Origin of the sequence: Photorhabdus sp. RM323S (genome assembly GCF_042879375.1) — a bacterium.
Lineage (GTDB): Bacteria > Pseudomonadota > Gammaproteobacteria > Enterobacterales > Enterobacteriaceae > Photorhabdus > Photorhabdus tasmaniensis.
Genome location: NZ_JBHFKZ010000018.1, coordinates 1 through 57,671, shown reverse-complemented (window position 1 = coordinate 57,671; position 57,671 = coordinate 1). Strand labels below are relative to the sequence as shown.

Sequence of the window (57,671 nt, the reverse complement as noted above, 5' to 3'; positions counted from 1 at the left end):
CCAATTCGAATGGCTCCACCAGAGAAATATTGTTCAGTAACGATATGCGATTGCGTACTGGTTCGGGGCTGTTCTCTACCACTACGTTGGGAATTAATGCAACGCCACAACCCAATGCAACCATAGAAACAATGGCTTCGTGACCGGATACTGTAGCGTAAATCAATGGGTTGTTAATTTTATGGTGGCGAAACCAGAACTCAATGCGCTTACGTGAAGGACCGTGTTCCGGCAAAATAAAGGGAATGTTATTCCAGTCGGGGCTATCTTGTGTGGCGAGTGCCCGTACAGTACAGGGAAGGGAAGGCGCGATCAGTATCAACGGTACTTCACCGATTTTGGTGAAACTGACATTATCTGGCAATTTTTCCGGCTTACCGGCGATGCCTAAATCGGCATCATTAGACTGTATCTTATTGACCGCATCTGCGGCATCACCGGTAGTGAGTTTGATTTCAACCAGAGGATGTTCTGCACGGAAACGATCAAGGATCTGTGGTAAGTGACTGTAAGCCGCAGTCACTGAACAAAACAGGCGTAATTCGCCACTTAGAGAAGGATTTTGTTGATTTAATGAGTGCTGTAGTTGCTGATATTGTAACAGCGTTTGTTGGGAGAACTGTTTAAATTGCTCGCCGGCAAACGTCAGCTTTACGGTGCGATTATCCCGTAAGAGTAATGAATACCCCAATATATCTTCAATACGCTGGACTTGGCGGGATAGGGTGGATGGACTGACGTGCATTGCTTTTGCTGTGCGGCCAAAATGACAGCTTTCAGCCAGATGCAGAAACAGTTTGAGATCACGTATATCCATAGTCTATTCACCTTATTCCTGCCTAATAATCAGTGTTGCATAAAATGCAATGTAGTATTGTTAATATATCAATTTAAGCAATGCCTTTCATGTCATATATTGAAAATATGCAACCACCTAATAAGGTGGGGAAATCTAAAAAATAGTCGCAGCACTTGATTGCTGAACACAACATGATAACGGAGTCACTAATGGCTAATTATTTTAATACGCTGAACTTGCGTCAGCAGTTGGCACAGTTAGGTAAATGTCGTTTTATGGCGCGGGAAGAGTTTGTTTATGAGGCAGGATATTTAAAAGGTAAAAAAATAGTCATCGTCGGTTGCGGTGCGCAGGGGTTGAATCAGGGCCTGAACATGCGTGACTCCGGTTTGGATATCGCTTATGCCTTGCGTAAAGAGGCGATTGAAGAAAAACGAGCTTCATGGCGTAAAGCAACTGAAAATGGTTTTCAGGTTGGTACTTATGAAGAGCTGATCCCGCAGGCTGATTTGGTTATTAACTTGACGCCAGATAAACAACACTCTTCTGTTGTTCGCGCAGTTCAGCCGTTGATGAAAGAAGGTGCTGCACTGGGTTACTCTCACGGTTTCAATATTGTTGAAGTGGGTGAGCAAATCCGTAAAGACATCACGGTTGTAATGGCAGCGCCCAAGTGTCCTGGTACGGAAGTTCGTGAAGAATACAAACGTGGTTTTGGCGTTCCTACCTTGATCGCGGTTCACCCGGAAAACGATCCGAAAGGTGAGGGTATGGCGATCGCTAAGGCATGGGCAGCGGCAACAGGTGGTCATCGTGCTGGCGTTTTGGAGTCTTCTTTCGTTGCGGAAGTGAAATCTGACTTGATGGGTGAACAAACTATTTTGTGCGGTATGCTACAGGCGGGTTCACTGTTGTGTTATGACAAGCTGATAGCAGACGGCACTGAATCAGGTTATGCAGGAAAGCTGATCCAGTTTGGTTGGGAAACCATCACGGAAGCACTAAAGCAAGGTGGTATTACCCTGATGATGGATCGTTTGTCTAATCCGGCAAAATTGCGGGCATATGCGTTGTCTGAGCAGTTGAAAGAGATCATGACGCCACTGTTCCAGAAACATATGGATGACATCATTTCGGGTGAATTCTCTTCCGGTATGATGGCTGACTGGGCTAATGATGATAAGAACCTGTTAGGTTGGCGTGAGGAAACCGGGAACACTCAGTTTGAAAATTCACCGCAATATGATGGCAAAATCAGTGAACAGGAGTACTTTGATCACGGTGTTTTAATGGTTGCTATGGTGAAAGCCGGGGTTGAACTGGCATTCGAAATTATGGTTGATACCGGTGTTATTGCGGAATCTGCTTATTATGAATCTCTGCATGAATTACCGTTGATTGCGAATACAATCTCTCGTAAGCGTCTGTATGAAATGAACGTAGTTATTTCTGATACTGCCGAATATGGTAACTATCTGTTCTCCCATGTTGCGGTTCCATTACTGAAAGAGAAATTTATGGATTCACTACAGGCAGGTGATTTAGGTAAGCCTGTTGCTGATAACGGTATTTATAACGCCCAGTTACGTGATGTTAACGAAGCTATTCGTAACCATCCCATTGAAGTCGTTGGTCGTGTATTACGTGGTTACATGACAGATATGAAACGTATTTCTGTTGGTGGTTAATATCAGATTGAGTTAAAGATAAAGGGGGAAGAAATTTTCCCCTTTAAATTTAATGACAAATAGTTGCTGAGATGAAAGATGTACCAAGTGCTGAGTAGTAAGTGATTATTATCAACCTGTAGGGTTTCTGCTCCTTAATTAAAGAAAACGGCGTTTCTTCTCCCTCTTTCTGCTACAATTCCAGCCCCGAAGCACTGTCCTGATATAACTCATTGAACATCATGCGATTAAATCCCAGCCAACAACAAGCAGTTGAATTTGTTACCGGCCCTTGTCTGGTTCTGGCGGGGGCAGGTTCCGGCAAAACCAGAGTGATCACGAATAAGATTGCCCATCTTATTCGTATTTGTGGTTATCAGCCTCGTCATATCGCTGCTGTTACTTTTACTAATAAAGCAGCCCGGGAAATGAAAGAGCGTGTAGCACAAACTTTGGGACGCAAAGAGGCTAAGGGGTTAATGATTTCTACTTTCCATACGTTGGGATTGGAGATCATTAAGCGCGAGTACAAAGCGTTGGGAATGAAAAGCAATTTCTCATTGTTTGATGATCAGGACCAAATGGCTCTGCTGAAAGATTTGACAGCCGATTTACTGGAAGAAGATAAAGATTTACTACAAAAATTAATCTCTTCCATTTCAAATTGGAAAAATGATCTGCTTTCCCCACAACAAGCCACGGCATTGGCTTGTTCTGCTCAAGAGCATCAGTTTGCTGAATGTTATCGCCGTTATGATTTGCACCTGGCGAGCTGTAATGTATTGGATTTTGACGATCTGATTACCAAACCGACATTGCTGATGCAGCGTGATGAAGAGGTAAGAGAACGTTGGCAAAATCGTATCCGTTATTTGCTGGTAGATGAATATCAGGATACCAATACCAGTCAATATCAACTGGTTAAATTGCTGGTGGGACAAAGGGCCCGTTTTATGGTGGTGGGTGATGATGACCAGTCGATCTATTCATGGCGCGGCGCAAAACCACAAAATCTGGTGTTACTGAAAGAGGATTTCCCGAAGCTTAATGTGATCAAACTAGAGCAAAACTACCGTTCTTCCGGTTGTATTCTGAAAGCGGCTAATATTTTGATTGCTAATAATCCTCATGTGTTTGAAAAGCGGCTTTTTTCTGAACTGGGTTATGGTGATCCGCTGAAAGTCATTATGGCTAATAATGAAGAGCATGAAGCGGAAAAAGTTGTCGGGGAGCTGATTGCACATCACTTTATCAATAAAACTCAATATCAAGACTACGCTATTCTCTATCGGGGAAATCATCAATCCCGAGTGTTTGAAAAAATGCTGATGCAAAACCGCATTCCTTACCGGATTTCTGGCGGTACTTCTTTCTTTGCCCGCCCTGAAATTAAGGATCTACTGGCTTATTTGCGGGTGTTGACTAATCCTGAGGATGACAGTGCATTTCTGCGGATTGTTAATACGCCAAGGCGTGAAATTGGTGCCGCGACTATTCAAAAACTGGGTGAATGGGCTAATCAGCGCAATAAAAGCCTCTATCAGGCCAGTTTTGACCTTGGTTTGGAACAAAGTCTGACTGGTCGTGGGTTGGCAGCACTACAGCGTTTTACCCACTGGATGGATGAGATAGCCCGTCAGGTTGAGCAGGAACCTTTGCTGGCAGTACGTGATTTGCTGCATGGTATGGATTATGAAAGTTGGCTGTACGAAACATCACCAAGCCAGAAAGCTGCTGAAATGCGGATGAAAAATATTAATCAGCTATTTACTTGGATGAGTGAAATGCTGGAGGGTGATGAACTGAACGAACCAATGACGTTATCTCAGGTAGTCACGCGTTTCACATTGAGGGATATGCTGGAGTGGGGTGAAGAGGGTGAAGAGTTTGATCAGGTGCAATTGATGACTCTGCATGCCTCTAAAGGATTAGAGTTTCCCTATGTATTTTTGGTCGGTATGGAAGAAGGCCTGTTGCCTCATCAGAGCAGTATTGATGAAGAGAATATTGATGAAGAACGACGATTGGCTTATGTGGGAATCACTCGTGCTCAACGGGAGTTATTTTTTACTTTATGTAAAGAGCGTCGCCAATATGGTGAATTAATCCGTCCTGAACCAAGCCGTTTTTTACATGAGTTGCCCCAAGACGACTTACATTGGCCGCAAGATAAAAAAATCGTTACTGCTGAGGAGAGAATGCAAAAAGGGCAGTCGCGTATTGCGGATATCAAGTCGCGTTTAGGTCTTGGGCAAAAAAATAAGCAGTAAGTATATTAAAGACTCCCTGTATCACAGAGATACAGGGAAAATGATTGAGTTTAGGTTTTAGTTAATCTGTTCTTCCAAAACAAGTGGCCATTGAACATGACTTTGCCACTGAATTTCCTGCTGTAAAGATTCCGCCCGCAGAGGGTGTTGCATTAGCCAGCCATGAGGCAGTATTACCATCAGCGCTTCTCCGCTCACTTTTAAAACCAGAGCAGGGAGTGTGTCATCTCGGCGACGGCTGGTGAATATGATAGCTAACCGCAACAGGCGGCATAAACGTTGAATTTGTCTCAGAGGCAAAGCGTTTTGTTGACTGAAAGAAATCAAATCAATCGTGCCACTTTGGTTTTTCAGCAATGTGGCTAATAGTTTTTTCTGTGCCGGAGTATAGCCGGGGAGATCGAGGTAATTGATAAGGTAGGCTGCGTGTGATGGAGCTTGATGGAAATCAACACTCAGCCCAATTTCATGTATCAAACAGGCACTCTGTAATAATTCATGACATCGGCTATCCAGCTCCCAAGGTTTAGCAATTTGTTGTAAGAAGTGTTCAGCTAATTGTTTGACTCGTTGAGACTGTTCAGCATCCAACTGAAAACGACGTTGGATATTACGTAGGGTTCTGGTGCGAATATCTTGTTCTATCGGTAAATCCAGCATGCCGTAGACAAGACCTTCGCGTAGAGCGCCGCCCGCAAGGATCATACTTTCAATATTTAATGCCTGAAAAATAGCTATCAAGATAGCAAGACCACTTGGGAAAACCAGAGCGCGCTCCAGCGTCAATCCCTCTATTTCCAGCTCTTCCAGCTTACCGCATTTAATTGCTTTATGTTTGAGTTCCTGGAGTTTTGGCAAAGTGATCAGCTCATCCATACCCTGAGCAATCATGATTTCTTGCAGAGCCTGAACGGTACCGGAAGCTCCGACACAAATTTGCCAGCTTTGTTCGATAAGCTTTGAAGCAATAGGTTTCAGCGTTTCATGTGCGGCCGCTTCGGCTTTGGCAAAATTTTCTTCCGTTAAGCTACGGTCATGAAAATAGCATTCAAGCCAGGTAACACAACCCATACTCAGGCTGGATAACTGGGTGGCTTTTGCCCCATTCCCAGTGACCAGTTCGGTACTTGCCCCGCCAATATCTACAACTAAACGTTTTTCAGGGCCACCGGTCGTGTGAGCAACACCTTGATAAATAAGCCGAGCTTCATCTTCGCCGCTGATTACGGTAACCGGGCAACCCAGGATTTCTGATGCTTTTTTCACAAATTCACCTGAATTTTCGGCGATACGCAAAGTTGCTGTAGCAACAACGCGGATTTGTGATGGCGGTATATCCTGTAAACGTTCAGAAAAAATCCTGAGACATTGCCAACCTCTCTCCATTGCCTGTTGAGATAGGTGGTTATTTTTATCCAGTCCTGTGGCCAGTCTTACTTTACGTTTGATTCGTGCCAGTATCTGGATACTGCCAGATATTTCGCGCACAACCAGCATATGGAAACTGTTTGAACCCAAGTCGATAGCCGCATAGAGCGAAGAAGAACTCAGCATCATTTAATTCAGCCTGAACGTTTACGGTTATTACGTGGTGTATTATTGCGATGCGATAAATTATTACGGCGCTGATGGTTCCCTGAACGCGAGCGGTGGCGGCGTTTAGGAACCGGTAAATCTTTCAGCAATGCATGACTGTTATATTTGCTGACAGGAATGTTGTGCTGAATATAATCTTCAATCGCAGGCAGGTTCAGAGCATATTCTTCACAGGCTAGGCTGATTGAGTGACCACTTTCACCTGCACGACCAGTACGGCCAATGCGGTGAACATAATCTTCGCAGTCATCGGGTAAGTCATAGTTAAAAACATGGGTTACGGAAGGAATATGCAATCCGCGGGCTGCTACATCAGTTGCAACTAAAATATCAATATTGCCGTTGCTGAATTCTTCCAGAATGCGTAATCGTTTTTTCTGTGCCACATCACCGGTTAGCAGACCAACTCGATGCCCGTCAGCAGCCAGATGAGCCCAGATATCTTCACAACGATGTTTGGTATTGGCGAAAATAATGCAGCGATCAGGCCACTCTTCTTCCAATAACGTTTGAAGCAGACGCATCTTCTCTTCATTAGAGGGATAAAACAACTCTTCGCGGATGCGGTGTCCTGTTTTCTGTAACGGTTCCACCTCTACATATTCTGCATGATTCATTTGCTCAAATGCCAGTTCCCGGACCCGGTAAGAGAGGGTGGCAGAAAACAGCAGGTTCATGCGCTCATTTGCAGGAGGCATCCGGCGGAATAGCCAGCGAATATCTTTGATAAAACCCAGATCGTACATACGATCAGCTTCATCAAGAACGACAACCTGAATTGCATTCAGGTTGATATACTCTTGTTTGGCATAGTCAATCAAACGTCCGGTTGTGCCGATAAGAATATCAACACCGGATTCCAGCACTTTCAGCTGCTTGTCGTAACCATCACCGCCATAGGCAAGGCCCATCCTTAATCCGGTTGCCTGTGCCAGATCTTCTGCATCAGAATAAATCTGTACAGCCAGTTCGCGGGTAGGAGCCATAATCAGCGCTCTTGGCTGATTGGTCTGACGCTCCTTCGTTGCGGGATGAGTCAGTAAATAATGAAAAGCAGACGCTAAAAATGCTAACGTCTTCCCAGTACCGGTTTGCGCTTGCCCCGCGACATCACGACCTTCGACAGTGAAAGGTAATGTCAGTGCCTGTATCGGCGTACAATTAGAAAAACCCTTGTTATCAAGAGCTTCTATGACCTTGGGGTGCAAGGCGAAGTCGGAAAACTTCTTTTCTGTCAAGTGTGTTTTACTCATAGTGTGGTAGAATATCAGTTAACCATTGTTTTACGAAAGTGTATCCACTGAAATAAAGGCAAGCTTATGTCAGTAATGTTACACTAGCATGGTAAAAAATTATTCTTTGGAGTAAAAAATGAGCGATAAAATTATTCATTTGAGTGATGCTAGCTTTGATATTGATGTGCTTAAAGCCGCTGGCCCGGTTCTTGTCGATTTTTGGGCTGCATGGTGTGGACCATGTAAAATGATTGCACCTATCTTAGATGAAATTGCCCCAGAATATTCAGGTAAACTGACGATTGCTAAACTGAACATTGATGATAATCCGGCAACGGCTCCTAAGTTTGGTATCCGTGGTATTCCTACACTGTTACTGTTTAAAGACGGTCAGGTTGCCGCTACCAAAGTGGGAGCACTGTCAAAAACTCAATTGAAAGAATTTTTGGATGCTAATCTCTGATTGAAGTAAGATCACATTAATACCGGACGTTTAGCGTATACTATTATTTATTTCATTGACCGCTAGACGTCCGTAAAGAAGCGTGATAAGTTAGCGCCACTGCTTGTATCACATACATCTGTTAGACGTATGTTGCATACTGAACAATCTGTAGTGTCTGATAAGTCTGTTATCTCTGGATAGTCTAAAGTATCCAATGGGTTATACGGGAAAAATCTGGCGTATAGCTCGTTACGTTGAGATAGTTTTTATAGAAATCAGTAATGTTTCAGCATTATCTCAACAGCGTTTTTGACAGCCTGTCAGTCTTATTTGAGCTCAATCTTAGTACTTCAAATTACTACCTTTTTATATGAATAATGTATTAAAGGTCTTATTTGTTTTTTGTACAAAATAAACAGGCATCGATGACGCTGCCATACTATTCACGTTCATAGTTCGAGATATACCCCGAGTTTAAGAACCCACCATTATGAATCTTACCGAATTAAAGAATACGCCGGTATCTGAACTGATTACACTCGGCGAAAAGATGGGGCTGGAAAGCCTGGCCCGTATGCGTAAACAAGATATTATCTTCTCTATCCTTAAGCAGCATGCGAAAAGTGGAGAAGATATCTTCGGTGACGGTGTGCTGGAGATCTTGCAGGATGGATTTGGATTTCTCCGTTCAGCAGACAGCTCCTACCTTGCCGGTCCCGATGATATCTACGTTTCTCCTAGCCAAATCCGCCGTTTTAACCTCCGTACCGGTGACACAATTTCAGGTAAAATCCGCCCACCTAAAGAAGGTGAACGCTATTTTGCACTGTTGAAAGTTAACGAAGTTAACTTTGATAAACCAGAAAATGCCCGTAGTAAAATCCTTTTTGAAAACTTAACTCCTCTGCATGCTAATAATCGCCTGCGTATGGAGCGTGGTAATGGTTCCACTGAGGATCTGACTGCCCGTGTTCTGGATCTGGCTGCACCGATTGGCCGTGGACAACGTGGTCTTATCGTCGCTCCACCAAAAGCGGGTAAGACTATGTTGCTGCAAAATATTGCTGCTAACATTGCTCACAATCATCCAGATTGTGTATTGATGGTACTTCTGATTGATGAACGTCCAGAAGAAGTCACTGAAATGCAACGTCTGGTGAAAGGTGAAGTTATTGCTTCTACTTTTGATGAGCCTGCTTCCCGTCACGTTCAGGTGGCAGAAATGGTCATTGAGAAAGCAAAACGTCTGGTTGAACATAAAAAAGACGTTATTATCCTGCTTGATTCTATTACCCGCTTGGCTCGTGCTTATAACACGGTTGTCCCTGCATCCGGCAAGGTACTGACCGGTGGTGTAGATGCTAATGCATTACATCGTCCAAAACGTTTCTTCGGTGCTGCACGTAATGTGGAAGAGGGTGGAAGTCTGACTATTATTGCGACTGCGTTGGTGGATACGGGCTCCAAGATGGATGAAGTGATTTACGAAGAGTTCAAAGGCACTGGTAACATGGAGCTGCTCCTCTCCCGTAAAATTGCTGAAAAACGTGTCTTCCCGGCTATCGATTACAACCGTTCTGGCACACGTAAAGAAAATCTACTCACCACAACTGAAGAGTTACAGAAAATGTGGATTCTGCGCAAAATTATTCACCCGATGGGAGAAATTGATGCGATGGAATTCCTTATCAATAAGTTGGCTATGAGCAAAACAAACGACGATTTCTTTGACATGATGAAACGTTCGTAGTTTTTAACTCAGTTTACGATGATTTTAGTAAGCGCCACGATTTCGTGGCGTTTTTTGCATCCACGATTATGGTGTTATGTAAATATGGTATGTATTTTGCAAACATTTCATATACTGCCGTCTATTTAAAATTAAATGTCACAAAAATGATATAAAGGCCATTAATTTTTCCATAATGAAGCAGTGTCTTCGCAAGCTGGGGTGCCTGTGGAATTGGGTTTTGGACAATAAATAATCAGGGTGTCTTTATTCTTACAGAGAGTTGTTATCGTGAATATTTTCAGCATGGATATCGAAGTTTTTTGCGTTTTTTTGTTTTCATTTGCGTTTTTGTTTATAGCGCGCAAAGTAGCAAAGAAAATCGGTCTCGTTGATAAACCCAATTATCGTAAGTGTCATCAGGGATTGGTGCCTCTGGTTGGAGGAATATCAGTATTTACCGGGGTTTGTTTTGCTTTTGTTATCACTAAAGAATTTATTCCTCACAAGTGGTTATATTTGGTTTGTGCCGGTGTGCTGGTATTTATCGGTGCATTGGATGACCGTTTTGACATCAGCGTTAAGATTCGGGCAACTATCCAGGCTCTGGTTGGTATTGCGATGATGTATTTTGCTGGCCTGAAATTAAATAGTCTTGGTTATGCTTTTGGCCCTTGGGACATGACACTTGGGCCGTTCAGTTATGTTGTGACTTTATTTGCTGTCTGGGCTGCCATCAATGCATTCAATATGGTTGATGGAATAGATGGATTATTGGGTGGGTTATCCTGCGTCTCTTTCGGAGCCTTAGGGATTTTACTATATCAAAGTGGTAACACTGCACTGGCATTATGGTGTTTTGCATTTATTGCTGCCATTCTCCCTTATATTATTTTTAATCTTGGTTTATTAAGCCAGCGTTTCAAAGTGTTTATGGGGGACGCAGGCAGTACATTGATTGGTTTTACCATTATCTGGTTGCTTATTGAATCTACTCAGGGGAATGAGCGCCCTGTTAATCCAGTGACTGCATTATGGATTATTGCCATTCCATTAATGGATATGGTTGCCATTATGTACCGTCGATTACGTAAAGGGATGAGTCCATTTTCTCCTGACAGACAACATATCCATCATCTGATTATGCGGGCTGGATTCTCATCACGTCAGGCATTTATCTTGATTACCGTTGCTGCTGCTTTATTCGCTGCTATTGGAATTACCGGGGAATGGCTGGAGTTTGTGCCTGAATGGGTAATGTTGGCACTTTTTTTGCTTGCATTTATGTTGTATGGCTATTGCATCAAGCATGCATGGAGGGTGGCTCGTTTCATCAAACGGCATAAACGTCGTATGCGCCGTTCAGTTAACCATTAAACATCTATCTAACAGAGGTTTTGTGCAGTGATAAAATCAGAAACGAAATCCATTCAGGATGAACAAGCTCTGGAACATGAGCTGGATATCAGAGCTTTATGCAGTGCTTTATGGCGCGGAAAGATATGGATTGTCGTACTGGCAGTTATTTTCGCTGCTATAGCGCTTGGTGTGACATATCTGATGCAACAAAAATGGAGTGCAACGGCCACTACTGACCTGCCTACCACTCGTCATTTGGGGAGCTATTACTCTCAGCAGCAGTTTTTGCGTAATCTGGATACTCACATTAACATTTCACCGGAAACTCAGTTACCGTCTATTCAGGAAGAAGCTTATAAGGAATTCGTTACTCAGGTCGCGGCATATGATACTCGTCGTGAATTCTGGTCAAAATCTGATTATTACAAGAAGCATCAGGAAGGTAACACTAGGGTTGATGCGGTCTTATTAGATGAATTAGTCAACAATATTCAGTTCATTCCTCATGATGATAAAAAAGTGTTGAATGACAGTATTAAACTGACAGCAGAGTCTTCTGCACAAGCAAATCAACTCCTGCGCCAGTACATTGCTTTTGCTAACCGTCGCGCCAGCACTCATTTGAATAATGAAGTAAAAAGTGCATGGGCTACTCGCACTCAATCCATGGCAGCATTGGTTAAGCGCCAGGAAATGGTCGCTAAAGCGGTTTATAACCGCGAAATGCATGTGTTACAGCAATCGTTAAAAGTTGCAGAAAAACAAGGGATTCGGCGTAACCAAACTGATACTCCGATGGATCAATTACCTGATTCAAAAATGTTTATGTTAGGAGCGCCGCTGTTACAGGCTCAACTTGAAACTCTGGAAGTGACGGGCCCCGACTATGATGTGGACTATGACCAAAATATTGCAATGTTAGCGACATTAAATGTTGGCCCGACATTACAGGATCAATTCCAGACTTACCGCTATTTGAGAACACCCGAGGAACCTGTTACCAGAGACAGTCCTCGCAGAATGTTTTTGATGATCATGTGGGGAGCGGTTGGTGCTTTGGTTGGTGCCGGTGTGGCATTGGTACAACGTTCGCGTAAATAATTATATGAAGAACGGCTTCTCAGAGATATTTTCTGCAATTCCAAAAGCAGGAATAAATAGCATCAAAGAGTATTTTTTGCAGGAAAGCCTGCAAGTTACTGACCAATAAGAGAGTCACTGTGAAAGTGTTGACTGTGTTTGGTACCCGGCCGGAAGCTATCAAGATGGCACCTTTGGTACACGCATTGGCAAGGGATGAAGCCTTCGAAGTAAAAGTATGTGTCACCGCCCAACACCGCGAAATGTTGGATCAGGTGTTACATCTTTTTGAGATTACTCCCGATTTTGATCTCAATATTATGAAATCAGGGCAGGATTTAACGGATATTACATGCCGTATTCTGGAAGGGTTGAAGCCCGTTTTGACAGAATTTAAGCCTGATGTTGTATTAGTTCATGGAGATACCACAACAACGATGGCGACCAGTTTGGCTGCGTTCTACCAGCGTATCCCTGTTGGTCATATTGAAGCTGGACTAAGAACTGGTGATCTCTATTCCCCTTGGCCGGAAGAGGCAAACCGTAAGATTGCCGGGCATTTGGCAATGTATCATTTTGCTCCGACGGAAAACTCCCGCAAGAATTTACAGAAAGAATCCATTGCAGATAATCGAGTTTTTGTCACGGGTAATACGGTGATCGATGCGTTGTTGTGGGTACGTGATCGAATAATGAATGATGAAGCTATGCGGAATAAATTGGCGAAACATTACCCGTTTATTGATACTGATAAAAAAATGATCTTGGTAACGGGTCATCGTCGTGAAAGTTTTGGTGGCGGATTTGTGCGAATTTGTGAAGCATTGGCACAGATAGCCCGTGTCCATCCAGACGTACAGGTAGTCTACCCGGTCCATCTAAACCCGAATGTCAGTGAGCCGGTAAAGCGTATTTTGCATGATATTGATAACATCATTCTCATCGAACCACAGGACTATTTACCATTCGTCTATTTGATGAACCATGCCTATATGATCCTGACGGATTCCGGTGGTATTCAGGAAGAAGCACCTTCTTTAGGAAAACCTGTATTGGTGATGCGTAATACTACTGAACGGCCAGAAGCGGTGGATGCGGGAACGGTACGTCTGGTAGGAACAGAAACAAGAACTATTGTGGAGGAAGTGACTCGATTGTTGACAGACGATGCTGCCTATCAGCAAATGAGCCGCGCTCATAATCCTTACGGGGATGGCGATGCCTGTCGACGTATTCTCGACGCTTTGAAAAAAATCAGGTGACACTATGAGTTTTGAAACTATATCAGTTATCGGTCTTGGTTATATTGGTTTGCCAACTGCGGCAGCGTTTGCATCCCGCAATAAGAAAGTCATTGGGGTGGATGTTAACCCATATGCGGTAGAAACTATTAACCGAGGCGCAATTCATATTGTAGAACCAGATCTGGACAAAGTGGTGAAAATTGCTGTGGAAGATGGTTACCTGAAAGCAGTGGTTTCTCCGTTACCCGCAGATGCTTTTCTGATAGCTGTTCCAACGCCTTTTAAAGGTGATCATGAGCCGGATATGATATATGTCCGTTCCGCCGCTGAATCTGTGGCGCTGGTGCTAAAAAAAGGCGATTTGGTTATTCTGGAATCTACCTCACCAGTGGGTGCGACAGAGCAGATGGCAGAATGGTTAGCAGCAGCGCGCCCTGATCTGACTTTCCCACAACAGGTGGGAGAGGAATCTGATATTGATATTGCTTACTGTCCTGAACGTGTATTACCGGGACAGGTTATGGTCGAGCTGATTAAGAATGACCGCGTTATTGGCGGTATGACGTCAAAATCTTCGGCCAGAGCCAGTGAACTGTATAAAATCTTCCTTGAAGGTGAATGTGTTATCACTAACTCAAGAACAGCAGAAATGTGTAAGCTGACAGAAAACAGTTTCCGGGATGTGAATATTGCATTCGCCAATGAACTTTCTCTGATTTGTGCTGAACAAGGCATCAATGTGTGGGAACTTATCCGTCTGGCAAACCGTCATCCCCGAGTAAATATTCTTCAGCCCGGCCCTGGGGTGGGGGGGCATTGTATTGCTGTTGACCCGTGGTTCATTGTTTCCCAAAACCCGGAACAATCACGTCTTATCCATACAGCACGTCTGGTTAATGATGGCAAGCCATTGTGGGTTGTGGATCAAGTAAAAGCGGCTGTTGCGGATTGTTTGGCTGAAAGTGGAAAGCGTGCAAGCGAAGTGAAAATCGCCTGCTTTGGCCTGGCATTTAAACCAAATATTGATGATTTACGTGAGAGTCCAGCGGTACATATCACTCGTATGATTGCTCAATGGCATGCAGGGGAAACATTGGCTGTAGAGCCTAATGTCCATGAATTACCCGCTTCCTTGAAAGGAATGACGCGATTGGTTAACCTGGAAAAAGCGTTGGAAGAAGCTGATATCTTGTTGATGCTGGTGGATCATAATCAGTTTAAAGCTGTAAGTGGTTGTGAAATTAAACAGAAATGGATTGTGGATACAAAAGGAGTCTGGCGTTGAGACGTATTCTAATCACAGGTGGAGCAGGTTTTATTGGCTCCGCTGTTGTGCGGCATATCATTGATCATACAGAAGACAGCGTGGTTGTCGTTGATAGCCTGACTTATGCTGGTAATCTAGAGTCGCTTGACTCTGTTGAGGATAGCACACGCTATGCGTTTGAACAGATTGATATCTGTCAGCGTGAAGCGCTGGATCAGGTTTTTGAACAGTATCAGCCGGATTGTGTGATGCATCTTGCGGCAGAAAGCCATGTAGATCGCTCTATTGATAGCCCTGCGGCATTTGTCGAAACCAACATTGTTGGTACCTATACTTTATTGGAAGTTGCCCGGGTTTTTTGGCAGAAACTGAGTAAAGAGAAACAAACTGCCTTTCGTTTTCATCATATTTCAACGGATGAAGTGTATGGTGATTTGCATGGTGAGGATGGTTTCTTTACTGAAACGACACCTTATGCGCCAAGCAGTCCATATTCAGCGTCCAAGGCATCCAGTGACCATCTGGTAAGAGCATGGTACCGTACTTATGGTTTACCGGCAGTTATTACCAATTGTTCAAATAACTATGGTCCTTACCACTTCCCGGAAAAATTGATCCCATTAATGATTTTGAATGCATTAGCAGGCAAATCTTTGCCGGTATACGGCGAAGGGAAGCAAATCCGTGATTGGCTGTACGTGGAAGATCACGCCAGAGCGCTTTATTTGGTTGTAACAGAAGCTGAACCGGGTAAAACCTATAATATTGGCGGTCATAATGAACGCAAAAATATTGATGTGGTTTGTGCCATTTGTGAGCTTTTGGAAGAGTTTTGCCCTGAGAAGCCAGCAGGTACGGCTTATTATCGTGATTTGATTACTCATGTCGCAGATCGTCCTGGCCATGATATGCGTTATGCCATTGACGCTGCGAAAATTGAGCATGAGCTGGGTTGGAAACCACAGGAAACCTTCGAATCCGGGATTCGCAAAACAGTTCAATGGTATCTGGGAAATGAAAATTGGTGGCGTAGAGTTCAGGATGGATCTTATGCTGGTGAACGTCTTGGATTGGGTGAAAACTAAGCTACTCTGGAGGTAACATGAAAGGTATTATTCTGGCAGGGGGCTCAGGTACCCGGTTGCATCCGATAACACGAGGTGTTTCCAAACAACTACTGCCAATTTATGATAAGCCGATGATTTACTATCCTTTGTCAGTACTGATGCTGGCAGGGATACGTGATGTTCTGATTATCTCCACGCCAGAAGATTTACCTTCCTTCCGCCGACTGTTTGGCAATGGTGACGAATTTGGTATTCGCTTGAGTTATAAAGAACAGCCATCACCAGATGGTTTAGCTCAGGCTTTTTTGATTGGTGAAGAGTTTATTAACGGGGAACCCAGTTGTCTGGTATTGGGAGATAATATCTACTTTGGACAAGCGTTTAGCCCAAAACTGAAGAAGGTGGTTTCCCGTAGAAAAGGGGCGACCATTTTTGGTTATCAGGTGATGGATCCTGAGCGATTTGGTGTGGTGGAGTTTGATGACGAGTTCCATGTTCTTTCCATTGAGGAAAAACCAGCAAAACCAAAATCAAACTGGGCGGTAACCGGTCTCTATTTCTATGATAGTCAGGTTGTGGATTTTGCCAGGCAGGTAAAACCTTCTGCACGAGGTGAGTTGGAAATTACCAGCATTAACCAGATGTATTTGGAACGTGGTGAGTTGAATGTTGAACTGTTAGGGCGAGGTTTTGCCTGGCTGGATACTGGTACTCATGACAGCTTGATTGAGGCTAGCACTTTTGTGCAGACTGTTGAGAAACGTCAGGGTTTTAAAATCGCTTGTCTTGAAGAAATTGCTTGGCGTAATGGTTGGTTGGATGATGAACAGTTAAGAAAGACAGCAAAATCCTTGTCAAAAACGGGCTACGGTCAATATCTGCTGGATCTGCTTCATGTCCGTTCGCGCCAGTATTGAACCATTAGAGTGGGATAGCTACTACTTCGGGCTGCCGACTGCTCGTCTTGATTTCACACCTGATGCTAGGTTGTTAACTTTACCTCAGTTAAAACAGTATGCTTTGGTGCAGGCCAAAGTGCCTGCACAGCGATTAGATCTTATTGATGGGTTATCCGCGTTGGGTTTTTCGCTGGTGGAGGGAGAAATCGATCTTTCCTTAAGGATTGGCATAGAAAATGCTTATATTGCTTATAGTAACAACACTCAGAATGTGCTGATCCAGGCGGAACAGCGGGATATCCCGATGCTGAAAGAGGTAGCTGCCAAAATATTTTCTTTAAGCCGTTTCCGTGCCCCGTGGTATCAGTCGCAGGATAGTGGCCGTTTCTATGCTACTTGGGTTGAGAAAGCGGTATTAGGGACATTTGATCATCAATGTTTACTGGTAAACGGAGATAACGGGCAGCCCGCAGGGTTTGTTACTTTGCGGGATTTAGGGAATGGTGAGGCTCGTATGGGGTTGCTGGCAGTATTTCCAGGAAATACCGGCCGTGGGGTTGGTTCAAAATTAATGTCGGTGGCGCAACAGTGGTGTCAACACCATCAAATACAGCAATTAAGAATTGCGACACAAACCAGCAACATCGCTGCTTTGCGCCTTTATACACGCAGTGGTGCATTTATTGAAAACACTGCTTATTGGTTATATAGGGGACGAAATGATTCCATTTAACAGACCACCAGTAGTCGGCACTGAATTAGATTACATGAAGCAGGCAATGGAGAGCGGTAAGCTTTGCGGGGATGGTGGTTTTACCAAACGTTGTGAAGAGTGGATGGAACAACATTTCGGCTGCCCGAAAGTGTTGCTGACACCATCCTGCACAGCTTCTCTGGAAATGGCGGCTATTTTGCTGAATATCCAGCCCGGTGATGAAGTGATTATGCCGAGTTTCACTTTCGTTTCCAGTTCTAATGCGTTTGTACTGCGCGGGGCAACTGTTGTTTTCGTGGATATCCGTCCAGATACCATGAATATTGATGAAACCAAAATCGAAGCGGCTATTACAGCTAAAACACGAGTGATTGTTCCGGTTCATTACGCTGGCGTGGCTTGTGAAATGGATACCATCATGGCTTTGGCAGAGAAATATAATCTATTTGTCGTGGAAGATGCAGCCCAGGGGGTAATGTCTACTTATAAGGGGCGCGCACTGGGAACTATCGGACACATTGGTTGCTACAGTTTCCATGAAACCAAAAACTACTCTTCTGGTGGTGAAGGTGGTGCAGCACTGATCAATGACGAAGCATTGATCTCCCGTGCGGAAATCGTCCGTGAAAAAGGAACTAATCGTAGCCAGTTTTTCCGTGGTCAAGTTGATAAATACACTTGGCGCGATATTGGTTCCAGTTATCTGATGTCAGATCTTCAAGCGGCTTATTTGTGGGCACAACTCGAAGAAGCTAAGAAAATCAATGAGCGTCGTCTTGCTTTGTGGGATACCTATTATCAGGCATTAAAACCGCTGGCTGATGCTGGTTACCTAACATTACCTATAGTACCGGAAGGATTGGAGCATAATGCGCATATGTTCTATATCAAACTGAAAGATGTTGAAGAACGCTCTGCATTCAATAGCTATATGAAAGATGCTGGCGTACTGACGGTATTTCATTATGTTTCTCTGCACATCAGCCCGGGTGGTGAAAAATTTGGCCGTTTCCACGGAGAGGATCGCTTCACTACCAGCGAAAGTGATCGCTTGGTACGTTTGCCAATGTTTTACAACATAACGGATGCTGAACAGCAGATTGTTATCGAGCATATCAGAGAATACTTCGCCTGATATGTCATTGGCTAAAACATCAATATGGACTGCCGGCTCTACACTGATAAAAATCGGCGCGGGGCTTTTAATCGTTAAATTACTGGCGGTTACTTTCGGCCCCAGCGGGGTTGGGCAGGCGGGTAATTTCCGTCAACTGATCACTGTCCTTGGGGTGTTGGCTGGCGGCGGTATTTTTAATGGTGTGACTAAATATGTTGCTGAGTATCAACAGCAGCCGGAAAGGTTGCGTGTGGTACTGGGGACTTCTTCTGCCATTATTCTAGGGTTTTCCACTCTACTGGCCGTGATTTTTCTGTTGTTTAGCGGGCCGATCAGTATTGGGTTATTTGGTCATAGGGATTATGAGCCAGTTGTACAGGCGCTCTCATTTATTCAAATGGGTATTGCTTGTGCCAACTATTTTCTGGCTATTTTGAAAGGATACCGGGATGCTCAGGGGAATGCGCTGGCGATTATTCTTGGTAGTTTGATAGGCGTGATTGCCTATTATCTCTGTTTCACCCTTGGTGGGTATGAAGGTGCTTTGGCTGGCCTGGCCTTGGTACCGGCACTGATAATATTTCCAGCGGGATTGATGCTTTGGCGTCGCAAAGAGATTTCATTCTCATATCTTAAGCCCATGTGGGATAAGGTACTGGCTAGCGAGCTTGGTAAATTTACCCTGATGGCTCTGTTGACTTCCATTACCTTACCGGTTGCTTACATTATGATGCGAAACCTGCTGGCAGCCCATTATAGCTGGGATGATGTGGGTATTTGGCAAGGTGTAAGCAGTATTTCCGATGCTTACCTGCAATTTATCACCGCTTCTTTCAGTGTTTATTTGTTGCCAACGCTTTCACGATTGCAGGGTAAGGGTGAAATATCAAATGAGATAGTTAAGGCGCTGAAATTTGTTTTGCCTGCGGTGGCATTTGTAAGTTTTACCGTATGGTTGTTGCGCGATTTTGCTATATGGTTGCTATTTTCTGACAAATTTACTGCTATGCGCGATTTGTTTGCTTGGCAATTGATTGGTGATGTCTTGAAAGTGGGCGCTTATGTTTTTGGTTATCTGGTGATTGCCAAAGCGGCGTTGCGTTTTTATGTGCTGGCTGAAGTCAGCCAGTTTTTGCTGCTTACTGGTTTTGCCCACTGGCTGATTCCTGTCAATGGAGCGTTAGGTGCAGCGCAAGCTTATATGGCAACTTATGTTGTTTATTTCACCCTTTGTTGTGGTGCATTTCTTATTTATCGCAGGCGAGCATGACAACCCTAATTCACGTTCTGGGATCTGATATCCCCCATCATAATCGAACGGTATTGCGCTTTTTTAATGACGTTTTAGCGCAAAAAATTGGTTTTTCAGCCAAACCAAAGTTTATGGTAGTGGCTAGGGATCGCGCTTCATTGGATAATTGCCCGGCATTGGATATGACATTTTTCGACAGTAAAAAATCTCTGTCTCAAGCTGTGGTTGCTAAAGCGCAGTCAGACAGGGATTGCCGATTTTTTTTTCATGGGCAATTTAATGCGGGTTTGTGGTTAGCGTTGTTATCAGGAAAAATCAAACGCAATCAATTCTGGTGGCATGCTTGGGGTGCTGATCTTTATGAAGACTCTTGTCAGTTAACATTCCGTCTGTTTTATTTTCTGCGTCGTCTGGCGCAGCGTCGGGTAGGGCATGTATTTGCGGCTCGTGGAGATCTCTATTTTTATTCTCAACATCATCCGAAAGTACCAACGTCATTGCTCTATTTCCCAACCAGAATGGACCCAGCCTTGACGATTACAGAAAAAAAACCTTCTGATGATGGCAAGATGACAATTTTGTTGGGGAACTCCGGTGATCGATCAAACCGTCATATTGCTGCACTGAAAGCTATTCATAAGCAGTTTGGCGATAAGGTACAAATAGTTATCCCAATGGGTTATCCGGAAAATAATCAGGCTTATATTGAGCAGGTTGAGCAATCTGCTTTATCGTTGTTCCGGCCGGAAAATTTAACAATTCTTAAGCAAAATATGGCATTTGATGATTATCTGGCATTGCTGCGTGGTTGTGATTTAGGGTATTTCATTTTTAACCGCCAGCAGGGGATTGGAACAATTTGTCTGTTGATACAATTTGGTGTGCCGCTTGTGATTAGTCGTCAGAATCTTTTTTGGCAGGATTTAACAGAACAGCAGGTTCCGGTATTTTTCTTCGGTGATCCTCTGGATAACCAACTCATTACAGAAGCACAACGACAAATGCTTTCTCTGGACAGAAATGCAATATCCTTTTTCAGCCCGAACTTTGTTGATGGCTGGCGGCAGGCGTTAGTAAAAGTGGCAGGAGATCAGCAATGACTTTAACGCAATTTGGCGGATTATTTGTTGTTTATCTGATATCACTGGTTTTTATCCTGACGTTGACTTATCAGGAATTTCGGCGTGTACGTTTTAATTTTAATGTGTTTTTCTCATTGCTTTATTTGCTGACATTTTATTTTGGTTTCCCACTGACATGTTTGTTGGTTTTTCAATTCGATGTTGAGGTGGTACCTGTAGACGCCTTATTACACGCTCTACTGGCTTCAACAGGTTTTTATGGAATTTATTACGTCAGTTATAAAACCCGGCTAAGAAAGCCGTCTATGCAGCCTAAAACACCCGTATTCACCATGAACCGGGTGGAAACTAACTTCACATGGTTATTGCTGGTATTAGTTGCGGTGGTGACAGTTGGGCTATTCTTTATGCAAAACGGTTTTCTATTGTTTAAGTTACAGTCGTACAGTCAGATTTTTTCCAGTCAGGTTTCCGGTGTTGCTCTGAAACGGTTCTTTTACTTCTTTATTCCTGCCATGTTAGTGGTTTATTTCCTGAAACCGACACAATTACGCTGGCTGTTTTTTCTGATGAGCACCGTTGCTTTTGGGATTCTGACTTATGTCATTGTTGGGGGAACCAGGGCGAATATTATCATTGCGTTTGCGTTATTCCTGTTTATCGGCATTGTTCGTGGCTGGATAACCTTGTGGATGCTGATGACTGCGGGCGCAATGGGAATTGTTGGCATGTTCTGGTTGGCGCTCAAACGTTATAGCCTGGATGTTAATGGTGCAGAAGCATTTTATACTTTTCTCTACCTCACTAGGGATACTTTTTCGCCGTGGGAAAATCTTGCGTTATTGCTGAATAACTACGACAAAATCGATTTTCAGGGGCTGGCACCGATTATCCGTGATTTCTATGTTTTTATTCCAAGTTGGCTTTGGCCTGGGCGCCCTGATGTTGTGTTGAATTCTGCGAATTACTTTACCTGGGAGGTGTTGGATAACCACTCTGGTTTGGCAATTTCTCCGACGTTGATAGGTTCTCTGGTTGTTATGGGTGGAGTGCTGTTTGTTCCGGTTGGTGCGATTGTTGTTGGGTTGATAATTAAATGGTTTGACTGGATTTATGAGTTAGGTAAACAGGAGACTAATCGTTATAAAGCCGCTATTTTGCAGGCATTCTGCTTTGGCGCGATCTTTAACATCATCGTGCTGGCTCGTGAAGGATTAGATGCATTTGTTTCCCGTGTGGTATTTTTCTGTATTATTTTTGGTTTATGTTTAGTAGTTGCTAAGTTGTTGTATTGGCTATTTGAGAGTGCAGGGCTTATTAGAAAATACCTGACCAGCAACCTGGTTGTATCGCAAAAACGTCCGTTGCAATGTAAGGAAAGAAAATGGAGCTAAACAATATTCCCAAATATAGTATTCGTGGTTTGAATATTTGGGGTTTCCGCGATATGGCACACTTTCTTGACCATCTTTTTCAGCGTGGGCGGGTAAAGACGGGTACTTTGGTGGCGATTAATGCGGAAAAAGTTCTGACAGCAGAGCAAGATAATGCGTTGAGCACATTGCTGGGCGACGCAGAATACCTGTATGCCGATGGTATCAGCATTGTACGTGCTATCCGTCGTAAATACTCTGGCGCTGAAGTTTCTCGCGTAGCGGGTGCTGATCTGTGGGAAGCTATCATGGAGCGTGCTGGCAAAGAAGGTACACCTGTTTTTCTGGTTGGGGGTAAACCAGAGATATTGGAACAGACAGAAAACAAACTGCGGGCTCAGTGGAACGTCAATATTGTTGGCAGCCAGAATGGTTATTTCACGCCAGAAGAGCGTAACGCGGTTTTCGCTCGGCTCCATGCTAGCGGAGCAGCAATTGTGACAGTTGCGATGGGATCGCCTAAGCAGGAAGTTTTTATGCGTGACTGCCGTAAGGTTCATCTTGATGCACTTTATATGGGCGTTGGGGGGACTTATGATGTATTCACCGGTCATGTAAAACGTGCGCCAAAAGTATGGCAGAACCTGGGGCTTGAGTGGCTTTATCGGCTGTTATCACAACCAAGCCGCATTGGTCGTCAGCTCAAATTATTGAAGTTTTTGGGATATTACTACGGTAATCGTCTGTAAATATGTTTCCTGCCTGTCGTATAGCAGTTTGCGGCAGGCTGCACAAAAAATTCATTTTTCAGTCTCTATATAACCATTTGATCCTGCCGAGCTTTTGTCATCTATACTAATTATTGGGTAATTTTTTATTCCACTGAGTGGAAAAACATGTTTTGATCCGGACTTTTTTATGGCTGATTGAAATCAGTCTTGTATATTTTTTATTGCAAATTACAACACATAACAATGGACAGGGAATTTATGGCTGATCAACAACAGAGCCTGCAACGGGGTTTAGAAGCCCGTCATATAGAGCTAATTGCATTAGGCGGCACTATTGGTGTTGGCCTGTTTATGGGTTCAGCCAGCACACTGAAATGGGCTGGTCCTTCTGTTTTGCTGGCTTACATTATTGCCGGAATTTTTGTTTTCTTCATCATGCGATCTATGGGCGAAATGCTGTTTCTTGAACCTGTCACAGGCTCTTTTGCTTCTTTTGGGCATAAATATCTCAGTCCATACTGGGGGTGCCTGACGGCTTGGGGGTATTGGTTTATGTGGGTGGCGGTAGGGATATCAGAAATAACGGCTATTGGCGTTTATGCCGAGTTCTGGTTTCCTGAACTTCCTCAATGGGTATCAGCATTGATTGCGGTGGCATTAGTCGCTTTAGCGAACCTTGCGGCAGTACGTCTTTATGGTGAGCTGGAATTTTGGTTTGCCATGATTAAAGTGACCACCATTATCGTCATGATCCTGATTGGTCTGGGGCTGATATTTTTCGGTCTCGGCAATCAATGGCAACCCATTGGATTGGATAATCTGACTGCACATGGCGGTTTCTTTGTCGGTGGTTGGCAAGGGTTTCTGTTTGCGCTTTGTATTGTTGTTGCATCTTATCAGGGGGTGGAACTGGTAGGCATCACTGCGGGTGAAGCTAAAAATCCACAAGTGACATTGAAAAAAGCGATTAACAATATTCTTTGGCGTATTCTGATTTTCTACGTGGGTGCGATCTTTATTGTTGTGACCTTGTTTCCGTGGATAGAGGTTGGTTCGCAGGGCAGCCCGTTTGTGATGACATTCACCAAAGTGGGCATCACTTCAGCGGCAGCCGTGATTAACTTTGTTGTCTTGACCGCTGCGCTTTCTGGTTGTAACAGTGGCATGTACAGTGGTGGACGGATGCTCTATGCGTTAGCGCAAAACCGTCAGTTACCTCCAGCGCTGACGAAATTGTCAAAGAATGGCGTACCGGTAATCTGTATTGCTATTACAATTCTGTGTTTGCTGATAGGTTCCAGTTTAAATTACCTGATCCCAAATCCACAGGCCGTTTTTGTTTATGTCTACAGTGCCAGTGTATTGCCGGGAATGGTTCCGTGGTTTGTTATTCTGGTGAGCCAGTTGCGTTTTCGTCAGTACCATCAAGAGGCACTGAAACAACATAGTTTTAAATCTATCCTGTTCCCCTATGTAAATTACCTGACACTAGCATTTTTATGCTGTGTGCTGGTAGGCATGGCAATTAATCCAGATACGCGTTTCTCATTACTGGTAGGTGGAGGTTTTCTGCTGATAGTGTCGCTGATTTATTGGTTAGTGAGGTTTTTTGGCAGTAAAAAACTAAAATCCTGATGGACTGATTTGCGGTTACAGCGGTAGTGGGTGGGGAATAAGCGTTGGCTTTATCAACTAAGTGAGCAAGGTGTAATCAAATGCATCATTTCTTTAAAAAAGCACTGGACAGTATATCATTAAATCCGTACTATCCCCATCCGCAACGGCGTTAAGCGCCCGTAGCTCAGCTGGATAGAGCGCTGCCCTCCGGAGGCAGAGGTCTCAGGTTCGAATCCTGTCGGGCGCGCCATTATTTGCGTGCAAGAGCTGCGGTGATGTTTTTGTTGTAAGTATGTAGTAGTAAAATAGCTGTTATGGTGGCTATAGCTCAGTTGGTAGAGCCCTGGATTGTGATTCCAGTTGTCGTGGGTTCGAGTCCCATTAGCCACCCCATCTTTTTTATGACACGCGAGGGTGGCGGAATTGGTAGACGCGCTAGCTTCAGGTGTTAGTGTCCTTACGGACGTGGGGGTTCAAGTCCCCCCCTTCGCACCATAAAAAAGATAAAATTTCGGCGAGTAGCGCAGCTTGGTAGCGCAACTGGTTTGGGACCAGTGGGTCGGAGGTTCGAATCCTCTCTCGCCGACCAAATTCTGAAGAACCCTGTGATGCAGGGTTTTTTGCTTTCTCCCTTCCTATTTTTTGTTTCCTCTCCCGTCTATTACTCGCAGTGTGTACTTTATTCGATTTTAATTCAGTGAATTGTTTTCCTGACATTAACGAATTGTTTTATATAATAATTTTTTATCTTGTTGTATTTTGACGACGATTGATATATTAGCTGTCTCAAATAAGAGACTTGTAACATATTGAATTAAAGTGAAAAATAATAAATTTGTTATACGTTGTCTCAAATAAGAGACAGTTAATGAAGTGGATTTTGTGATGATTTGCTTTCTTGTTGTAATAAATAGAGAAATAACCGATGAGTCGAAGCGACTGATCATCCGGATAAAAGTTGGCATGTTAAATGCATTATCGCAAGGGTAGATGCTCATCCTATTTCTTATGACAGCATATGCTTCATAAACCCAGGGATGATGCAGAGCCGATTATCAGTGCCTATTGTCCATGTCACAGATGAGTATTTTCATCGCCGACCGGGCTTAACGTTGAGTGAGGCACTATCCGTCTGTAGACCTGATTGTATTATTTGTACACCTATCTTTATTTTAAGGTAGGTGTTTTTTTGTTATCGTTAGGGATATCTCTGATAGATTTATATGCTGTTTAGCAATTGCCCCGTAAACCCTCGATTGGGCGGGGAGCAGTTACTTAGAGTACTTCTTCCTAACTTATTTAAGGAAATATAGATGTCAAAAATGATCGGATGCCTTGGCTGCGGACAAACGTTGCATGAATCGGCACAATCGTGCCCACATTGTGGTGCGGTGATAAAGGCATATTCTTCTGGCAGTAAAAGCAGAATTGTTGCTGCATTACTGGCATTTTTTCTTGGCGGTTTTGGTGCTCATAAATTTTATCTGGGTAAAATTGGCATGGGGATTTTATACCTGTTATTTTTCTGGACATTTATCCCTTCGTTGATCTCATTTATTGAATTTATTATTTATCTTTGCACTTCTGATGAAGATTTTGCCAGAAAATATGGCTAGAAAAATGCCCTCATGGAGGGCATTTTTAATCAATGGAATGAATAACGTGTAAAGGAATAGTGATCGATAGATCATAAGACTCTGGTGTTAAATGTTAGTTGACACTATTGGCTATTCGCTACATCACTCTCGCGCTTTAAAGTTAGCACTAATCCTTCACGGCGAATTTGTGCCGCTTCTTCTGGTTTACGTAACTTATCCAACGCGTCTGCTAACCAGGCATAATCATGAGCATCAGGGCGTTGAGCTAATGCGGCTTTAAAATCTTTTGTTGCTTTTTCCCATTCTCCGTGACGTAAAGCAACCTGTCCAAGAGTACTGTTTAGCAGAGGGGTTGCGCCATGTTGCTTTAATTGATGGTCCAGCGCTTTTTGTACCGGCTGTGGATCTTCGCTTTTTAACCGAGGGATCAACAGCAGCAAACGTTCATTGTATTGACGTTTTAAACTTTCCAAGATGATCTTTTGTGCGGTCTCATGGTCGTCACATTCAATCAAATGCTCAGATATTGCAATTTGCAAAGCCACATCATGACGAATTTTACGGTTTTGATCATGCCACCAGCGTTTTAAACCTTCACTGCCTTGTTCTGCCATATACTGATTCATCAGACCGATATAGGCTTGTTGGCGCAGTTTATGAATTTGTGACTCATCATGCAGATGGGTCTTTGCCATTATCGGCAGTATATCAATCAGTGATTGGTAAGCCCCTGATCTGGTATAAGCTTGTTCGGCCAGGCGCAAAACTTCCGGATGGCGTGGAGCTTGATTCAGAAGTTTGTCTATGCCGTGGCGAGCAGCATGAATTTCACCTTGTGCCAGTTGAATACGTGCACGGGTAATATCCACAGGTAACTGATTATTGTCTGCGACTTCTGCTGCACGTTCCAGATACTGATTGGTACGGAATTCATCTCCACGTTGTTGAGCTGCTTCGGCTGCCAGCAAGTAGTTGACTACAGGTTGTTCTGCATGATCAGCATTACGGGTCAGTAATTGCTCAACTTGTTTAAAATCACCTTCTGCCAGTTTAATTAACGCTTTTTTTGTTTGAGCGTGAGCGCGGCTGCGTTTGCGTCCGAGGAACCAACCACGGGTACGGGAACTTGTGCGCATAACTCTGCGGTAGCACCAGCCAAGCAAGCAGAGGAGCAATTGTAAAAGAACAAATATAATGAACAGGCCGGTAACACTGGTTTCAATGTTGTAGTTGTCCGTCTGGATCAGAACATATCCCTGATGACCCGCAACGATTGGCCCAAGCACAATACCAACAATCAGCACAACAAACAGTAACAAAACTTTCAGCATAACTTAGCCCTCCTGATGGGTTTCAGAAGATTGGGACAGCAAGTTGTGAACCCGGGTTTGCATCAGTTTTTCCAGTAAAGGTTGACTTGAAAGATGATCGGGTACCGTCATGGAAACAGGTTGTTGACTTAGTGAGTCAATCTCCTCCAGGAATGCTTTGGTATTTGGATCGTTGATATCAAAGTAAGCTCTGACCCAAGTTGAAACCGTTTCCAGTGACTGCTTAAAAACTTCACCTTGATGACGCGGTATTGCTTGAGCGGCAATCAACAGACGGGCACGGATATTCTCTCGTAGATAGATATCCTGATTTGGTGCCAGTAATGGTTCTGCTGTGGTATCGCGGCGACGGATAGTAATAAAATTATCCATAAAGCTGTTCCAGCTTTTATTCAGATTCTGACGCCATTCAGATAATGAACCGGTTAATTCATCATTGTCTTCATCCATAGGTAAACCATCAATAGTGTTGTCAGCCAGACGTAGGTTATCTACTTGGTTAGAGAGTTGATTAACCCGCAGGATGGCACCATCAAAATCAACCTGATTGATGGCAGATAATGCGCTGATGTCCTGTGTAATAGCACGACGGATTTCAATCAGGCTTGGATCATTCATTTCAGCGAGACTGGCATCTGCATTCTTTAGTAGGGCTACGGCGGTGATGACATCTTGATCATTCCATAGTTTCCGGCCAGCCATTTTGACCAAAAAATCAGCTTGCGCCAGTAGCCAGCTTTTTACGTCAGAACTGGATAACGAAGAGATTCTGGCTTGTAACTCTTGCAGGCGATTATCCAGTTGATTATTTTGTGCAGCTTGGGCGGCAAAATGGTTTAAAGCTTGCGATTGTTCTTTGAACAGAATTTCAATACGTTGTTTATCTTGTGACTGTTGTTGCTTCAATGACTCCAATTGTTGGCGTAGTTCACGGTTTTCCGTGCTTAGTAGATGGCTTTGTTGTTGTCCGTAGTAATAAAGACCACCTCCGATTGCCAGAATAATTGCAATAATAATGATACTTCTCAGAGTGCCAGAACGTTCTTGTTTTTGAGGCGCTGTTTCGGGCTGTTGCGCGTTTTCAACCGTATTTATTGTTTTTTCAACCGTCTCGGCGGACTGTTTTTGTTCCGTCATAGTGGGCATCCCATGTCAGTTTATTCTAGTGCCTCAATTAAGGCATCGTTGTCTGCACTTTTTGCAACTTTAACATCTTGCCAGCCCAGGCTCTGGGCGGTGTGTGCAAGACGCTCGCTTACCACAACAAGGCGGCAATTTAATAACCATCTATTTCGATCGCTTTCGGGTATTAAGTTATATAACAGTTGCAGTATTTCGCCACTGGTTACAATTAAAGTCTGTACTCCATATTTTTGCCAGTGGGCACTGAATTCTGCTGCCGGATAGTCTACTGGCTGGCGAAGATAACATTCACAATAACTAACTGAGGCCCCTCTTTCTGTCAGCGTGCGGGCAATAAGTTCACGTCCGCTATTTCCTCTGAGCAGCAAAGCCTGTTTATTTTCAACCTGATGTAATGATGGTAGTTCCAGCAGGATTTCGCTGGTTTCACCCTCTAATGACCAGATAATATTTATATCAGTCAATTGATGAAAAGCCAGTGCGGTTGATCTGCCAATAGCATAATAAATCAGCTTGTCAGGCCATGACAGGTTAATTTTATTTAACTGTGAATTTGCATAATGAACTGCATTTTTTGACAGCAGAAATACCATATCACCGGTATTCAGCTGACTGAGTTTGTCAGCCAGCAGTGGCAACTCTGAGCCTGGGTGAATATTGATTAAAGGTGCGCTGAAAGCAGTTTTCCCCGCTGCTTGTAATTTTCTGACTAATTCCTCTCCGGCAGGAGAGGGGCGCGTTACCAGAATGCTCATGTAGGGGGATTTCCTCGATAAACTTCGGTCAGAATTGCTCTCGCTCCCCGTTCCAGCAACTCTTCTGCCAGCTCAACTCCTGCCTGGCAGGCATCCTTTGGTAAGGCTGTTTTCTCACCACGGATAACAATGCTGCCATCAGGTGCGCCAACCAATGCCCGTAGCCAGATTTTTCCATCCTGCCAGATGGCATAACTGCCTATGGGTACTTGGCAGCCTCCTTCCAGACGGGTATTCATTGCTCGTTCGGCAAGAACACAGATTTCTGTATCATGATGATTTAATGGTGCCAGCAGAGCTTGTGTTTGCTGGTCATCAAGGCGGCACTCAATCCCCACGGCACCTTGACCAACGGCAGGTAATGATTGTTCTACAGACAATGGCGTATTGATACGTTCATGCAGTTTTAACCTTTTTAACCCTGCAACAGCGAGAATGATGGCATCGTAATGACCATTATCCAGTTTATTCAAGCGGGTGCCGACATTACCCCGAAGGTCACGGATAATCAGGTCGGGACGTAACTCGCGGAGTTGACACTGACGGCGTAAACTTGATGTGCCAACAATGCTGCCTACTGGCAATTCATTAAGAGAGTTATATTTGATAGAAACAAAAGCATCACGTGGATCATCACGTTCACAAATAGTGACCAAGCCCAATCCTTCAGGAAAAGAGATGGGTACATCTTTCATTGAATGAACAGCGATATCGGCCTGGTCTCCAAGCAAAGCCAGTTCTAACTCTTTGACAAATAGCCCTTTTCCGCCCACTTTTGCCAGAGGGGTATCCAGAATGATATCGCCTTTGGTTACCATCGGAACCAGTTGAACTTCCAGATCTGGGTGATGTTGTTGTAGTTTTTGTTGAACATAAAGTGCCTGCCACATAGCCAGAGGGCTTTGACGGGTTGCGATACGGATAGTTTTTGTTGACATAGATGTTGGTATTTCTCAGACTTTTCAGCCGTCATATAAATGAAAAACTAGCACTCGTTTTAACACTTCAGCCGTTTTTTTTCCAGTTAAGACCAGAGAAGAAAGTAGACAAATTAGGTTAAAGTATAAAATAAATTTTAATTTTTAAATTATTTTATATCGCTATAAGTAGATCGATTTAAATATGAATTAACTTTTTCAGTAAATTATTTCTGTAACTATAAAATCCTGAATGAAAAGAATGACGCACTAAAATATAGCCAATGGGTAATTTTCATAAGGTTACTGATAAAAAAACATTAGATACATTACTTGAAAAATGGGCAGAGAAAATTTCCTTCATAAAAGAAAGTATAAAAAGTATGGTTTTTCTGATTATTCATATATATAACAATATGTTATTTGGTTTTTCAACGGGTGTCACATCGCAATTCAATTGCTTTACTGACTTTACGGTTTATCTACAAGATGTTAAATTGATCACGTTTCCGGTAATAAATTGGTAAAAATCATTCTAAATAATTCCATTAAGTTATAACAGCCGGAAGCGGGGGATTTATCTGGGCACTGGAACTCAATCGGGCGAGACGTCTTGTACCTTTATATCGAAACACTGAAGCAGAGACTGGATGCGATAAACCAACTCAGGTTAGAACGCGCCTCTACCGCCATGAGTGCGGAATTTAAACAGGTATACAGTTTACTGCCAGTATTATTGCATTATCATCATCCGATGATGCCAGGTTACATTAATGGTAATGTTCCCTATGGCGTATGTTTTTTCGTGCATGATGAATCACAAAAATCTTATCTTGATGATTTAGAAAGTAAATTAGAACACGCCATAGAACAACCTGCCAATGGTCAGCTTCCTATTACCGGTATTTACTCAATGGGGAGTACTTCGTCAATCGGGCAAAGCGGTTGTTCTGATTTGGATATTTGGGTATGTCATCAGTCATGGCTTGATAATGATGAGCGCCTCCTGCTGCAACGTAAGTGTACGCTTATTGAACAATGGGCATCAGCGCTTGGTATCGAAGTCAATTTTTTTCTTATTGATGAAAACCGCTTCCGCCATAATGCCAGTGGTAGTCTTGGCGGTGAGGATTGCGGTTCTACTCAGCATATTCTGTTACTTGATGAATTTTACCGTACTGCTGTGCGTATGGCAGGTAAGCGTTTGCTATGGGAAATGGTGCCTGTAGAAGAAGAGCGCCATTATGACGAATATGTTTTATCGCTTTATGCGCAAGGTGTTTTGACGCCAAATGAGTGGCTTGATCTTGGTGGATTAGGTGAACTATCTGCTGAAGAATACTTTGGCGCCAGCTTATGGCAACTTTATAAAAGTATCGACTCGCCTTATAAAGCCGTATTGAAAAGCTTGTTGCTGGAGGCATATTCCTGGGAATATCCCAATGGTAAGTTACTGGCAATGGAGATGAAACAGCGTCTGCATGCGGGTGAAATAGTTTCATTTGGCCTTGATGCATACAGCATGATGCTTGAGCGTGTTACCCGCTATCTGATAGAAATTAATGATACGACTCGCTTAGATTTAATACGTCGATGCTTCTATTTAAAAGTTTGTGAAAAGCTCTCTCTAAACCAGGATGATGAAGGTTGTACCGGTTGGCGACGTCAGGTTTTGACTCAGTTGGTATATGAGTGGAAGTGGGATACAGAGCGGTTGGGAATTTTGGATAACCGCAACTCATGGAAAATTGCACAGGTTCGTGATGCCCATAATGAACTGCTTGATACCATGATGCAGAGTTACCGTAACCTTATCCGTTTTGCCCGCCGTAATAATCTGAGTGTCAGTGCCAGCCCACAGGATATTGGTGTGCTGACCCGTAAACTCTACGCTGCATTTGAAGCGTTGCCGGGTAAGGTGACGCTGGTTAATCCACAGATCTCACCGGACCTGTCAGAGAAACATTTAACATTTATTTATGTGCCCCAAGGACGCGCAAATCGCAGCGGCTGGTATCTTTACAATCAGGCACCGATAATTAAATCAATTATCGGCCATCAGCCTCTGGAATATAATCGTTACCTCAATAAACTGGTGTCGTGGACTTATTTTAACGGCTTATTGACAGAAAAATCCTGTATTCATATTCATAATGGTGAAGCCCAGTGTGATGAACTGAAGTTGCATGAATTGATTAACGATATTTCCCTTCATTTTCCTATCCGTTTACCCGCACCGACGCCAAAAGCGCTCTATAGTCCGTGTGAAATCCGCCATTTGGCGATTATTGTTAATCTGGAGAAAGATCCGACAGCTGCGTTTTCTAATCAGGTTGTGCATTTTGATTTCCGCAAACTTGATGTATTCAGCTTTGGAGAATCGCAACAGTGCTTGGTGGGAAGCATCGACTTGCTTTACCGCAATTCATGGAATGAAGTGAGAACGTTACATTTTAGTGGCGAGCAATCTGTTCTGGAAGCATTGAAAACCATATTGGGTAAAATGCATCAAGATGCTGCACCGCCGACGGCTGTTGAAGTCTTCTGTTATAGCGAACATTTACGTGGGCTTATCCGCACCCGAATCCAGCAACTGGTATCTGAATGTATTGAGTTGCGTTTATCCAGCAATCGTCATGATCCAGGCCGCTTTAAAGCACTGCGCATTGCGGGCCAGACGTGGGGGCTATTCTTTGAACGTCTTAACGTCTCTGTGCAGAAATTGGAGAATGCCGTGGAATTTTATGGGGCAATTTCTAATAACAAACTACAGGGGTTGCCAGTGAAAATTAATACCAAAGAGACACATTTGCCTGCTGTGGTTGATGGTTTTGCCAGCGAGGGTATCATCCAATTTTTCTTCGAAAATACTCAAGATAATAAAAGCTTTAATATTTATATCCTGGATGAAACCAACCGGGTGGAAATTTACTCTCATTGTGAGGGAAGTAAGGAAGAATTGGTACGTGACGTCAGTCGGTTTTATTCTTCATCGCATGATCGGTTTACTTATGGATCAAGTTTTATCAACTTTAACCTGCCACAGTTTTATCAGATTGTTCAAATGAAAGACCAGATTCAGGTGATTCCATTCAGTGGATCCTCTTTTTCACATTTGTGTGTAACTGATGATGGGGAAATCGGCGGAGAAGAGCAGCAAGAACTTTATCGTTCTGTGTCGCATTACTGATTTACCCCGCTACGCGGGGTAGGTTCAATCATAAAAAATTGAATGGCTCACCACTCTGTTGTGTGATGGATTGCGCCAACATGGTCAGGAAATTGCCACCGCTACGGTCACAAATCCACTGGCTATCTTTATAGCTAAAATGATAACCACCGTTTTTGGTTGCCAGCCAGATTTGATGGAAAGGTTCCTGACGATTGATAATAATTTTGCTGTCATTATCAAAGCTCAAGGTCATGACACCGCCATTGGTTTCACAGTCGATATCAGCATTGCCATCATAATTATCCAGTTGCTCTTCGATATAAAGCATCAGTTGGTCAGCTAACTGATGAAATTCACTGTCGTTCATCTTCAATTCCTATTTGCTTTTCGGGGCCTAACTGCGATTATAGAGAATATTGACGTATGAATTACAGGCATTAATGCAATGAAGAAAAAATTACGCGGGTTTCTGGCTATCATAACTATATTTGTACTTTCCGGCTGTGGCCTAAAAGGCCCGCTCTATTTTCCTCCAGAACAACCCTCGGTAGAGAAGACGACAACCGCAGTTCAAACTCCCGTGAAGACTGTGCAGCAAGGGCATAAAGTGGATAGCGCCACTCAGAAATAAGCGAGATAAGCTGGTAGTTAGTACTGCGGCTTACGGTGGAGCATTATATGCAGTTCTCCAAAATGCATGGTCTTGGTAATGACTTTATGGTCGTTGATGCTGTGACCCAAAATGTTTATTTTTCACCAGAACTGATCTGCCGTTTGGCCGACAGGCATACTGGTGTGGGCTTTGATCAGTTATTAGTTGTTGAAGCACCTTATGATCCGGATCTAGATTTTCACTATCGCATTTTTAATGCTAACGGCAGTGAAGTGGCGCAGTGTGGCAATGGGGCGCGTTGTTTTGCCCGTTTTGTCCGCCTTAAAGGGTTGATTAATAAGCGTGATATTAAAGTCAGTACGCAATCGGGACGTATGGTATTGAGTATCACCAATGATGATCAGGTTTGCGTTAATATGGGGGAACCTGAATTTGAGCCACATCATGTGCCATTTCGCGCGTTAAAGGCAGAAAAAACCTATATTTTAAGAGTGGTAGAAAGAACGGTTCTCTGTGGTGTGGTTTCTATGGGGAATCCTCATTGTGTGATTCAGGTAGCCGATGTAGAAACTGCCGAAGTGGGAATTCTGGGGCCCGCGCTGGAAAGCCATGAAAGATTTCCTGAACGGGCTAATATTGGTTTCATGCAAATTTTAAACCGTGGTCATATTCGCTTACGGGTTTATGAACGAGGTGTTGGGGAAACTCAGGCTTGTGGTAGTGGGGCTTGTGCTGCGGTAGTAGTTGGCATTCAGCAGCAACTGCTCGACAGTCATGTTCAGGTAGACTTGCCGGGAGGTTCATTGTTTATCTGTTGGGAAGGGCCGGGAAATCCTCTCTATATGACTGGGCCGGCGACGCATGTTTATGATGGCACAATTCATCTGTAATCGATTTTGTTTTGAACTGCGGGGCATCGGAAGATGGGGAAAAAAGAAAAGCAGTTAAGCATCAGTGGTACATTCGGTGATCAAACTGTTGTGGATTATTTGTTGGAAAACCCCAATTTCTTTATCCGCAATGCATGTGTCGTTGAACAGATACGGGTTCCTCACCCGGTAAGAGAGACGGTTTCTTTGGTTGAATGGTATATGAGCCGCCAGAGAACACGTATTGCTTATCTGGAAGAAAATATCACCCTGCTCATGGAGCAGGCTAGAGTGAATGAGCAACTGTTTGAACAGTTGCTTAAATTACTTGTTGATTTAGCGGCGGCGGAGAGTTTGCAAGATATGCTTAGTCGGTTGAATTTATGGGCTAAGAATCTGGGGTTAAATAGCGCCAACATCCGTCTTTTCAGTGATAAATGGCATATTGGTGCGCCGCTTAATGCACCTGATTTAGCACTTTCCCGCAATGCTTTTGAGCCAATCCGCATTCATCGTTTTGGTAATAGTAACCACTATCTCGGTATGTTGAACGGGCCGGAAATTTTATTGTTGTTGCCACGGGTTCGTCATGTCGGTTCGGTTGCTGTATCGCTGCTGGGAACGAGGGGAGAACTGGGTACGGTGATATTTAACAGTCGTAATTATCAGCATTATCAAGATGGCATGGGAACAGACATGCTTGATCATCTGGCGAAATTACTGCCGGATATACTGTCTCGTTGGATTAAACGAATATGATGCAAGAAATTGACCTGTTACTGGAGCCGGTTGAGGCATTTTTGCGGTATCTCAGGGTAGAGCGCCGGCTAAGTCTGGTGACTATCACTAATTACCGGCGTCATCTTGCCATATTGGCTGAGATGGTTTTAGTCATCGGTGTCAGGCAATGGAAAGATCTTGATCCTGCGAAAATCAGAATGTTGGTAACACGTAGTCGTCGTGCTGGCTTACAGTCGGCTAACCTGGCTTTACGCTTATCTTCTCTGCGCAGTTTTTTGGATTGGCTGGTTACTCAGGGCGGGATTGCCGTTAATCCGGCAAAGACCATCAGTACGCCGGGGACCAAGCGACATTTACCGAAAAATATTGATGTGGATGAAGTGAATCAACTGCTGAACATCAATTTCAATGATCCATTATCAGTGCGTGACCGGACTATGCTGGAAGTCATGTACGGTGCCGGGTTGCGTTTGTCAGAGCTGGTGGGTCTTGATTGCCAGCATCTGGATCTTGAAAGTGGGGAAGTCTGGGTTTCAGGTAAAGGCAGTAAAGAGAGGAAGGTCCCTTTGGGGAAAACTGCTGTTGAATGGCTTAATCGCTGGCTGGAGATGAGGGAACTGTTCGAACCGGAGGATAATGCGGTTTTTATCTCAAACAGCGGGCGGCGGATATCAACCCGTAATGTACAGAAACGATTTGCGCAATGGGGCATACGTCAGGGGGTAAACAGCCATATCCATCCTCATAAATTGCGTCACTCTTTTGCCACACATATTCTGGAATCCAGTGGTGATTTGCGCGCAGTTCAGGAACTGCTTGGTCACGCCAGCTTATCCAGCACACAAGTCTATACCCATCTGGATTTCCAGCATTTGACAAAAGTGTATGATGTGGCCCATCCCAGAGCCAAACGGGGGAAATCGTAATGCGTTTTTACCGGCCTCTTGCGCCAGTCTCAGCAATGACATTTGATCTGGATGATACCCTTTATGACAATCGTCCAGTGCTAGATAAGACGGAGCAAGAGGTACTGAATTTTATACGGCAATATGATCCTAAGTTCAGTCACATTGATCATCAGGATCTGTATGCTTTCCGTGAAGTGATATTTGAGCAAGATCCTGCAATCTGCCATGACATGACCTTGTGGCGTTGGCAGTCTGCAAAGCTGATGTTTTGCCATTACGGTTTTAGCCGTGAAGATGCCTGCCGGGGCGCGGATGATATCATGGCCCATTTCACACACTGGCGCAGCCGGATTGATGTGCCGGAATCAACACATAAAACCCTTGCTGCCCTTGCTGAACAGATGCCATTGGTCGCTATTACTAACGGTAATGCAGAACCTGCGGCCTGTGGTCTTGCTCCTTATTTTAAATTTGTGCTGAAAGCAGGCCCTGATGGGCGCGCAAAACCTCACAGTGATATGTACCGTCTGGCAGCAGAACGCCTGGGTTTACCACTTGGGAAAATTCTGCATATTGGTGATGACCTGAATACTGATGTGGAAGGGGCACTTCGTAGTGGTATGCAGGCTTGCTGGATTAATACAGAAAATAAAAAACTATTGCAGACGATTGGGAGCCGCCTGTTGCCGCACATTGAGATTTACGATTTGGCTTCTTTGACAGCATTGATATAATCATGAAATTATTCTGTATAAAAACACAGCAGGCTGTGGTCGCTGTTTAATCAACTGATGGTAACTATGGATATCTCCTATCTGCTCGAAAGTTTGAATGACAAACAACGTGAAGCCGTAGCTGCTCCGCGGACAAACATGTTGGTATTGGCCGGAGCAGGGAGTGGTAAAACCCGGGTTCTGGTGCACCGAATTGCGTGGTTATTATCTGTGGAAAATGCTTCGCCATTTTCCATCATGGCAGTGACCTTTACCAATAAGGCGGCGGCGGAAATGCGCCACCGGATTGAAAATTTGATCGGTACCAGCCAGGGAGGAATGTGGATTGGTACGTTCCACGGCCTGGCTCATCGTTTGTTACGGGCACATCACTTGGATGCCAACTTGCCGCAGGATTTTCAGATTCTTGACAGCGAAGATCAGCATCGTCTGCTCAAACGCATTATCAAAGCAATGAATCTGGATGATAAACAATGGCCGGCTCGTCAGGGGATGTGGTACATCAACGGTAAAAAAGATGAGGGGTTACGGCCACCGCATATTGAAAGTTATGGTAACCCTGTTGAAGGGACATGGCAGAAAATTTATCAGGCTTACCAAGAAGCGTGTGATCGCGCGGGATTGGTAGACTTTGCAGAGCTTCTGCTGCGGGCTCATGAATTGTGGCTGAATAAACCGCAGATCCTGCAACACTACCGTGGCCGCTTTACAAATATTCTGGTGGATGAGTTTCAGGACACCAACAGCATTCAATATGCCTGGATCCATCTGTTGGCGGGGGAAACGGGCAAAGTGATGATTGTCGGGGATGATGATCAATCTATTTATGGCTGGCGTGGGGCGCAGGTTGAGAATATTCAGCGCTTCCTGAAAGATTTCTCCGGCGCTGAAACTATTCGTTTGGAGCAAAATTACCGTTCCACCAGTAATATTCTGAAAGTTGCCAATACACTGATTGCCAATAACAGTGATCGCTTGGGCAAAAATCTGTGGACTGATGGTGTAGAAGGTGAACCGATTTCCCTGTATTGTGCATTTAACGAGCTGGATGAAGCCCGTTATGTGGTCAACCGGATTAAAAGCTGGCTTGAAAATGGCGGTGCACTGAAAAACTGCGCCATACTTTACCGCAGTAATGCCCAGTCTCGTGTACTGGAAGAAGCATTGTTACAGGCATCAATGCCATATCGTATTTATGGTGGTCAGCGGTTCTTTGAACGCCAGGAAATCAAAGATGCGTTAGCTTACCTGCGCTTGATTGCTAACCGCAATGATGATGCGGCATTTGAACGTGTGGTAAATACACCTACCCGTGGCATCGGTGACAGAACGTTGGATATAGTGCGTCAGGCTGCTCGTGAACGGCAGGAAACATTGTGGGAGTGCTGTCAAATATTGCTTCAGGAGAAAGTACTGGCTGGGCGAGCAGCATCTTCCTTACAGCGCTTTATTGAACTGATAGAGGCATTATCGACGGAAACCAGTGATATGCCGTTACATGTGCAGACCGACAGAGTTATTCGCGATTCCGGCCTGCGTGCAATGTACCAGCAGGAAAAAGGTGAAAAAGCCCAGGCACGTATTGAAAACCTTGAGGAACTGGTCACGGCGACTCGCCAGTTCAGTTATCAGGATGAGGACCAAGATCTGATGCCATTACAGGCATTTCTTTCCCATGCTGCGCTGGAATCGGGAGAAGGTCAGGCTGATGCTTACCAGGATTCGGTGCAACTGATGACATTGCATTCCGCCAAAGGGCTGGAATTCCCACAGGTATTTATTGTTGGAATGGAAGAAGGCATGTTCCCAAGCCAGATGTCGATTGAAGAGGGTGGGCGTTTGGAAGAAGAACGCCGTCTGGCTTATGTGGGCCTGACACGAGCAATGGAAAAGCTGACAATCACTTATGCAGAAAGCCGTCGCTTATATGGCAAAGAAGTTTATCATCGTCCATCTCGCTTTATTGGTGAGCTGCCGTCAGAATGTATTGAAGAAGTACGGTTACGTGCGACGGTATCTCGCCCGGTTAACCATAGTCGATTAGGTACACCAATCAGTGCTAATGATAGCGGTTATGCCCTTGGACAACGTGTTCGTCACCCTAAATTTGGTGAAGGAACCATTGTCAATATGGAGGGGAGTGGTGAACATAGTCGGCTGCAAATCGCGTTTCATGGGGAAGGCATTAAGTGGCTAGTCGCTGCTTATGCCAGGCTTGAAATGGCCTGAAAATAATAGCCAGGTTGAATGTTGACAGGCTTTTTCCTCTAAGCGTAACATTCGCGCCTTACGATCACGTAGGGAGTAAAGGAGACTTATGATACATGCTGATTGCATTTAAGTTAGAGAATAATCGCCTGCTCCGTCTTGAGTTTGGAGAGGGAGAAAAGTTATCTGATTCCTTGTGGGTAGATTTGGTTGAACCGGAAGAGCAAGATCGGCTTCAAGTTCAAAATGAACTAGGCCAAATTCTGGCGACCCGACCGGAACTGGATGACATTGAGGCGTCGGCGCGTTTTTTTGAAGATGAAGACGGGATACACGTTCACTCGTTCTTCTACTTTGAAGATGCGGAAGACCATGCTGGCAACGCAACCGTTGCATTTACTATTCGTGATGGTCGTCTCTATACATTGCGAGAGCGTGAACTCCCTGCATTCCGATTGTACCGTATGCGTGCCCGTAACCAGACATTGGTTGATGGTAATGCCTATGAAGTACTGATGGATCTGTTTGAAACCAAAATCGAACAGTTGGCTGATGTTATCGAAAATATTTACAGTGTTCTGGAATCCCTGAGTCGGGTCATTATGGAAGGGAAACAGGGGGATGAATTTGATATAGCCCTATCCAGCCTTGCTGAACAGGAAGATATCGGCTGGAAGGTGCGTTTGTGTCTTATGGATACTCAGCGAGCGCTCAACTTTCTGGTGCGGCGTGCCCGTCTGCCGGGCGATCAGCTCGAGCAGGCCCGTGAAATTCTGCGGGATATCGAATCCCTGTTGCCACACAATGAATCCCTGTTCCAGAAAGTTAACTTCCTGATGCAGGCAGCAATGGGCTTTATCAATATCGAACAGAGCAGGATTATCAAAATCTTCTCGGTGGTCTCTGTGATATTCCTGCCGCCAACGCTGGTGGCTTCCAGTTATGGTATGAACTTTGACTTTATGCCGGAGCTGCATTGGCCATTTGGTTATCCGGGCGCGATCGGGCTAATGATCGCGGCGGGTCTTGCGCCGTATCTTTACTTTAAGCGGAAGAATTGGTTGTAATGTATTACAGATTACTGACAAAATGCTGGTTTTTTATCCGGCATTTTGTTTTAATCAAGTTCTGTTTACCAAACGGAGCTTGCCGCCATTGATTTCGAATTTATCCGCGAATTAGTTGTTCCTTTGTATTGCCATAATAATGGCCGACCTGCCATCGATCCGGTATAGATAATCAGAAATTAGTAACAAAAATGAATGTTCATGATATGTTCGAATGACAAGAAATACATTCCTTGCTCGTCGTAAATCCTGTTGTTATTTTAATCATTTTATCATATGTACTTAATCATAAGAATCGCTGTGCCCAATTGCGTGTTTTCTTCCCCTAGGCGTTCAAAGCCAAGAGCAATATAAAACCCTGCGGCTTGAGGATTAGCCAGCACCCGCAATGATATTCCTCCTTCTGTATGCACGTTATTCAGTGCTATTTTTACTAACTGTCTGCCAACACCTTGATGCCAGACAGTGGGTTCAACAAATAATCCATCAAGTTCTGCATCTCCATCAGATCGTGGCAATACAACACTGAACCCCAAAATGACGCCGGCTTGTTCTACAACATAAACATATTCCGCGGCAATATGTTCTATAGGGAGTTCTATCATGTGGGGGTTGGCTAATAATAATTCTCGATCTTCTTCCCACATGAGAGATGCACGTAACTGGAGTGCTTCAAGGGCGGCTTGTTCTGTGATTCTTGCCAGTCTGATGGTGATTTCCATGTAGTAAACTTAGCTCTATTATTTTTTCAACCTGCGTTGTGTATAAAGCGCATCCAGTGTAAACAGCACTAATGCAGCCCAGATAAAGCCGAAAGTAATCAAACGGTCGATGCCTATTTGTTCACCATAAACCAAGGTTGCTAGCAGGAACATCAACGTTGGGCCGACATACTGGAAGAAACCCAGCGTAGATAGACGCAGATGGGCAGCTGCTTCAGTGTATAGCAGTAATGGAACCGTGGTGATAATGCCTGCGGAAATCAGCAGTAAATTCAGTGCCATTGAGTTGGCACTTAAATCGCTGGTTGGGGTGTTGGCAAAACCAAACAAGTAAATAGCTGCAACAGGCAGTAACCATAATGTTTCAATCGTCATACCCGTTTGAGCATCAACATTCATCTTCTTACGAAGCAGGGCATACAGAGCGAAAGTGACAGCCAGACTTAATCCAATAACAGGTACAGAGCCAAATTGCCATAGCTGGATTAACACGCCAGTGAAGGCCAGCGCAACAGCAGCCCATTGCATCCGGCGGAAACGTTCACTCAGAAACAGCATACCAAACAAAACGTTAACCAGTGGGCTAATGAAGTAACCCAGGCTGGCTTCCAGCATATGACCGTGGTTCACTGCCCAGATATAAATCAGCCAGTTACAGGCAACAATGGTCGCTGTCACGGCCAATAACAGTACTTTTCTAGGTTGACGAAAAACATGGGATACCTGTGACCAGTGACGGGTTACTGTTAGCAGCAGTAACATAAAGAAAAATGACCAAATAATACGATGTGTCAGGATTTCGTCGGCAGGTACTTGCTGAATATACTTAAAATAAACGGGGGCAATTCCCCAGATAAAACAGGCGCCGAAGGCGTACAGAACGCCTTTGGTGGTTTGTTGCTTATTCATGTTATCCTAATGTTAATAAAGTGGAAAAGGTGTAATAGGTTTCTAGCTCGTTAACTTAAAAATAATATGTCACCGGGCTGAATATTACGCAAGGGATTAATATAGGACTGCTCCCCGTCTTTTGTGACGGCTTCACACTGGACGGGGGGCGGTTTTTGCTAACCGACCAGATAAGTCGCCGTTACACTGGCAATATGTGCCCTCTGCTCATTATGCAGTTCAGCTCTGGCGACAGAAACTTTATTCCCATTGCGGATAATACTGCTGGTGGCGGTAAACACTTCACCACGACCGGGGCGTAGATAATCCACCCGCAAATCAATCGTTCCCATTGTTGATAACCGCTTTTCTAATTCTTCTCGTGAAATAGGTGTTATACGGGCTAAGGCATTACCGACACAGACCAATCCGGTACAGACATCCAGCACTGATGCAATCACGCCGCCATGTAAAATCTTCTGTGCGGTATTCCCTACCAGCTTATTTTGATTACGGAACTGTATTTCTGCGTAATCCTGTTCAAACCGGAGCAGTTCAAGTCCTAATATCTGGTTAAAAGGCATATGGTAAATAAAAAAATTACCGATTAGCTGGCGGGCTTCTTCCAGGGTCATTTGCGTTGTAGACATTTAATTTATTCCCAAATAAAGGTGCGTGTTATTAATATTACCTTACATAGTTAATGAATTGTTAATGTTATGCTTTTATTGCCCATCTTGCCAGTTTGCGAGGCGTCTCGAGAAACAATCTGCGCAAAATTAAAGTTCGTGTGTAAAATAACCTGTGTTGCCTTTTTGGTGCTTTATAAATGACAACGGTGTTTATTATGTCGCGGGCTTGTTGTTGAAGTAATTACTGCGAGAGTAAGATAACATAATGCGCAGATGCTTAAGCGTCTGTGATTTTTTAATGGTTGAGGAAAAGCGTGTCTACCGCAGAAGTCATCAATACGATATCACTGGCAGAGCAAGTATTGCGGAAAACCTTTGGTTATCTGCAATTCCGGCCTGGTCAGCAACAAGTCATCAATACCATTCTTGAGGGGCGTGATTGTCTGGTCATTATGCCGACGGGCGGTGGCAAATCATTGTGTTACCAAATCCCGGCGCTGGTGCAGGAAGGATTAACCCTGGTCGTTTCTCCATTGATCTCTTTAATGAAAGATCAGGTGGATCAACTGCGGGCGAATGGTGTCGCGGCTGATTGCCTGAATTCAACTCAGGCGCGTGAACAACAGATTGACGTGATCCGGCGTTGCCGTCAGGGCGTGATCAAATTGCTGTATATCGCTCCTGAACGCTTGATGATGGATAGCTTCCTTGAACAGCTTTTGGAATGGCAACCGGCTATGTTGGCTGTGGATGAAGCCCATTGTATTTCGCAATGGGGCCATGATTTCCGGCCTGAATACCGGGCGTTGGGACAGCTCAGGCAACGCTTTCCAACATTACCTGTCATTGCGTTGACGGCGACTGCGGATGAAACTACCCGCAATGATATTGCCCGGCTGCTGAATCTTAATGATCCGCTTATTCATATCAGCAGTTTTGATCGTCCGAATATTCGTTATACCTTGATAGAGAAATACAAGCCATTAGATCAATTATGGCTATTTATCCGTGGTCAAAAAGGCAAAAGCGGCATCGTTTACTGCAACAGCCGCAATAAAGTTGAAGAGATATCAGAACGTTTACAAAAACGTGGCTTGAGTGTTGCGCCATACCATGCTGGGTTGGATAATAGCCAACGCGCGCGGGTACAGGATGCATTTCAACGTGATGATTTGCAGGTTGTGGTAGCGACAGTGGCATTTGGCATGGGTATTAATAAACCCAATGTTCGGTTCGTGGTTCATTTTAATATTCCACGTAATATCGAATCCTATTATCAGGAAACAGGGCGTGCCGGGCGTGATGGTTTACCTGCGGAAGCGGTGTTGTTCTATGATCCGGCTGATATGGTATGGCTTCGCCGTTGTCTGGAAGAGAAAACGGCTGACACACAGCAGGATATTGAACGACATAAGCTTAATGCGATGGGAGCCTTTGCCGAAGCGCAAACTTGCCGCCGTCTGGTGTTATTAAACTATTTTGGTGAAAGCCAACAAACTGCTTGCGGCAATTGTGACATCTGTCTTGATCCACCGAAAAATTATGATGGCTTGGTGGATGCACAAAAAGCGCTCTCTTGTGTTTACCGGGTTGGTCAGCGTTTTGGTATCGGTTATATTGTTGAAGTGCTCAGAGGCGCGAATAATCAGCGTATCCGCGATATAAGGCATGATCGTTTGCCGGTTTACGGCATCGGTAAAGATCAAAGCCAGGAGCACTGGGTCAGCGTATTGAGGCAGCTTATTCACCTAGGTTTTATCAGTCAAAACATTGCCAATTATTCAGCATTACAATTAACAGAAGCTGCACGGCCAGTATTGCGTGGTGAAGTTCCGCTGAAACTGGCTGTTCCACGGATACAGAGCCTGAAAGGGCGTAGTCAGCAAAGTAAATCATATAGTGGCAATTATGATCGCAAATTATTTGCCAAGTTGCGTAAATTACGGAAATCTATTGCTGACGAAGATAATATCCCGCCTTTTGTTGTATTTAACGATGTCACACTGATTGAAATGTCAGAACAATGCCCGGTTACTGCTGATGAAATGTTATTAATCAACGGGGTAGGACAACGGAAACTAGAACGTTTTGGTAGCGTTTTTATGGCTTTGATCTGTAAACATCTGGAGGAGTGTGAATAGCTTGGAGATGATTTATGAAGCCCGAAATGTTGAAAGAGAGCTGGCTTAATCGTGAGATACAGTTTTCTGCTTTTGCTAACGGGCCTCTGTTAGATTTCTGGCAAGGCAGGGAAGAACATGAGTTTATCGGTGTCGAAAATGTGCTGATACGCTATGTCCGTTTTTGTGCAACAACTAAGAATCATAGAGCAGTTGTTATCTTGCCTGGCCGTAGTGAAAGTTATGTCAAATACCCGGAGGTGGCATTTGACTTTTATCACCTTGGCTACGACGTTTTTATCATTGACCATCGTGGACAGGGGCGATCCGGCAGGATGCTTGAAGATCCACAAAGAGGGCATGTAGAAAAATTTGATGACTATATTGATGACGTTGAAACGTTTATAGAAAGAGAAATTCTCCCTCGTTATTATTCTCACTGTTATGCGTTGGCTCATTCAATGGGCGCGGCAATATTAGGGGGATTCTTATTACGTCACAGTCAGATTTTTGATGCAGCGGCCCTTTGTGCTCCTATGTTTGGTATTAACTTACCAATGCCACACTGGTTGGCTGCTTTGCTGGTGAATCGGGCAGAAAAGCGACTGGATAGACGAAATAACTACGCAATACTGACTGGAAAATGGCGTCCGTTGCCTTATTTGATCAATCTTCTGACACACAGTTATGAACGTTATAGCCGCTATCTTCGTTATTACGTAGATTACCCGGAATTACGCATAGGCGGTCCGACATATCATTGGATGCGGGAAAGCATGCGGATTGGCGATATATTGATAGAAAAAGCAGGAAAAATTGAGACGCCACTGATGGTCTTAAAAGCCAGTGAAGATAAAGTAGTTAATAATCAGCAATTACGGGCTTTTTGTGAATCACATCGGAAAGAGAGGACTTTCATTGAAGAGCAGTCACCTTTGATTATTCAGGGGGCACATCATGAAATCCTATTTGAAAAAGATAAATTACGTAGCCAGGCACTCAACGCTATTTGTGACTTTTTTGACCAAAATTGATTCAATTATAGGAACTACAACTATGTATCACATTGTTGCTTCAGATTTAGACGGTACTTTGCTGTCTCCTGATCACAAATTAACGTCTTACACCAAGGAAACTCTTAATTTACTCACAAACAAAGGCATTCATTTTATTTTTGCTACTGGCCGTCATCATGTGGATGTTTCCCAAATCCGTGACGGGCTTGGTATTGATGCCTATATGATCACCTCCAATGGAGCCAGGGTACATAATACGGCGGGTGAACTGGTTTTCAGCCACAATGTTGATCCTGATATTGTGCATGACTTGTGTCTGATGGAGTTTGATAACCCGGATATTCTGACCAATTATTACCGTCATGATGATTGGTATATGAATCGAGAAAGCCCTGAGCAGGAAGAATTTTTCCAAGAGTCAGTATTTCATTATCAGCTTTTTAAGCGCGATGATTTTAAGACGGATGGTGTATGTAAGGTTTACTTTACCTGTGAAGATCATGATCTATTGCTCACATTGGAGGAGTCAATCAACGCCCGTTGGGGCGACAGAGTGAATGTCAGTTTCTCGTTACGTAATTGTCTGGAAGTTATGGCTGGTGGCGTTTCCAAAGGCCATGCCCTTGAACAAGTAGCTAAATCTATGGGTTATAAACTCAGTGATTGCATTGCTTTTGGGGATGGAATGAACGATCTGGAAATGCTGACGATGGCTGGTAAGGGCTGTATTATGCAGGATGCTCACCAACGCCTGAAAGATATCTTACCGGATATGGATGTGATAGGTTCAAATGCAGATGATGCTGTTTCCTGCTATTTATGCAAAATGTATCAGGTTTGATTGCTTAGTTATCATTGAGCGCTATTGGTGCTCAATGATAACTGACGAAGTGTGGGTTATTTATCCGGCACTTTGTGTTAACCAAGTTCCGTTCACCAAACGGAGCTTGCTGCTATGTTAAGGATACCCCGCTAAAAACTTTTCTTTTTGAAAAGGGATCGTTTGAAAATCTTGTTACTCACAATCATCTGGTTCGTAAAATCGATACTGCTATTGATTTTGGATTTATTCGTGAGGCTATTACCTTGAGACAAAATCAGTGTGGTTTTAGAATTTGAAAAAAAGGCAAGCCTATTACGAAGAAACAGATAAAAACTTTAATTATTAAAGGTACAACAGAAATGATTAAGGATTTTTAACAGTGGGTAGAAAATTCGGTGATATACTGACATTGAAAGAGAAAAAATTAGGAACAACGGATTTTAAATATATTAACAAGGTAACAAAATGACAGAATTAACCAAAGAACAAGAATATGAAATAGTATCAAAATATTTAACAGGATTAACCACATTAAGAAAATTTGCTCAAACAAAAGATTTTGATTGGCTGGAAGACGTTTACAAAAAACTAGAGATAATCGTTGACGAAAGCCGGGAATCCTCTAGATTAGCCAGATTAGAAATAGAAGGAAAAGAACAAAAACGTTTAGAAGTATTAAAAATTATTGAAGAAATGGGCTTTGATATTAATACCATTAACATACCTATTACCCTCCCTGGTTTTAAACCTAAAAAATCAAATATAGGAAAAGGAAAAACGAGAAAACCGAAATATCAGTTTAATGAAAATGGAGAGATTAAATACTGGTCAGGAAATGGAAAAAGACCATTAGGTTTACAAAAACTGCTCAATGAAGGCCATTTATTAGATGAATTTTTAATTAAAAAATAAGAAAATTCTCGGAATGAGAATTGCTGTACTCATTGCTTATCCTTTAACATTGCTTGATTTCTCTTTTTGCTTGCATTTTCATTTTTGGGAGATTGCAAGCCTCTTTTTATCGGTGATTAATTCAGTTATCTATCAGCGATTGTATACTCGGTTTATTTTATATTTAACTAATCTGCTATGATCATTTAAAAGAGTGAATGCAGATGTATTAAGGATTTTGTATAAATAGTAGGTTTAACTAAATAAATGCGACTTTTCAGAAAGAGAATTAATTTCATTTAATAGAAAAATCATCAACATTAATAGCGAGTTGAAAAGAAATCAGTACGTAGAAAAATATTATCCGAATAAATGGGTATTTAAGCGTTTTCTCGTTATTATTTTATGAAGAAAACCTTAAAGATAATGCAATAAAAAGAGGGGTAAAACAGTTAATTTGGCAGGATTTAAACCCTGAAAAAGGCGGTGATTATCGGAAAAAACAAAAAGGGGTAACTTATTAAAGTTGATTAAAACTGCGGGTAAAACAGTGTCAGTAAAGATAAAAAAGTGAGTATGATTAACGCGGGTTAAACATAAAAAACGATAACCCATGATGATTAAACTTTATAAAAAGCAGACATTAAAAGTAGTAAAAACAGCGGTGAAAACTTTATGCTGATTAAAACCATTAAGTTAAAACAATGGCTTTTAATAATGTTTAAAACTGGCCCATTATTGTATTTACCTAACCCGCCATAACCATTTAAAAGCACGAATGCAGAGAGAGTAAAGTTTTTATATAAAAAGTGGAGGAGGATTTAACGCAATAAGTGAGGCTTTTCAGAAAAAGAGTTAATTGCATTTAATCGAAAACCATCAACCATTAATAGCGAGTTGAAAAGAGATCAGCACGTAGAAAAATATTATCCGAATAAATGGGTATTTAAGCGTTTTCTCGTTATTATTTTATGAAGAAAACCTTAAAGATAACGCAATAAAAAGAGGGATAAAACAGTTAATTTGGCAGGATTTAAGCCCTGAAAAAGGCGGTGATTATCGGAAAAAACAAAAAGGGGGATTTATTAAAGCTGATTAAAATTGCGGGTAAAACAGTGTCAGTAAAGATAAAAAAGTGAGTATGATTGACGCTGGTTAAACATAAAACACGATAGCCTATGATGATTAAACTTCATAAAAAGCAGACATTAAAAGTGGTAAAAACAAAGGTGAAAACTTTATACTGATTAAAACCATTAAGTTAAAACAATGGTTTTTAATAATGTTTAAAACTGGCGCGTTATTGTATTTACCTAACCTGCCATAACCATTTAAAAGCACGAATGCAGAGAGAGTAAAGTTTTTATATAAAAAATGGAGGCGGATTTAACGCAATAAGTGAGGCTTTTTAGAAAAAGAGTTAATTGCATTTAATCGAAAACCATTAATAGCGAGTTGAAAAGAGATCAGCACGTAGAAAAATATTATTAGAATAAATGGGTATTTAAGCGTTTTCTCGTTATTATTTTATGAAGAAAACCTTAAAGATAACGTAATAAAAAGAGGGATAAAACAGTTAATTTGGCAGGATTTAAGCCCTGAAAAAGGCGGTGATTATCCGAAAAAACAAAAAGGGGTAACTTATTAAAGCTGATTAAAACTGCGGGTAAAACAGTGTCAGTAAAGATAAAAAGTGAGTATGATTAACGCGGGTTAAACATAAAACACGATAACCCATGATGAAAACTTCATAAAAGGCAGACATTAAAAGTGGTAAAAACAAAGGTGAAAATTTTATATTGATTAAAACCATAAGTTAAAATAATGACTTTTAATGACAGTTTAAATTACAGCCTCAAGCAAGTTGCCGGACATAGTTTACCTGCCCGGGATGAGCGCGGACAGTTGCCGGAAATGTCCTATTCCCAGTAAAATATTATCGACTCTGCGAATAAACTGGCTCTGAAACATCGAGCTTTCCTGAATGGTCAGCATATCAATTCTGGCGTCAGCTAAATCTAGTTCATAGATATCTTTCCAATGATGGTCTTGATGTCAGCAAACTTCATTCAGAAAGATCTTCATCAGGGGGGCCAAGGCGATCCAGTTCTGCCAGAATAAGGGGAATTTGTGTCTCTAAATCAGCGGGCCTTTTATCTTTACTCCACCAAATAAGCGGTCCACGGCGTTTATAATCCACTTTACTGACCGCTTCTTTGCCGTTTAATAAGAATTTCACCATAAAGGCGGCGGCCAGCGCTTTATCATTGCCACTGCTTAATGCGGCGAAGGTGTAGCTGGTGACATTGGGGATAAAACCACGTCCGATAAGTTGATTGTTTTCGTCCAGGCCGTAGACTTTGAGAAAAAAAATATTAGTTTTTTCCCCCATACCTAATTGTGGATAACGGGCAGCATAGGCTTTGCCTTTATACCAGGTGTAAAAAATCTGTCGTTCACGATCGATAATTAATGGGGCCTGACGGTGTGAAAAAAATACAGCCCAGACAAAAGGCGGAATAATCAGTAGATAGAGCAGCAGGAAGCCTATATCAATTCTGAGAAGTCGGGAACTACTTGGATAAAAGGTATAGCGATAGTACAGGTATTTTCTCAGAGAGATTTTTTTATCATTACCAATATAACGGGCATTTTCCATGGCATTGGATAGATCATTACGTAGATAAAATTCATTGCCGTATTCCTCCTTTACTAAATTGACCCACCGATGGATAGCTTTTTCATCAATTTTTCGTTCTTCAATAAATCCGTTAATATTTAGAATAAGACTACTAATAATCCCCAATGTAACCGGGATTAAGGTAATACTTCGGGCGCGGCGTTGGGTATTACGAACATGACATTCTTTATTATCAAGGTAGTCCAGTATTTCTACATGTTTAATGGTTTCTGCATCCTTAATATCCGGAGGTGCGGCCAGAAGTTCTTTTTCCCAGCGGGCCAGCCGTTTGGCTGGCAGTGGATGAATAGTGGGAAACCATTTTTTGAGCAAACTTTTTAATGCTGCTTTCATTCGGAGAGATCTTCATCAGGGGGACCTAGGCGATCCAGTTCTGCCAGAATAAGGGGAATTTGTGTCTCTAAATCAGCGGGCCTTTTATCTTTACTCCACCAAATAAGCGGTCCACGGCGTTTATAATCCACTTTGCTGACCGCTTCTTTGCCGTTTAATAAAAATTTCACCATAAAGGCGACGGCCAGCGCTTTATCATTGCCACTGCTTAATGCGGCGAAGGTGTAGCTGGTGACATTGGGGATAAAGACACGCTCGATAAGGTTATTATTTTCATCTAGTCCGTAGACTTTGAGATACAGAATATTAGTTTTTTCCAACATGCCTAATTGTGGATAACGGGCGGTATAAGCTTTGCCTTTATACCAGGTGTAGAAGATCTGCCGTTCACGATCGATAATTAATGGTGCTTGTCTCTGCCAAAAAAATATACAATAAAAAAAGGTGGAATAATCAGCAGATAGAGCAGCAGGAAACTTATATCAATTATAAGCATCCGGGAGCTACTGGGGTAAAAGTTATAGCGACAATACAAGTATTTTCTTAGTGAAATTTCTTTATCATGAGCAATATATTCATATTTTTTAAGAAAATCGGGTAGAGCAGGGTTCAAATAAAATTCTTCGCCATAATCTTTTTTTGCATCGTTAACAGACCAAAGCAGATTTTTTTCCGCTGCCCGCCATGTTTCAATAAAATCGTTAACGTTCAATATTAAGCTACTGATAATCCCCAGAGTTACTGGAATTAAGGTGATGCTACGGAAACGGCGTTGAGGATTGTGGATATGGCATTCTTTGTCATTCAGGTAGTCCAGTATTTCTACATGTTTAATGGTTTCTGCATCCTTAATATCTGGCGGTGCTGCCAGAAGTTCTTTTTCCCAGAGCGCCAGCCGTTTGGCTGGCAGTGGATGAATAGTGGGAAAACATTTTTTGAGTAAGTTTTTTAATCGTTGTTTCATAGTGTTCGCTCTCCGTCAAAACTGCCCTTAATGGTATTTTCTGCTGTGGGTTCTTTTTCCCAGAGATAGCGCATAGGGGCAATGACATTTTCTGATTGTTCATAGTACCAGTACAGCTCGCTGCTGCGGGGATAAACGCCCATTGTTTCTGGGACTACTACTTCCAGCGTTGCTGTATTGCCATTTAGGGTCAATTTGGCTTGCTCTTTAGCTTCCCTGAATTTGGTACTACGGAAGTCGTCAGGGATATATTTGCGGCGGTTAATTTCAACATAATCGATTTTTCCTTCCCAGTAGTAGGGAGTTCTGAATGGAGTCACAAAGATCTCGCAGATATTTGAGAGACCCATCTGAAAAGCTGGCAGGGTAAAACAATAGGTTGTGATACCAAATCCCTGATGTATTTTCAGTTGTGGCTGAATAAACAGATTTAGAAATTCCTGGTTTTCGATAAGAAAATGATTTTGAGTGTTACTATCCATTTCTCTGGCTTTTTTAAGTTGATCACTGATTGATTGTCGAGCATCTGTACCCCAAAAATCATACTTATCTCCCGCTCCCCAGAAACAATTATTCAGTACTTTTTCCAAATCTGACCAGGCACTGTTGGCCTGGACAATACTGCCACCGATAAGCAAACTGACTCCCGCAGCCAGCCATGCCAGCATTCCTGCTGTGAGGACGGAACCAGCAGCAAGGAAGATTAATCCGACTGTGGTTAGAATAATGGACCCTGTTCCTATCGCTATCTGGCTATAACCTTCTACGTTATTACCTACTTTAAAGGCATTACTGGCATCATAGAAGGAGACCAGTGCGCCTAAATAACCGGCGACACTGCCGGCAACACGGGAGAACTGATTGACCACAGCCACATTGACCGCGGGTACTTTTATGTTGCTCATCAACGCGTTGACTATTGGGGAGTTCACTTTACTCGCCAGCGTTGAACCCAGAGAAGCCAAATCAGCACTCATACCAATCACTGCCGTGCTAAAGCGCACCAGACTCATATAGGTAGGTCCGGGTTGTAACGGATTATTGCGGGCATATTCTGTCTGCGTGATCACATCTGCCAGGGTAAACGCATTCAAAAACAGACTGGTACCGGCCAGTGAGGAGTCAAACAGTAAGCCAATAGAAGGCTTACCGGCTCCTTCCAGGGTAAAAAGCTGAACCGGGGAGTCCACAGTGGTTTTAACTTCAGGCAGGGTTATCACCGGTTTGTTGCCGAGTGATTCCAGGCGTTTGCTCCAGTTAATGATCCGCTCGCCAATAGCTTGTGTCCGCACCGCTGGATCTGGCTGGTGACGATGGGTTTTCGATTCCAGCCGCTTGAGCATTTCCTGATAGCTTTGTTCGCTGAGTGCGACTCTGCCATCTTTCGTTATCTCCACGCCCAATGTGGATAACAGGGCGGGGACAAATTGTTGGGTTATCTGGTCAATGGCTTTCTGGGGAAGCTGGTGGATATAATGGGCCCCCTGAGAAATCGCCTGACCGGGATCCGCATAGACGGTTGCCAGGAATGTCCCCATGCTCAGCAGAATATTATCGACGCCGCGAATAAACTGGCTCTCAAGCATCGGTGATTTGACTTTGTCGTTATTCAGCACGGTGATAACACTGCCGGTAATGGTACGCCAGAAGTTGCCATCCCCGTTGCTGTCCGATTCTTTGGCGGCAAGCTTTGCCAGAACCTGCTGGCCGGGCAGGGAGGATTGCAGGTTGCCGAGCAGACCGGCGAGGATTTCACTGAAAAACTGGAACTCCAGTGCGTCTTCTTCTTCCAGCATCTCTTTTTTATCTACTGCTTCTCATCCCTTATTCATTCCTATTTTCTGCTTCTCGGATCAGATGCCATACCGTTGTGCCCGGCTCTGCACCCTGAATATCAAAGGCAGTCGCGCCTTGAACAAAGAAATACTGTTTGTCAGGCTGGCTATCGGTTCGCCAGAATCCGCTGACAAGCATCGGTTCGCCGCTTCTTACCGGGGTGACATGCAGAGGGCCACGGTCATAGCGGGCATACCAGGCTTGTGTGGAAATATCATCAAAATGACCTGCACCGTAAAAGTGCAGGGAATCACCTTCTCCCGGCACAAAACGTATCGGACGTATCAGTTGGTTAATGGCAAAATAACTTTCCGGGACGCTGCCCGGCAGCGGTGTCAGATCTGGGTATTTACCGGCGCGGATAATCAGTCCATTGGGGTAAGGACTCATCACCACATCCGGGTAACGAGCCAGCGTCTTACGTATCCAATGTTCCCCACCCAGTCGTCCGACAAAGCGTTTGGACAGCAGGGTGATCCAGTTCATGCTCCGTATAGCATGGGCATAATCTCTTAGTGTTGTATGAATAGTGGAGTTAACTTGCAGGGTGGGATAACGCTGAGCTAATTGATACTCTAAGGGAAAATAATCATGATAATCTCTGGGTAAGACCAGACAGTAGCCACAATCTCCCCAGTCAGGTTCGAGCTGTTCACACAGAAAGTCCAGCCAGGCCATAAAGCGAGCTATGCCCTCTTGTTCCTTTAGATAATCCCAGGGCAGCACCAGACTCAGATAGGAGCTACTGTTGTCACCGCTTATTTCCCGGGAGTTTATGTAATGCATCAGATAGCGAGGGGCTTCATAGAGATTTTTAGCGTCACTAACATCCCAACTAGAGGGCTGATTCTTTTTCTGATTAAGAATACCCTCTTCCACTTTAGCAATATTTTCGGGTGAATATTTTTTTAGCCCCTTGAGTTCATGAGTATGAAAACGCAGATGAGTGCCAAATTCTTCCCGAAAGCGGCGATAGCAAGCCAGAATGCGTTGCTTTTTCTCCTGCGTGTAGCCCTGTTTAAAAAACAGGGTGATAGAAATTCCCAGGCGAGAAACCGCCAGTCCATCAGCATTAAGAAAAAGAAAAGAGGTCAGTTGTGATCTCAGTTGGGCAAAGTAATCTACAGTTTCCATCATTTTCTCCGTGAATTATGAGGCAGTGGCGAATGTGACACTCGCCAATATTGCCAGGACAGCAGCTAACGCGGCGGCGCTCACTGTGGCGGCAGCGGCTAAAATTTCCACCAGTGCAATCAGTGCAGCAGCAACGGCAAGGGTGACAAGGATAACAACAGCAACTTCGGCAACAATCACAACCACTTCCAGCATGCCTTCACCCACCTCTTTTAATATTTGCATCCAGCTAATGTCTTTAAGCTCTGCTAAGGTGATATCTGAACCCTGTTGCACGGTTTGCCACCGGGCTTTTATCTCACTCTCTGTCCAAGTCACAATTTTCCCCGTCTGTTCATTGACCCAGGAAAAAGCATAGCTGACCTGATGGGTTATCGGGTCAATAATCTCGTTACACACCCATTTGCCAGCCTCATTAAACCAGACTCCAAACTGGGCAAGGCGCTCCCGGGTGCTATCGCGAACATAATTCAACCCATTTTCGGCCAGACCTGCCACCTCCTGCCCAAGGACAACCCAGTCTTCATAGCTGGGTAAAAACGACCAGCGGGAAGTGCTGAGAAGTGGTAGATTTTTTGTCAGCGGTTGCGGAATGGTCCCCGGTATGCCTTCTTCCGGAGGAGTGGGGGGCGGTAAGGCGTCATCAGGCGGCAAGGGTGCCAGTGGGATTGGATTTTTATAGTGTTGTGAACCGGGTTGGTAATGTTTTCGCCACGCTTCATCATACTGTTTTTGCTCTTCTGTGCGGTTATCGTCGACACGCATCACACCAAAGCGAGAGCGGGTAGCAATTTGAACGTAGTCAATCTCTTGCCATTTACTGAGTGCATCCCCTGGAAATTTTACTTCAATCAACATTTTCAGATTATCAGGGTGCACAGAGCCATCGAAGTAGGTGGCATTTCTGCCCGGCCAGCGGAGAGCTTCATCTTTAACCAGAATAATATCGGGACGGCGGATACCAACAACCCCAAATTTCTCCGCATCGTCGGCAGAAGGGCGGGCAAACGGATTACTGGATTGCGGTAAGTTATCACCATAACGTTGCTTAGAGTCTTGACTGGTCGCCAGCATGGGTAAGGGCACAGCTTCTTCTCGGATAGCAAACACCACTTCTGCTTTATAAGGCCATAAAAAGTCATGTTTGAGTTCCTCAACTTTAATCAACCCACTCATAATGACCTGATTAAGAAAGCGAATAGCCCCTTGTTTAGTAAGGATCATTGCCGGCAGACGCAGGGCGTATTCGGCTTTTCTCGCCAGATAACAGGGATCTTCATCGGCGGGAAAGACGCCTATTTCCATCGTGCAGTTAATTGAGGTCACGGCCGGGCACATCTTGCCGCTGTTGGATGCTGTCATATTTATTTCTCCGTAAATTCCATCACATGTTCTACCGGTGTGTTATCACTGGCCTGATATAAGGTTTGCTTCGGTTTCGGTGGGGTTTCCGGTGAACTCAGTTGCAGATTTTCTTCTGCCTCACTCTGTACGGTTACAGTTCTGCCCAGCGTGTCAGTTTTACCGGAAAGGGTCTGACCGCCAGCGGTGGTAATAGTATAGGGAGTATGCGCCAGCGGCTTACCGCTTTGCTCGCTTCGCAGAATATAGCGTGCGGAGTAGTCAAACAGCGCATCGGCGGATTTCTTTCCGGTGATATGGTCAGACATGGTGATACTGACCCCTTCAATACGGATATTCCCCATTGGGTCAATGACTATCTGCCCGCCCGCATTCCCAATCGTAATTTGCCCGCTTTCAGAGTTCAGCGTGATATGTTTACCCACGGTAATTTGCTGGTTATCGGTGATGTTTAATTGATGGCTTTTACCAATTGAAATGGCTTGCTGGCCTTGAATGGTCACCGTTTGATTTTTGCTAACTGCCAGCGTCTGGCAGCCCTGCACAGCTTCGTCGTCATCGTGTTTAATTATCACCGTGCGGTTATGCGCAACGTCTGTTTTCTGGTCATGGTTTATCTGCGTGGTTTTATCCCGGAGAACCTGCGTATTCATATCCCGTTGAGCATGAATAAACACTTCCTCGCTGCCGTTTTCATCCTCAAAACGCAATTCGTTAAAGCCATTTCCTTTATGGGTTTTGGTTCTGAATGTGGTACGGGTTTTTTCCGCCGGTAAATTCAACGGCGGACGGTTAAGCGCGTTATAGGTGCATCCGGTAATAATCGGGCGGTCAATATCGCCGTTGAGGTAGGAGATAATCACTTCCTGACCGACTCGCGGTGTCGCCAGAAAGCCAAATCCGTTGCCATTCCAGCCTTGTGCCACCCGTACCCAGCAGGAAGCCTGGTCGTCCGGCGCATCATAGCGGTTCCAGTGGAAGTGAACGCGAACCGCCCCCTCTTTATTGACGTAGATTTCTTCTGTGCCGGGCCCAACCACCGTGGCGACTTCATCACCGTCCGCCAGCGGTTTATAGCGGTAGGGGGGACGCCAGTCGTTGCGGCCGGGAATAAACCGGGTCTGGGAATGGAGGGTGGTGCCGGTGCCGTTATCACCTAAAACAGCAGGGACGTACCCTTGATGTTGAGAAGAGACAACCTGCCAGCGGCCATTCATGGTATCAATCGGGTGGTGGGTTAATTTGAAGATCCTGCCCGGCATTAATCGAATACAATTGCTCTCCGCTTGCCCTGATTTGCTGTCCGTCCGCAGGGCTTCCAGCCGGTACTGAGTAAACGGAATGCCCTCTTTGTTTTTCAGAAAACGCCCGTAACTTTCGAAAATGTGAAATGGCGTGCTGTTTTCTGCTTCATAATCGGTGGCGTTATGCTGCAAAGCATAATTGGGGTTGTGGTAATTCCGGTCTTTTTGAGTGGTGGATTCAGGGCGCATGTGGGAGCCAAGAGACCATCCGGAGATAACATTTTCATCTGTTACGTCGGTGACATCTGGGTTGTAGATCAACGTATCCGGTGCCCTCATGTGTAAGTGGCTGTCGCTCACATGGAGGCCATCATCGGCGAACCAGAAGAAAATCCCCTCTTCCGC

48 protein-coding genes and 4 tRNA genes (1 of these 52 running past the window's edge) are annotated in these 57,671 nt (G+C 43.8%); 34 read left to right on the top strand and 18 right to left on the bottom strand.

The window, feature by feature from the left end:
- Positions 1-817: the 5' portion of an HTH-type transcriptional activator IlvY gene (ilvY, locus tag ACGF7G_RS10295; protein WP_387465210.1), read on the bottom strand. It extends 65 nt beyond the left edge of the window; the window shows 817 of its 882 coding nt (coding positions 1-817); its start codon is at positions 815-817; its stop codon lies off the left edge, out of view.
- A 191-nt stretch (positions 818-1,008) separates the two neighbouring features.
- Between ilvY and ilvC the strand changes: the two genes are divergently transcribed.
- Positions 1,009-2,487: a ketol-acid reductoisomerase gene (gene ilvC / locus ACGF7G_RS10290; RefSeq protein WP_387465209.1), complete on the top strand. Its 1,479-nt coding sequence runs from the start codon at positions 1,009-1,011 to the stop codon at positions 2,485-2,487.
- A 221-nt stretch (positions 2,488-2,708) separates the two neighbouring features.
- Entirely contained in the window at positions 2,709-4,736 is a 2,028-nt protein-coding gene (gene rep, locus ACGF7G_RS10285; RefSeq protein WP_387465207.1) for a DNA helicase Rep, read from the top strand.
- Between the two features lie 57 nt (positions 4,737-4,793).
- Here rep and gppA read toward each other — a convergent pair whose 3' ends face one another.
- Positions 4,794-6,290: a guanosine-5'-triphosphate,3'-diphosphate diphosphatase gene (gene gppA / locus ACGF7G_RS10280; protein ID WP_387465248.1), complete on the bottom strand. Its 1,497-nt coding sequence runs from the start codon at positions 6,288-6,290 to the stop codon at positions 4,794-4,796.
- 8 nt (positions 6,291-6,298) lie between these two features.
- A complete protein-coding gene (gene rhlB / locus ACGF7G_RS10275) occupies positions 6,299-7,585 on the bottom strand; it encodes an ATP-dependent RNA helicase RhlB (protein WP_387465205.1) in 1,287 nt (428 codons plus the stop codon).
- 118 nt (positions 7,586-7,703) lie between these two features.
- Here rhlB and trxA point away from each other — a divergent pair, with 118 nt between their 5' ends.
- The 20 genes from trxA (at position 7,704) to ACGF7G_RS10175 (ending at position 26,160) form a co-directional block, all read left to right on the top strand.
- The gene (gene trxA / locus ACGF7G_RS10270) at positions 7,704-8,030 is read left to right on the top strand and encodes a thioredoxin TrxA (RefSeq protein WP_133813922.1); all 327 of its coding nucleotides are present in this window, start codon (positions 7,704-7,706) and stop codon (positions 8,028-8,030) included.
- 472 nt (positions 8,031-8,502) lie between these two features.
- Positions 8,503-9,762 carry a transcription termination factor Rho gene (gene rho / locus ACGF7G_RS10265; RefSeq protein WP_023043607.1) on the top strand — a complete coding sequence of 420 codons (1,260 nt, stop codon included), beginning with the start codon at positions 8,503-8,505 and terminating at the stop codon, positions 9,760-9,762.
- Between the two features lie 285 nt (positions 9,763-10,047).
- On the top strand, positions 10,048-11,118 hold the full coding sequence (gene wecA / locus ACGF7G_RS10260; RefSeq protein ID WP_387465246.1) for a UDP-N-acetylglucosamine--undecaprenyl-phosphate N-acetylglucosaminephosphotransferase: 1,071 nt from the start codon (positions 10,048-10,050) through the stop codon (positions 11,116-11,118).
- Between the two features lie 27 nt (positions 11,119-11,145).
- Positions 11,146-12,201 (top strand): ECA polysaccharide chain length modulation protein, encoded by a 1,056-nt coding sequence (gene wzzE, locus ACGF7G_RS10255; protein WP_387465202.1) that lies wholly within the window; start codon positions 11,146-11,148, stop codon positions 12,199-12,201.
- Between the two features lie 119 nt (positions 12,202-12,320).
- Positions 12,321-13,442: a non-hydrolyzing UDP-N-acetylglucosamine 2-epimerase gene (gene wecB / locus ACGF7G_RS10250; protein WP_387465200.1), complete on the top strand. Its 1,122-nt coding sequence runs from the start codon at positions 12,321-12,323 to the stop codon at positions 13,440-13,442.
- A 4-nt stretch (positions 13,443-13,446) separates the two neighbouring features.
- Positions 13,447-14,709 carry a UDP-N-acetyl-D-mannosamine dehydrogenase gene (gene wecC / locus ACGF7G_RS10245; RefSeq protein ID WP_387465198.1) on the top strand — a complete coding sequence of 421 codons (1,263 nt, stop codon included), beginning with the start codon at positions 13,447-13,449 and terminating at the stop codon, positions 14,707-14,709.
- On the top strand, positions 14,706-15,776 hold the full coding sequence (rffG, locus tag ACGF7G_RS10240; protein ID WP_387465196.1) for a dTDP-glucose 4,6-dehydratase: 1,071 nt from the start codon (positions 14,706-14,708) through the stop codon (positions 15,774-15,776). The genes wecC and rffG overlap by 4 nt, the downstream gene beginning before the upstream one ends.
- A 17-nt stretch (positions 15,777-15,793) precedes the next feature.
- Entirely contained in the window at positions 15,794-16,675 is an 882-nt protein-coding gene (rfbA, locus tag ACGF7G_RS10235) for a glucose-1-phosphate thymidylyltransferase RfbA (protein WP_133813916.1), read from the top strand.
- On the top strand, positions 16,653-17,390 hold the full coding sequence (gene rffC / locus ACGF7G_RS10230; protein WP_387465194.1) for a dTDP-4-amino-4,6-dideoxy-D-galactose acyltransferase: 738 nt from the start codon (positions 16,653-16,655) through the stop codon (positions 17,388-17,390). The genes rfbA and rffC overlap by 23 nt, the downstream gene beginning before the upstream one ends.
- Positions 17,377-18,507, top strand: a complete 1,131-nt coding sequence (gene rffA, locus ACGF7G_RS10225; protein WP_133813914.1) for a dTDP-4-amino-4,6-dideoxygalactose transaminase — start codon at positions 17,377-17,379, stop codon at positions 18,505-18,507. The genes rffC and rffA overlap by 14 nt, the downstream gene beginning before the upstream one ends.
- A 1-nt stretch (position 18,508) precedes the next feature.
- On the top strand, positions 18,509-19,759 hold the full coding sequence (gene wzxE, locus ACGF7G_RS10220; protein WP_387465192.1) for a lipid III flippase WzxE: 1,251 nt from the start codon (positions 18,509-18,511) through the stop codon (positions 19,757-19,759).
- The gene (locus tag ACGF7G_RS10215; RefSeq protein ID WP_387465190.1) at positions 19,756-20,841 is read left to right on the top strand and encodes a TDP-N-acetylfucosamine:lipid II N-acetylfucosaminyltransferase; all 1,086 of its coding nucleotides are present in this window, start codon (positions 19,756-19,758) and stop codon (positions 20,839-20,841) included. The genes wzxE and ACGF7G_RS10215 overlap by 4 nt, the downstream gene beginning before the upstream one ends.
- Positions 20,838-22,217, top strand: a complete 1,380-nt coding sequence (gene wzyE, locus ACGF7G_RS10210) for an ECA oligosaccharide polymerase (protein ID WP_387465188.1) — start codon at positions 20,838-20,840, stop codon at positions 22,215-22,217. Before ACGF7G_RS10215 ends, wzyE begins: the two co-directional genes overlap by 4 nt.
- Positions 22,208-22,945: a lipopolysaccharide N-acetylmannosaminouronosyltransferase gene (gene wecG / locus ACGF7G_RS10205; RefSeq protein WP_387465186.1), complete on the top strand. Its 738-nt coding sequence runs from the start codon at positions 22,208-22,210 to the stop codon at positions 22,943-22,945. The genes wzyE and wecG overlap by 10 nt, the downstream gene beginning before the upstream one ends.
- A gap of 240 nt (positions 22,946-23,185) precedes the next feature.
- Entirely contained in the window at positions 23,186-24,562 is a 1,377-nt protein-coding gene (locus ACGF7G_RS10200) for an amino acid permease (protein WP_387465184.1), read from the top strand.
- Positions 24,563-24,717: 155 nt separating this feature from the next.
- Positions 24,718-24,794 (top strand) — tRNA-Arg (locus ACGF7G_RS10195).
- Between the two features lie 67 nt (positions 24,795-24,861).
- A tRNA-His gene (locus ACGF7G_RS10190) sits at positions 24,862-24,937 on the top strand.
- 15 nt (positions 24,938-24,952) lie between these two features.
- Positions 24,953-25,039: transfer RNA gene (locus ACGF7G_RS10185), tRNA-Leu, on the top strand.
- A gap of 17 nt (positions 25,040-25,056) precedes the next feature.
- Positions 25,057-25,133, top strand: a tRNA-Pro gene (locus tag ACGF7G_RS10180).
- A gap of 724 nt (positions 25,134-25,857) precedes the next feature.
- On the top strand, positions 25,858-26,160 hold the full coding sequence (locus ACGF7G_RS10175) for an NINE protein (protein WP_387465183.1): 303 nt from the start codon (positions 25,858-25,860) through the stop codon (positions 26,158-26,160).
- A gap of 104 nt (positions 26,161-26,264) precedes the next feature.
- Here ACGF7G_RS10175 and hemY read toward each other — a convergent pair whose 3' ends face one another.
- From hemY to hemC, 4 genes are read right to left on the bottom strand one after another with little or no spacing between them, the layout of a single operon-like run.
- Complete coding sequence (hemY, locus tag ACGF7G_RS10170) at positions 26,265-27,473, bottom strand: protoheme IX biogenesis protein HemY (RefSeq protein ID WP_387465181.1); 1,209 nt, start codon at positions 27,471-27,473, stop codon at positions 26,265-26,267.
- Positions 27,474-27,476: 3 nt separating this feature from the next.
- Positions 27,477-28,610: a uroporphyrinogen-III C-methyltransferase gene (gene hemX / locus ACGF7G_RS10165; protein WP_387465179.1), complete on the bottom strand. Its 1,134-nt coding sequence runs from the start codon at positions 28,608-28,610 to the stop codon at positions 27,477-27,479.
- A 20-nt stretch (positions 28,611-28,630) separates the two neighbouring features.
- Positions 28,631-29,371 carry a uroporphyrinogen-III synthase gene (hemD, locus tag ACGF7G_RS10160; protein WP_387465177.1) on the bottom strand — a complete coding sequence of 247 codons (741 nt, stop codon included), beginning with the start codon at positions 29,369-29,371 and terminating at the stop codon, positions 28,631-28,633.
- Entirely contained in the window at positions 29,368-30,309 is a 942-nt protein-coding gene (gene hemC, locus ACGF7G_RS10155) for a hydroxymethylbilane synthase (RefSeq protein ID WP_387465175.1), read from the bottom strand. The genes hemD and hemC overlap by 4 nt, the downstream gene beginning before the upstream one ends.
- A 592-nt stretch (positions 30,310-30,901) precedes the next feature.
- Here hemC and ACGF7G_RS10150 point away from each other — a divergent pair.
- Positions 30,902-33,478 (top strand): class I adenylate cyclase, encoded by a 2,577-nt coding sequence (locus ACGF7G_RS10150; protein ID WP_387465174.1) that lies wholly within the window; start codon positions 30,902-30,904, stop codon positions 33,476-33,478.
- Between the two features lie 28 nt (positions 33,479-33,506).
- Here the strand turns inward: ACGF7G_RS10150 and cyaY are convergent, their stop codons facing one another.
- On the bottom strand, positions 33,507-33,827 hold the full coding sequence (gene cyaY / locus ACGF7G_RS10145) for an iron donor protein CyaY (protein ID WP_133813902.1): 321 nt from the start codon (positions 33,825-33,827) through the stop codon (positions 33,507-33,509).
- A gap of 78 nt (positions 33,828-33,905) precedes the next feature.
- Between cyaY and ACGF7G_RS10140 the strand changes: the two genes are divergently transcribed.
- From ACGF7G_RS10140 to corA, 7 genes are all read left to right on the top strand, one after another.
- The gene (locus ACGF7G_RS10140) at positions 33,906-34,091 is read left to right on the top strand and encodes a lipoprotein (RefSeq protein WP_133813901.1); all 186 of its coding nucleotides are present in this window, start codon (positions 33,906-33,908) and stop codon (positions 34,089-34,091) included.
- Positions 34,092-34,138: 47 nt separating this feature from the next.
- Positions 34,139-34,963, top strand: a complete 825-nt coding sequence (gene dapF / locus ACGF7G_RS10135) for a diaminopimelate epimerase (RefSeq protein WP_133813900.1) — start codon at positions 34,139-34,141, stop codon at positions 34,961-34,963.
- Positions 34,964-34,996: 33 nt separating this feature from the next.
- Positions 34,997-35,701 (top strand): DUF484 domain-containing protein, encoded by a 705-nt coding sequence (locus tag ACGF7G_RS10130; RefSeq protein ID WP_387465170.1) that lies wholly within the window; start codon positions 34,997-34,999, stop codon positions 35,699-35,701.
- A complete protein-coding gene (gene xerC, locus ACGF7G_RS10125; protein WP_133813898.1) occupies positions 35,698-36,609 on the top strand; it encodes a tyrosine recombinase XerC in 912 nt (303 codons plus the stop codon). The genes ACGF7G_RS10130 and xerC overlap by 4 nt, the downstream gene beginning before the upstream one ends.
- Positions 36,609-37,325, top strand: coding sequence for a 5-amino-6-(5-phospho-D-ribitylamino)uracil phosphatase YigB (gene yigB / locus ACGF7G_RS10120; protein WP_387465168.1), 717 nt, complete (start codon positions 36,609-36,611; stop codon positions 37,323-37,325). Before xerC ends, yigB begins: the two co-directional genes overlap by 1 nt.
- 57 nt (positions 37,326-37,382) lie before the next feature.
- Positions 37,383-39,554 (top strand): DNA helicase II, encoded by a 2,172-nt coding sequence (gene uvrD, locus ACGF7G_RS10115; protein ID WP_387465166.1) that lies wholly within the window; start codon positions 37,383-37,385, stop codon positions 39,552-39,554.
- Between the two features lie 95 nt (positions 39,555-39,649).
- Positions 39,650-40,600, top strand: coding sequence for a magnesium/cobalt transporter CorA (corA, locus tag ACGF7G_RS10110; protein ID WP_166295658.1), 951 nt, complete (start codon positions 39,650-39,652; stop codon positions 40,598-40,600).
- A 272-nt stretch (positions 40,601-40,872) separates the two neighbouring features.
- Here the strand turns inward: corA and ACGF7G_RS10105 are convergent, their stop codons facing one another.
- The 3 genes from ACGF7G_RS10105 to ACGF7G_RS10095 all read right to left on the bottom strand — a co-directional run bounded on the left by ACGF7G_RS10105 (position 40,873) and on the right by ACGF7G_RS10095 (position 42,860).
- The gene (locus tag ACGF7G_RS10105) at positions 40,873-41,322 is read right to left on the bottom strand and encodes a GNAT family N-acetyltransferase (RefSeq protein WP_387465164.1); all 450 of its coding nucleotides are present in this window, start codon (positions 41,320-41,322) and stop codon (positions 40,873-40,875) included.
- A gap of 18 nt (positions 41,323-41,340) precedes the next feature.
- Entirely contained in the window at positions 41,341-42,231 is an 891-nt protein-coding gene (gene rarD, locus ACGF7G_RS10100; RefSeq protein ID WP_387465162.1) for an EamA family transporter RarD, read from the bottom strand.
- 158 nt (positions 42,232-42,389) lie between these two features.
- Positions 42,390-42,860: a thioesterase family protein gene (locus tag ACGF7G_RS10095; RefSeq protein ID WP_133813894.1), complete on the bottom strand. Its 471-nt coding sequence runs from the start codon at positions 42,858-42,860 to the stop codon at positions 42,390-42,392.
- Positions 42,861-43,156: 296 nt separating this feature from the next.
- Here ACGF7G_RS10095 and recQ point away from each other — a divergent pair, with 296 nt between their 5' ends.
- The 4 genes from recQ to ACGF7G_RS10075 all read left to right on the top strand — a co-directional run bounded on the left by recQ (position 43,157) and on the right by ACGF7G_RS10075 (position 47,713).
- A complete protein-coding gene (gene recQ / locus ACGF7G_RS10090) occupies positions 43,157-44,983 on the top strand; it encodes an ATP-dependent DNA helicase RecQ (protein ID WP_387465160.1) in 1,827 nt (608 codons plus the stop codon).
- Positions 44,984-44,997: 14 nt separating this feature from the next.
- Positions 44,998-45,996, top strand: a complete 999-nt coding sequence (gene pldB / locus ACGF7G_RS10085) for a lysophospholipase L2 (protein ID WP_387465159.1) — start codon at positions 44,998-45,000, stop codon at positions 45,994-45,996.
- A gap of 22 nt (positions 45,997-46,018) precedes the next feature.
- Complete coding sequence (gene yigL / locus ACGF7G_RS10080) at positions 46,019-46,819, top strand: sugar/pyridoxal phosphate phosphatase YigL (protein WP_387465157.1); 801 nt, start codon at positions 46,019-46,021, stop codon at positions 46,817-46,819.
- Positions 46,820-47,266: 447 nt separating this feature from the next.
- Positions 47,267-47,713 (top strand): H-NS family nucleoid-associated regulatory protein, encoded by a 447-nt coding sequence (locus tag ACGF7G_RS10075; RefSeq protein WP_387465155.1) that lies wholly within the window; start codon positions 47,267-47,269, stop codon positions 47,711-47,713.
- A gap of 2,044 nt (positions 47,714-49,757) precedes the next feature.
- On the opposite strand, the gene ACGF7G_RS10070 is transcribed toward ACGF7G_RS10075, so the two are convergent.
- The 7 genes from ACGF7G_RS10070 to tssI all read right to left on the bottom strand — a co-directional run.
- On the bottom strand, positions 49,758-50,726 hold the full coding sequence (locus tag ACGF7G_RS10070; RefSeq protein WP_387465153.1) for a hypothetical protein: 969 nt from the start codon (positions 50,724-50,726) through the stop codon (positions 49,758-49,760).
- On the bottom strand, positions 50,723-51,049 hold the full coding sequence (locus ACGF7G_RS10065; RefSeq protein WP_387465151.1) for a hypothetical protein: 327 nt from the start codon (positions 51,047-51,049) through the stop codon (positions 50,723-50,725). Before ACGF7G_RS10065 ends, ACGF7G_RS10070 begins: the two co-directional genes overlap by 4 nt.
- Positions 51,050-51,126: 77 nt before the next feature.
- Positions 51,127-51,690: a hypothetical protein gene (locus ACGF7G_RS10060; RefSeq protein WP_387465149.1), complete on the bottom strand. Its 564-nt coding sequence runs from the start codon at positions 51,688-51,690 to the stop codon at positions 51,127-51,129.
- Positions 51,687-53,486 carry a hypothetical protein gene (locus ACGF7G_RS10055; RefSeq protein ID WP_133813886.1) on the bottom strand — a complete coding sequence of 600 codons (1,800 nt, stop codon included), beginning with the start codon at positions 53,484-53,486 and terminating at the stop codon, positions 51,687-51,689. The genes ACGF7G_RS10060 and ACGF7G_RS10055 overlap by 4 nt, the downstream gene beginning before the upstream one ends.
- Positions 53,487-53,514: 28 nt before the next feature.
- Positions 53,515-54,660: a DUF3396 domain-containing protein gene (locus ACGF7G_RS10050; protein ID WP_387465147.1), complete on the bottom strand. Its 1,146-nt coding sequence runs from the start codon at positions 54,658-54,660 to the stop codon at positions 53,515-53,517.
- Positions 54,661-54,675: 15 nt separating this feature from the next.
- Complete coding sequence (locus ACGF7G_RS10045; RefSeq protein ID WP_387465146.1) at positions 54,676-56,022, bottom strand: VRR-NUC domain-containing protein; 1,347 nt, start codon at positions 56,020-56,022, stop codon at positions 54,676-54,678.
- A gap of 2 nt (positions 56,023-56,024) precedes the next feature.
- Positions 56,025-57,671, bottom strand: a 1,647-nt coding sequence (tssI, locus tag ACGF7G_RS10040) for a type VI secretion system tip protein TssI/VgrG (protein ID WP_387465145.1), incomplete at its 5' end; no start/stop codon positions are given.

Excerpts from the sequence above, each read along its gene's own strand:
- rarD (WP_387465162.1), bottom strand. The coding sequence starts at position 42,231 with ATGAATAAGCAACAAACCACCAAAGGCGTTCTGTACGCCTTCGGCGCC.
- gppA (WP_387465248.1), bottom strand. The coding sequence starts at position 6,290 with ATGCTGAGTTCTTCTTCGCTCTATGCGGCTATCGACTTGGGTTCAAAC.
- hemC (WP_387465175.1), bottom strand. The coding sequence starts at position 30,309 with ATGTCAACAAAAACTATCCGTATCGCAACCCGTCAAAGCCCTCTGGCT.
- ACGF7G_RS10070 (WP_387465153.1), bottom strand. The coding sequence starts at position 50,726 with ATGAAAGCAGCATTAAAAAGTTTGCTCAAAAAATGGTTTCCCACTATT.
- ilvC (WP_387465209.1), top strand. The coding sequence starts at position 1,009 with ATGGCTAATTATTTTAATACGCTGAACTTGCGTCAGCAGTTGGCACAG.
- ACGF7G_RS10130 (WP_387465170.1), top strand. The coding sequence starts at position 34,997 with ATGGGGAAAAAAGAAAAGCAGTTAAGCATCAGTGGTACATTCGGTGAT.
- rho (WP_023043607.1), top strand. The coding sequence starts at position 8,503 with ATGAATCTTACCGAATTAAAGAATACGCCGGTATCTGAACTGATTACA.
- trxA (WP_133813922.1), top strand. The coding sequence starts at position 7,704 with ATGAGCGATAAAATTATTCATTTGAGTGATGCTAGCTTTGATATTGAT.
- hemY (WP_387465181.1), bottom strand. The coding sequence starts at position 27,473 with ATGCTGAAAGTTTTGTTACTGTTTGTTGTGCTGATTGTTGGTATTGTG.
- wzxE (WP_387465192.1), top strand. The coding sequence starts at position 18,509 with ATGTCATTGGCTAAAACATCAATATGGACTGCCGGCTCTACACTGATA.
- rffA (WP_133813914.1), top strand. The coding sequence starts at position 17,377 with ATGATTCCATTTAACAGACCACCAGTAGTCGGCACTGAATTAGATTAC.
- ACGF7G_RS10075 (WP_387465155.1), top strand. The coding sequence starts at position 47,267 with ATGACAGAATTAACCAAAGAACAAGAATATGAAATAGTATCAAAATAT.
- ACGF7G_RS10065 (WP_387465151.1), bottom strand. The coding sequence starts at position 51,049 with ATGTTGGAAAAAACTAATATTCTGTATCTCAAAGTCTACGGACTAGAT.
- corA (WP_166295658.1), top strand. The coding sequence starts at position 39,650 with ATGCTGATTGCATTTAAGTTAGAGAATAATCGCCTGCTCCGTCTTGAG.
- ACGF7G_RS10095 (WP_133813894.1), bottom strand. The coding sequence starts at position 42,860 with ATGTCTACAACGCAAATGACCCTGGAAGAAGCCCGCCAGCTAATCGGT.
- rhlB (WP_387465205.1), bottom strand. The coding sequence starts at position 7,585 with ATGAGTAAAACACACTTGACAGAAAAGAAGTTTTCCGACTTCGCCTTG.
- cyaY (WP_133813902.1), bottom strand. The coding sequence starts at position 33,827 with ATGAACGACAGTGAATTTCATCAGTTAGCTGACCAACTGATGCTTTAT.
- ACGF7G_RS10215 (WP_387465190.1), top strand. The coding sequence starts at position 19,756 with ATGACAACCCTAATTCACGTTCTGGGATCTGATATCCCCCATCATAAT.
- ACGF7G_RS10200 (WP_387465184.1), top strand. The coding sequence starts at position 23,186 with ATGGCTGATCAACAACAGAGCCTGCAACGGGGTTTAGAAGCCCGTCAT.
- wzyE (WP_387465188.1), top strand. The coding sequence starts at position 20,838 with ATGACTTTAACGCAATTTGGCGGATTATTTGTTGTTTATCTGATATCA.
- ACGF7G_RS10105 (WP_387465164.1), bottom strand. The coding sequence starts at position 41,322 with ATGGAAATCACCATCAGACTGGCAAGAATCACAGAACAAGCCGCCCTT.
- ACGF7G_RS10050 (WP_387465147.1), bottom strand. The coding sequence starts at position 54,660 with ATGGAAACTGTAGATTACTTTGCCCAACTGAGATCACAACTGACCTCT.
- hemD (WP_387465177.1), bottom strand. The coding sequence starts at position 29,371 with ATGAGCATTCTGGTAACGCGCCCCTCTCCTGCCGGAGAGGAATTAGTC.
- ACGF7G_RS10060 (WP_387465149.1), bottom strand. The coding sequence starts at position 51,690 with ATGAAACAACGATTAAAAAACTTACTCAAAAAATGTTTTCCCACTATT.
- wecA (WP_387465246.1), top strand. The coding sequence starts at position 10,048 with ATGGATATCGAAGTTTTTTGCGTTTTTTTGTTTTCATTTGCGTTTTTG.
- wecG (WP_387465186.1), top strand. The coding sequence starts at position 22,208 with ATGGAGCTAAACAATATTCCCAAATATAGTATTCGTGGTTTGAATATT.
- wecC (WP_387465198.1), top strand. The coding sequence starts at position 13,447 with ATGAGTTTTGAAACTATATCAGTTATCGGTCTTGGTTATATTGGTTTG.
- uvrD (WP_387465166.1), top strand. The coding sequence starts at position 37,383 with ATGGTAACTATGGATATCTCCTATCTGCTCGAAAGTTTGAATGACAAA.
- rep (WP_387465207.1), top strand. The coding sequence starts at position 2,709 with ATGCGATTAAATCCCAGCCAACAACAAGCAGTTGAATTTGTTACCGGC.
- yigB (WP_387465168.1), top strand. The coding sequence starts at position 36,609 with ATGCGTTTTTACCGGCCTCTTGCGCCAGTCTCAGCAATGACATTTGAT.
- ACGF7G_RS10045 (WP_387465146.1), bottom strand. The coding sequence starts at position 56,022 with ATGACAGCATCCAACAGCGGCAAGATGTGCCCGGCCGTGACCTCAATT.
- hemX (WP_387465179.1), bottom strand. The coding sequence starts at position 28,610 with ATGACGGAACAAAAACAGTCCGCCGAGACGGTTGAAAAAACAATAAAT.
- ACGF7G_RS10175 (WP_387465183.1), top strand. The coding sequence starts at position 25,858 with ATGTCAAAAATGATCGGATGCCTTGGCTGCGGACAAACGTTGCATGAA.
- rfbA (WP_133813916.1), top strand. The coding sequence starts at position 15,794 with ATGAAAGGTATTATTCTGGCAGGGGGCTCAGGTACCCGGTTGCATCCG.
- yigL (WP_387465157.1), top strand. The coding sequence starts at position 46,019 with ATGTATCACATTGTTGCTTCAGATTTAGACGGTACTTTGCTGTCTCCT.
- xerC (WP_133813898.1), top strand. The coding sequence starts at position 35,698 with ATGATGCAAGAAATTGACCTGTTACTGGAGCCGGTTGAGGCATTTTTG.
- dapF (WP_133813900.1), top strand. The coding sequence starts at position 34,139 with ATGCAGTTCTCCAAAATGCATGGTCTTGGTAATGACTTTATGGTCGTT.
- rffC (WP_387465194.1), top strand. The coding sequence starts at position 16,653 with ATGTCCGTTCGCGCCAGTATTGAACCATTAGAGTGGGATAGCTACTAC.
- pldB (WP_387465159.1), top strand. The coding sequence starts at position 44,998 with ATGAAGCCCGAAATGTTGAAAGAGAGCTGGCTTAATCGTGAGATACAG.
- ACGF7G_RS10140 (WP_133813901.1), top strand. The coding sequence starts at position 33,906 with ATGAAGAAAAAATTACGCGGGTTTCTGGCTATCATAACTATATTTGTA.
- ACGF7G_RS10055 (WP_133813886.1), bottom strand. The coding sequence starts at position 53,486 with ATGCTGGAAGAAGAAGACGCACTGGAGTTCCAGTTTTTCAGTGAAATC.